This window comes from Streptomyces sp. LARHCF249, assembly GCF_052871255.1.
Genome location: NZ_JBIXJQ010000004.1, coordinates 56637 through 113531 on the forward strand (window position 1 = coordinate 56637; position 56895 = coordinate 113531).

At 73.0% G+C, this 56895-nt stretch carries 47 protein-coding genes and 1 pseudogene (2 of these 48 running past the window's edge); 22 read left to right on the top strand and 26 right to left on the bottom strand.

Features of this window, described 5'->3' with window-relative positions:
* Both ACIPUC_RS12025 and ACIPUC_RS12030 read right to left on the bottom strand, forming a co-directional pair.
* A protein-coding gene (locus ACIPUC_RS12025) for a Shedu anti-phage system protein SduA domain-containing protein (protein ID WP_446589017.1) crosses the window boundary here: on the bottom strand, nt 1-608 show its 5' portion. Its footprint begins 586 nt before the window's first position; 608 of the gene's 1194 nt are visible here — the first part of the coding sequence; the start codon lies at nt 606-608; its stop codon lies off the left edge, out of view.
* 49 nt (nt 609-657) lie between these two features.
* Complete coding sequence (locus tag ACIPUC_RS12030; RefSeq protein WP_446589018.1) at nt 658-1080, bottom strand: YjbQ family protein; 423 nt, start codon at nt 1078-1080, stop codon at nt 658-660.
* 167 nt (nt 1081-1247) lie between these two features.
* Here ACIPUC_RS12030 and ACIPUC_RS12035 point away from each other — a divergent pair, with 167 nt between their 5' ends.
* From ACIPUC_RS12035 to ACIPUC_RS12045, 3 genes are all read left to right on the top strand, one after another.
* Complete coding sequence (locus tag ACIPUC_RS12035; RefSeq protein ID WP_446589695.1) at nt 1248-2549, top strand: MFS transporter; 1302 nt, start codon at nt 1248-1250, stop codon at nt 2547-2549.
* Nucleotides 2546-3790: an anhydro-N-acetylmuramic acid kinase gene (locus ACIPUC_RS12040; RefSeq protein ID WP_446589019.1), complete on the top strand. Its 1245-nt coding sequence runs from the start codon at nt 2546-2548 to the stop codon at nt 3788-3790. The genes ACIPUC_RS12035 and ACIPUC_RS12040 overlap by 4 nt, the downstream gene beginning before the upstream one ends.
* Nucleotides 3791-3872: 82 nt before the next feature.
* Nucleotides 3873-5021, top strand: a complete 1149-nt coding sequence (locus ACIPUC_RS12045) for a winged helix DNA-binding domain-containing protein (RefSeq protein ID WP_446589020.1) — start codon at nt 3873-3875, stop codon at nt 5019-5021.
* A 55-nt stretch (nt 5022-5076) separates the two neighbouring features.
* On the opposite strand, the gene ACIPUC_RS12050 is transcribed toward ACIPUC_RS12045, so the two are convergent.
* The 5 genes from ACIPUC_RS12050 to ACIPUC_RS12070 form a co-directional block, all read right to left on the bottom strand.
* Entirely contained in the window at nt 5077-7470 is a 2394-nt protein-coding gene (locus ACIPUC_RS12050; protein WP_446589021.1) for an ATP-binding cassette domain-containing protein, read from the bottom strand.
* 135 nt (nt 7471-7605) lie between these two features.
* Complete coding sequence (locus tag ACIPUC_RS12055) at nt 7606-8022, bottom strand: VOC family protein (protein ID WP_446589022.1); 417 nt, start codon at nt 8020-8022, stop codon at nt 7606-7608.
* Between the two features lie 158 nt (nt 8023-8180).
* Entirely contained in the window at nt 8181-10289 is a 2109-nt protein-coding gene (locus tag ACIPUC_RS12060; protein WP_446589023.1) for a protein kinase domain-containing protein, read from the bottom strand.
* A gap of 111 nt (nt 10290-10400) precedes the next feature.
* Nucleotides 10401-10907 (bottom strand): hypothetical protein, encoded by a 507-nt coding sequence (locus ACIPUC_RS12065; RefSeq protein ID WP_446589024.1) that lies wholly within the window; start codon nt 10905-10907, stop codon nt 10401-10403.
* Between the two features lie 106 nt (nt 10908-11013).
* Nucleotides 11014-11877, bottom strand: coding sequence for a NucA/NucB deoxyribonuclease domain-containing protein (locus ACIPUC_RS12070; RefSeq protein WP_446589025.1), 864 nt, complete (start codon nt 11875-11877; stop codon nt 11014-11016).
* Nucleotides 11878-12445: 568 nt separating this feature from the next.
* On the opposite strand from ACIPUC_RS12070, the gene ACIPUC_RS12075 reads away from it, so the two are divergent.
* The gene (locus ACIPUC_RS12075; RefSeq protein ID WP_446589026.1) at nt 12446-13285 is read left to right on the top strand and encodes a CAP domain-containing protein; all 840 of its coding nucleotides are present in this window, start codon (nt 12446-12448) and stop codon (nt 13283-13285) included.
* A gap of 112 nt (nt 13286-13397) precedes the next feature.
* On the opposite strand, the gene ACIPUC_RS12080 is transcribed toward ACIPUC_RS12075, so the two are convergent.
* The gene (locus tag ACIPUC_RS12080) at nt 13398-13781 is read right to left on the bottom strand and encodes a hypothetical protein (RefSeq protein WP_446589027.1); all 384 of its coding nucleotides are present in this window, start codon (nt 13779-13781) and stop codon (nt 13398-13400) included.
* 89 nt (nt 13782-13870) lie between these two features.
* On the opposite strand from ACIPUC_RS12080, the gene ACIPUC_RS12085 reads away from it, so the two are divergent.
* The gene (locus ACIPUC_RS12085; RefSeq protein ID WP_446589028.1) at nt 13871-14605 is read left to right on the top strand and encodes an SOS response-associated peptidase; all 735 of its coding nucleotides are present in this window, start codon (nt 13871-13873) and stop codon (nt 14603-14605) included.
* Nucleotides 14606-14893: 288 nt separating this feature from the next.
* Complete coding sequence (locus ACIPUC_RS12090) at nt 14894-15910, top strand: alpha/beta hydrolase (protein WP_446589029.1); 1017 nt, start codon at nt 14894-14896, stop codon at nt 15908-15910.
* Nucleotides 15911-15918: 8 nt separating this feature from the next.
* On the opposite strand, the gene ACIPUC_RS12095 is transcribed toward ACIPUC_RS12090, so the two are convergent.
* The 5 genes from ACIPUC_RS12095 to ACIPUC_RS12115 form a co-directional block, all read right to left on the bottom strand.
* Entirely contained in the window at nt 15919-17052 is a 1134-nt protein-coding gene (locus ACIPUC_RS12095; RefSeq protein ID WP_446589030.1) for a substrate-binding domain-containing protein, read from the bottom strand.
* 51 nt (nt 17053-17103) lie between these two features.
* Complete coding sequence (locus ACIPUC_RS12100; RefSeq protein ID WP_446589031.1) at nt 17104-18141, bottom strand: ABC transporter permease; 1038 nt, start codon at nt 18139-18141, stop codon at nt 17104-17106.
* Complete coding sequence (locus ACIPUC_RS12105) at nt 18138-19688, bottom strand: sugar ABC transporter ATP-binding protein (RefSeq protein ID WP_446589032.1); 1551 nt, start codon at nt 19686-19688, stop codon at nt 18138-18140. The genes ACIPUC_RS12100 and ACIPUC_RS12105 overlap by 4 nt, the downstream gene beginning before the upstream one ends.
* Before the next feature lie 105 nt (nt 19689-19793).
* Nucleotides 19794-22601 (bottom strand): SpoIIE family protein phosphatase, encoded by a 2808-nt coding sequence (locus ACIPUC_RS12110; RefSeq protein ID WP_446589033.1) that lies wholly within the window; start codon nt 22599-22601, stop codon nt 19794-19796.
* 106 nt (nt 22602-22707) lie between these two features.
* The gene (locus ACIPUC_RS12115; protein ID WP_446589034.1) at nt 22708-23634 is read right to left on the bottom strand and encodes a cyclase family protein; all 927 of its coding nucleotides are present in this window, start codon (nt 23632-23634) and stop codon (nt 22708-22710) included.
* A 196-nt stretch (nt 23635-23830) separates the two neighbouring features.
* Here ACIPUC_RS12115 and ACIPUC_RS12120 point away from each other — a divergent pair, with 196 nt between their 5' ends.
* From ACIPUC_RS12120 to ACIPUC_RS12130, 3 genes are all read left to right on the top strand, one after another.
* Nucleotides 23831-25174, top strand: a complete 1344-nt coding sequence (locus ACIPUC_RS12120; RefSeq protein WP_446589035.1) for a phytase — start codon at nt 23831-23833, stop codon at nt 25172-25174.
* A 111-nt stretch (nt 25175-25285) separates the two neighbouring features.
* Nucleotides 25286-25894, top strand: coding sequence for a 2'-5' RNA ligase family protein (locus ACIPUC_RS12125; protein WP_446589036.1), 609 nt, complete (start codon nt 25286-25288; stop codon nt 25892-25894).
* A 473-nt stretch (nt 25895-26367) separates the two neighbouring features.
* Entirely contained in the window at nt 26368-27582 is a 1215-nt protein-coding gene (locus ACIPUC_RS12130) for a S8 family serine peptidase (RefSeq protein WP_446589037.1), read from the top strand.
* A 69-nt stretch (nt 27583-27651) separates the two neighbouring features.
* Here ACIPUC_RS12130 and ACIPUC_RS12135 read toward each other — a convergent pair whose 3' ends face one another.
* The 7 genes from ACIPUC_RS12135 to ACIPUC_RS12165 all read right to left on the bottom strand — a co-directional run bounded on the left by ACIPUC_RS12135 (nt 27652) and on the right by ACIPUC_RS12165 (nt 37210).
* Nucleotides 27652-28629: an ABC transporter substrate-binding protein gene (locus ACIPUC_RS12135; RefSeq protein WP_446589696.1), complete on the bottom strand. Its 978-nt coding sequence runs from the start codon at nt 28627-28629 to the stop codon at nt 27652-27654.
* A gap of 28 nt (nt 28630-28657) precedes the next feature.
* Nucleotides 28658-30730 (bottom strand): ABC transporter permease subunit, encoded by a 2073-nt coding sequence (locus ACIPUC_RS12140; RefSeq protein WP_446589038.1) that lies wholly within the window; start codon nt 30728-30730, stop codon nt 28658-28660.
* A gap of 58 nt (nt 30731-30788) precedes the next feature.
* Entirely contained in the window at nt 30789-31886 is a 1098-nt protein-coding gene (locus ACIPUC_RS12145; protein ID WP_446589039.1) for a quaternary amine ABC transporter ATP-binding protein, read from the bottom strand.
* Nucleotides 31883-33460, bottom strand: a complete 1578-nt coding sequence (locus ACIPUC_RS12150) for a GMC family oxidoreductase (protein WP_446589040.1) — start codon at nt 33458-33460, stop codon at nt 31883-31885. Before ACIPUC_RS12150 ends, ACIPUC_RS12145 begins: the two co-directional genes overlap by 4 nt.
* A 13-nt stretch (nt 33461-33473) precedes the next feature.
* Complete coding sequence (locus ACIPUC_RS12155; RefSeq protein WP_446589041.1) at nt 33474-34958, bottom strand: aldehyde dehydrogenase family protein; 1485 nt, start codon at nt 34956-34958, stop codon at nt 33474-33476.
* A 161-nt stretch (nt 34959-35119) separates the two neighbouring features.
* Nucleotides 35120-36409 carry a ClC family H(+)/Cl(-) exchange transporter gene (locus tag ACIPUC_RS12160; RefSeq protein WP_446589042.1) on the bottom strand — a complete coding sequence of 430 codons (1290 nt, stop codon included), beginning with the start codon at nt 36407-36409 and terminating at the stop codon, nt 35120-35122.
* 183 nt (nt 36410-36592) lie between these two features.
* A complete protein-coding gene (locus tag ACIPUC_RS12165) occupies nt 36593-37210 on the bottom strand; it encodes a hypothetical protein (RefSeq protein ID WP_446589043.1) in 618 nt (205 codons plus the stop codon).
* A 180-nt stretch (nt 37211-37390) separates the two neighbouring features.
* Between ACIPUC_RS12165 and ACIPUC_RS12170 the strand changes: the two genes are divergently transcribed.
* Nucleotides 37391-38497 (top strand): sugar ABC transporter substrate-binding protein, encoded by a 1107-nt coding sequence (locus tag ACIPUC_RS12170; RefSeq protein WP_446589044.1) that lies wholly within the window; start codon nt 37391-37393, stop codon nt 38495-38497.
* Nucleotides 38498-38825: 328 nt separating this feature from the next.
* Nucleotides 38826-39734: a hypothetical protein gene (locus ACIPUC_RS12175; protein ID WP_446589045.1), complete on the top strand. Its 909-nt coding sequence runs from the start codon at nt 38826-38828 to the stop codon at nt 39732-39734.
* Between the two features lie 37 nt (nt 39735-39771).
* Here the strand turns inward: ACIPUC_RS12175 and ACIPUC_RS12180 are convergent, their stop codons facing one another.
* Entirely contained in the window at nt 39772-40383 is a 612-nt protein-coding gene (locus tag ACIPUC_RS12180) for a TetR/AcrR family transcriptional regulator (protein ID WP_446589046.1), read from the bottom strand.
* A gap of 117 nt (nt 40384-40500) precedes the next feature.
* On the opposite strand from ACIPUC_RS12180, the gene ACIPUC_RS12185 reads away from it, so the two are divergent.
* Together ACIPUC_RS12185 and ACIPUC_RS12190 are read left to right on the top strand one after the other, a co-directional pair.
* A complete protein-coding gene (locus ACIPUC_RS12185; protein WP_446589047.1) occupies nt 40501-41925 on the top strand; it encodes an amidase in 1425 nt (474 codons plus the stop codon).
* 186 nt (nt 41926-42111) lie between these two features.
* On the top strand, nt 42112-42972 hold the full coding sequence (locus tag ACIPUC_RS12190; protein WP_446589048.1) for an FkbM family methyltransferase: 861 nt from the start codon (nt 42112-42114) through the stop codon (nt 42970-42972).
* 33 nt (nt 42973-43005) lie between these two features.
* On the opposite strand, the gene cpt is transcribed toward ACIPUC_RS12190, so the two are convergent.
* Nucleotides 43006-43527, bottom strand: a complete 522-nt coding sequence (gene cpt / locus ACIPUC_RS12195) for a chloramphenicol phosphotransferase CPT (protein ID WP_446589697.1) — start codon at nt 43525-43527, stop codon at nt 43006-43008.
* 91 nt (nt 43528-43618) lie between these two features.
* Complete coding sequence (locus ACIPUC_RS12200; RefSeq protein ID WP_446589698.1) at nt 43619-44104, bottom strand: DUF5990 family protein; 486 nt, start codon at nt 44102-44104, stop codon at nt 43619-43621.
* Nucleotides 44105-44326: 222 nt separating this feature from the next.
* Here ACIPUC_RS12200 and cseB point away from each other — a divergent pair, with 222 nt between their 5' ends.
* From cseB to ACIPUC_RS12220, 4 genes are all read left to right on the top strand, one after another.
* Complete coding sequence (gene cseB, locus ACIPUC_RS12205) at nt 44327-45067, top strand: two-component system response regulator CseB (RefSeq protein ID WP_446589049.1); 741 nt, start codon at nt 44327-44329, stop codon at nt 45065-45067.
* A 77-nt stretch (nt 45068-45144) separates the two neighbouring features.
* Nucleotides 45145-46389 (top strand): HAMP domain-containing sensor histidine kinase, encoded by a 1245-nt coding sequence (locus ACIPUC_RS12210; RefSeq protein WP_446589699.1) that lies wholly within the window; start codon nt 45145-45147, stop codon nt 46387-46389.
* Between the two features lie 172 nt (nt 46390-46561).
* Complete coding sequence (locus ACIPUC_RS12215) at nt 46562-47329, top strand: ABC transporter ATP-binding protein (protein WP_446589701.1); 768 nt, start codon at nt 46562-46564, stop codon at nt 47327-47329.
* Between the two features lie 91 nt (nt 47330-47420).
* Entirely contained in the window at nt 47421-49958 is a 2538-nt protein-coding gene (locus ACIPUC_RS12220; protein WP_446589050.1) for an FtsX-like permease family protein, read from the top strand.
* A gap of 25 nt (nt 49959-49983) precedes the next feature.
* Here the strand turns inward: ACIPUC_RS12220 and ACIPUC_RS12225 are convergent, their stop codons facing one another.
* Nucleotides 49984-50736, bottom strand: a complete 753-nt coding sequence (locus tag ACIPUC_RS12225) for a class E sortase (RefSeq protein ID WP_446589051.1) — start codon at nt 50734-50736, stop codon at nt 49984-49986.
* Between the two features lie 222 nt (nt 50737-50958).
* On the opposite strand from ACIPUC_RS12225, the pseudogene ACIPUC_RS12230 reads away from it, so the two are divergent.
* Together ACIPUC_RS12230 and ACIPUC_RS12235 are read left to right on the top strand one after the other, a co-directional pair.
* Nucleotides 50959-52057 (top strand): annotated as a pseudogene (locus ACIPUC_RS12230) (DUF5954 family protein).
* A gap of 150 nt (nt 52058-52207) precedes the next feature.
* Nucleotides 52208-52885 (top strand): DUF4232 domain-containing protein, encoded by a 678-nt coding sequence (locus ACIPUC_RS12235; protein ID WP_446589052.1) that lies wholly within the window; start codon nt 52208-52210, stop codon nt 52883-52885.
* 103 nt (nt 52886-52988) lie between these two features.
* Here ACIPUC_RS12235 and ACIPUC_RS12240 read toward each other — a convergent pair whose 3' ends face one another.
* Together ACIPUC_RS12240 and ACIPUC_RS12245 are read right to left on the bottom strand one after the other, a co-directional pair.
* Nucleotides 52989-53498 (bottom strand): DinB family protein, encoded by a 510-nt coding sequence (locus ACIPUC_RS12240; protein ID WP_446589702.1) that lies wholly within the window; start codon nt 53496-53498, stop codon nt 52989-52991.
* Between the two features lie 160 nt (nt 53499-53658).
* Nucleotides 53659-54360 carry a dioxygenase family protein gene (locus ACIPUC_RS12245; RefSeq protein WP_446589053.1) on the bottom strand — a complete coding sequence of 234 codons (702 nt, stop codon included), beginning with the start codon at nt 54358-54360 and terminating at the stop codon, nt 53659-53661.
* 194 nt (nt 54361-54554) lie between these two features.
* On the opposite strand from ACIPUC_RS12245, the gene ACIPUC_RS12250 reads away from it, so the two are divergent.
* From ACIPUC_RS12250 to ACIPUC_RS12260, 3 genes are all read left to right on the top strand, one after another.
* Nucleotides 54555-55067, top strand: coding sequence for an EF-hand domain-containing protein (locus ACIPUC_RS12250; RefSeq protein ID WP_446589054.1), 513 nt, complete (start codon nt 54555-54557; stop codon nt 55065-55067).
* Between the two features lie 149 nt (nt 55068-55216).
* Nucleotides 55217-56491 (top strand): cytochrome P450, encoded by a 1275-nt coding sequence (locus tag ACIPUC_RS12255; RefSeq protein WP_446589055.1) that lies wholly within the window; start codon nt 55217-55219, stop codon nt 56489-56491.
* A gap of 14 nt (nt 56492-56505) precedes the next feature.
* A protein-coding gene (locus tag ACIPUC_RS12260) for a type 1 glutamine amidotransferase domain-containing protein (RefSeq protein WP_446589703.1) crosses the window boundary here: on the top strand, nt 56506-56895 show its 5' portion. Its footprint extends 171 nt past the window's final position; only the first 390 of its 561 coding nucleotides appear in the window; the start codon lies at nt 56506-56508; its stop codon lies off the right edge, out of view.

Here is a 56895-nt window from a genome sequence, read left to right on the forward strand (position 1 = left end):
GCAAGGACGGAGAGGGCCTCCGGAGACGCCATGATGCGGTGGGCAGCCTCCGCTGGATCCGTCACCTCGACTCGGTTCCTCAGCACGCGTTCCGTCCACAGCGCACGCTCGGCGATCCCGCGAGGGATGTGGTAACGCGCCGGGTCTTCCACGGGAGCCTGCATGAACCGGGCATCCCGGCCCAGCTTGCGCACGTGCTCCAGAACGTCCGCAACAACGGCTTCAGGATGCTCACTCAGATACTTCTCGGCTTCCCGGCACCAGAACTCGTTGGTCATGGCCACGGTCCTCGCGATGGAATCCAGCCCCAGCTTGTCCCGCGGGCCGGGATCCACATAGTGCAACCGGTACTTCTCCTCGTAATCGGGCCTGAGGAGCCGCCCTTCCGTGTAGTGGAGGGCGTCTTGCAGGGACCTTACGACCTCCCATTCCTCCGCTCTCGCCGCCGAGCTCCGCGCCCGGACGAGAAGTTCCGTCAGTTGCTTTCCTCCCCTGCGCTTTCCGCCGGTGCCGGACCGTACGTGACGCAGGGCGGCCGTGACCGCGCTCTTCACGGTCTCCGCCGTTGCGGCGGAGAGGATCTCGTCGAGGTGGAGCTCGAGGGCCATGTCGGATCGTGGGGACATGAACAGGATCCTGACTCATGGGTCTGACAGGTCACCCGAGGAACGACAACCGCACCTGTCGCTGGGGGTTGTCCCGGTTGGTGTCGACCAGGACCACCGACTGCCAGGTGCCCAGCGCGAGCGCGCCGCCGAGCACGGGCAGGGTCATGTGCGGTGGGACGAACGCGGGCAGCACGTGGTCGCGGCCGTGCCCGGGGGAGCCGTGGCGGTGCCGCCAGCGGTCGTCCGCGGGCAGCAGCGTGCGCAGGGCTTCCAGGAGGTCCTCGTCGCTGCCCGCGCCCGTCTCGATGACGGCCAGGCCCGCCGTCGCGTGCGGGGTGAACACGTTGAGCAGCCCGTCCCGGCCGCGGGCGGCAGTCCGCAGGAACTCCGCACACGCCGTGGTCAGGTCGTGGACGGTCTCCGAGCCGCCGGTGACGACGTCGATGGTCCGGCTGGTGAAGGTGTCTGCCATCCGCCCATCGTCCGCCGCACCGGGCTAGGCGTGCCGCAAGCGCGCCCGGCGTGCGGCCGAACCGCTGAAAACCGGCCGCGCCGCGCATCGCCGGGCGTCCGCCCGGGCAGCCAGCCACTGTGGCCCGCCCCGTTCCCCGCCCGCAGAGCCGGCCCGCGGCCTCCGCCGTGGTCCCCGTGCCCGTGCGTCCGCCGTCCGCTCGGCACGCTCTGGTCGCCGGGTCCGTCGGCAACTTCGCGGAGTGGTACGAGTTCGGCGTGTACGGCTCCTTCGCCACCGTCATCGCCGCCCGCTTCTTCACCCCCGACGGCGGCGACCGGGACCAGGCGCTCATCGCGACCTACGCCGCCTTCGCCATCGCCTTCTTCTTCCGCCCGCTGGGCGCCCTGCTCTTCGGGCGGCTCGCGGACCGGGCGGGCCGCCGGCCCGCGCTCGTCCTCGCCGTCTCCCTGATGACCGGCGCGACCGCCCTGATCGGCGTACTGCCCGCGTACTCCGCCGCCGGCGCCCTCGCACCCTGGCTGCTGACCCTGCTGCGCTGTGTCCAAGGCCTGTCCGCCGGGGGCGAGTTCGGCGGAGCGGTGAGCCTGCTGACCGAGACCGCACCACCCGGCCGGCGGGGCCGGTACGGGGCCTGGCAGTCGTTCACCGTCGCCCTCGGGCTCCTCACCGGCGCCGGCATCGCCGCCGGACTGGCGACCCTGCTCTCCGAGAGCGCCCTGTACGCGTGGGGCTGGCGCATCCCCTTCCTCCTCGCCCTGCCGCTGGGCGGCGCGGCGCTGTGGCTGCGACTGCGGCTGCCGGAGAGCACGGCGCCCACCGCCGGCGCGCCCGACATCACGGACACCGGGAACACGGCGGACGCCCCCGGCCGAGCCGGTACCGTGCGCGCCGTCGTCCTCGGGGTCGGGCGGATCATGGGCTGGTCCGCGGCCGGCTACACCTTCCTCGTCGTCCTGCCCTCCTACCTCCAGGCCATGCTCGGCACCACCTTCCAGCAGGCCCTGGCCGCCACCTTCGTCGCCAACCTCGGATTCGCCGCCGCGATCCTGCCCGCCGGGGCACTCAGCGACCGGGTGGGCCGACGCGCCGTCATGCTCACCGGCAGCATCCTCGTCGTCCTGACCGCCGTACCGCTCCTGCACCTCCTGCGCGACCCCGGCACCTCCGGCACGGCGAAGGCGGCACTGCTGGCGGCGGCCGGCGCGGTGATCGGACTGCTGGCCGGGCCGGGCCCCGCCCTGCTCGCCGAGATGTTCCCGACCCGCGTGCGCAGCACCGGTCTGGGCCTGGCCTACGCGCTCTCCAACGCCGTCTTCTCCGGCTGCGCGGGCCTGATCGTCACCGCACTCGTACGGCACACCGGCAACCCGGACATCCCGGCCCTCTACGCGGCAGGCGCCTGCGCGCTGGCCGTACCCGCCCTGCTCACCCTGCGCCCCGACGACCACCTGAGGCCCCTGCGATGACCCCCCACGCCGGCCCGCCCGCGCCGGGCGCGACACGGACCACCGTCATCGGCCTGATGTCGGGCACCTCCTGCGACGCCGTCGACGCCGCGGCCGCCCGCATCACACGGGACGGCCACGAGCTGCGCCTCACCCCGCTCGGCATGGTCAGCGAACCGTACGACGACGAGCTGCGCCACCTGCTCGCCGCAGCGCTCCCGCCCGGCCGCACCGATCTCGCCGACGTGTGCCGCCTCGACACCCGCATCGGGCAGTCCTTCGCCCGTCTCGCCGTCCGGGCCGACCGCGAACTCTGCGCGGGCCGGGCCGAACTGATCGCCTCCCACGGCCAGACCGTCTTCCACTGGGCCGACGGCGGCGTCGTGCACGGCACCCTGCAACTCGGCGAACCGGCGTGGATCGCGGAGGCGACCGGACTCCCCGTCGTCTCCGGCTTCCGGACCCGCGACGTCGCCGCAGGCGGACAGGGCGCACCCCTGGTCGGCCTGATCGACCGCATGCTGCTGCGCGGCCGCCCGGGCGTACCGGCCGCGCTGAACGTCGGCGGCATCGCCAACGCCACCGTGCTCGCCCCGGACGGCACCCCGGCGGCCTTCGACTCCGGGCCGGGCAACGCGCTGCTCGACGCCGCCGCCCGCCACCTCACCGCCGGGCGCCTCGACCGCGACACCGACGGCCGCCTGGCGGCCCGCGGCACCGTCCACGGGCCGCTGCTCGACCGGCTGCTCGCCGAGCCGTACTACGTGCTGCCCGCGCCCAAGACCACCGGCCGGGAGCTGTTCCACGCCGGCTACCTGCGGACGGCCCTGGACGCGGTAGGCCCGCTCTCCGACCCCGATGTCCTCGCCACGCTCACCCGGCTCACCGCCCGCACGGTCGCCGACGCGCTCCGCCCGTTCGGCGTCACGGAGGTGCTGGCCTCCGGCGGCGGCACCCGCAACCCCGTCCTGATGGCCGAACTGCGGCAGCAACTCGGCGCCGCGGTACGGCTGCGCACCTCCGACGCGCTCGGGCTGCCCAGCGCCGCCAAGGAGGCGTACGCCTTCGCCGTGCTCGGCTACCTCACCCTGCACGGGCTGCCCGGCACCCTGCCGGAGTGCACGGGCGCGGAGGGCCCCCGGGTCCTCGGCAGCCTCACCCCGGGCCGTACGCCGCTCCGTCTGCCCACGCCCCTGACGCAGGCGCCCCGCACCCTGAGGGTCACACCGGCGCCCCCCGCGCCACCGGCGCCCTGGCCGTGACCATCAGACCAGGCCCATGCCGCCCGCACCGAAACCATCCGACAGGGCTGGTGCCTCACCCGAACGGGGAGAGAATGTCCGCATGGAGATCACCGCCCAGGCGCTCAACCGCGCAACGCTCGCCCGGCAGTTGCTGCTCCGCCGCGAGCCGCTCGACGCCGCGGACGCGGTGCGCAGGGTGGTCGCCCTGCAGGCACAGGAGCCGGCCTCGCCGTACATCGCGTTGTGGAACAGGCTGAGCGGCTTCGATCCGGCGGACCTCGACGCGGCCCTGGCGGGTGGGCGAACGGTCAAGTCGACCCTGATGCGGCTCACCCTGCACGCGGTCCACGCCGAGGACTACCGGCACTTCCGTGAGGCCATGGAACCGACCCTGCGCGGCTCCCGGCTCGGCGACTCCCGTTTCACGGCGTCCGGGATCAGCGCCGACGACGCCGTGGTGCTGGCCGGTGAGCTGCTGGGGTACGCGGACGGGCCGCGCACCGGCGCCGAGTTGGGGAGCTGGCTCGGGGAGCGACTCGGCACACCGATGGAGCCGGCGGCCCAGCGGATGCTGCGGCAGTACGCGCCGCTGTGGCACGCGCCCACGGGCGGACCCTGGTCGTTCGAGACCCGGCCCTCGTACGTCGCGGCGGGCGTGCGGCCGGTGCTGGCGGATGCCGACGCCGCCGCTGCCGGCCTGCAGATCCTGATCCGCCGCTACCTGGAGGGCTTCGGGCCCGCGTCGGTGGCGGACATGGCGCAGTTCGCGCTGGTCCAGCGGACCCGGGTCCGCGCGGCGGTGCACGCGCTGGGCGACGGGCTCGACCAGCTGGAAGGCCCGGACGGCACGGTGCTGTACGACCTCCCCGGCGCGCCGAGACCGGCCGGGGACACGCCCGCCCCACCCAGGCTGATGGCGATGTGGGACAGCGTCCTGCTGGCCTACGCCGACCGCAGCCGCGTCATCCCACCCGCCTACCGCAAGCACGTGACCCGCGTGAACGGCGACGTCCTGCCCACCCTCCTGGTCGACGGCCACGTCGCCGGCGTCTGGCGCCCCGTCGGCGGCGGAATCGAGGCCGCCGCCTTCCACCCCCTGCCGGACGACACCTGGGAGGGGCTGGCCGCGGAGGCCGGATCGCTCGTCGCGTTCCTCTCGCCCCGCGACCCCCGCGCCTATCGGCGCTACGACCACTGGTGGGCCAAGGGCCTCCCGGCCGCGGAGACCCGGCTGCTCGGCGGCAACTGACCGCCGAGCAGCCGCGCGGCGCACCGGGCGGGGCCGGGACCGCGAGGCGGGCCGGTCAGGCGCCGACGTAGGCCGCCAGGTGCTCGCCGGTGAGGGTGGGGCGGGTGGCGACGAGGTCGGCGGGGGTGCCCTCGAACACGACCAGGCCGCCGTCGTGCCCGGCACCCGGGCCGAGGTCGATGATCCAGTCGGCGTGCGCCATGACCGCCTGGTGGTGCTCGATGACGATGACCGACTTGCCGGAGTCGACGAGCCGGTCCAACAGGCCGAGCAGGTGTTCGACGTCGGCGAGGTGGAGGCCGGTGGTCGGCTCGTCGAGGACGTAGACACCGCCCTTCTCCGACATGTGGGTGGCCAGCTTGAGCCGCTGCCGCTCGCCGCCGGACAGCGTGGTCAGCGGCTGGCCCAGGCTGAGGTAGCCGAGGCCGACGTCGGCGAGCCGGTCGAGGATCTTGTGCGCTGCCGGGGTGGCCGCCTCGCCGGAACCGAAGAACTCCTCGGCCTCGGTCACCGACATGGCGAGCACCTCGCTGATGTCGCGGCCGCCGAGGTGGTACTCCAGTACCGATGCCTGGAACCGCTTCCCCTCGCAGTCCTCGCAGGTGGTGGCGACGCCGGCCATCATCGCCAGGTCGGTGTAGATCACACCGGCGCCGTTGCACGTGGGGCAGGCGCCCTCGGAGTTGGCGCTGAACAGCGCCGGCTTCACCCCGTTGGCCTTGGCGAACGCCTTGCGGATCGGGTCGAGCAGTCCGGTGTAGGTCGCCGGGTTGCTCCGCCGCGAGCCGCGGATGGGGCTCTGGTCGACGGACACGACCTCCGAGCCGGCCGGGATCGAGCCGTGCACCAGCGAACTCTTGCCGGAGCCGGCGACGCCGGTGATGACGCACAGCACGCCCAGCGGGATGTCGACGTCGACCTTGCGCAGGTTGTTCGCCGTCGCTCCGCGGATCTCCAGCGCGCCGGTGGGCGTGCGCACCGTCTCCTTGAGGCGGGCCCGGTCGTCGAGGTGGCGGCCGGTGACCGTGTCGCTGGCGCGCAGGCCCTCGACGGTGCCCTCGAAGCACACCGTGCCGCCCGCTTGACCTGCGCCGGGGCCGAGGTCGACGACGTGGTCGGCGATCGCGATCGCCTCCGGCTTGTGCTCCACGACCAGCACGGTGTTGCCCTTGTCGCGCAGCCGCAGCAGCAGCTCGTTCATCCGCTGGATGTCGTGGGGGTGCAGCCCGATCGTCGGCTCGTCGAAGACGTACGTGACGTCGGTGAGGGAGGAACCGAGGTGGCGGATCATCTTGACGCGCTGCGCCTCGCCGCCGGACAGCGTGCCCGCCGCCCGGTTGAGCGAGAGGTAGCCCAGCCCGATGTCCACGAACGATTCGAGCGTCTGCCGCAGCGCCGTGAGCAGCGGCGCCACCGAGGGCTCGTCGAGGCCGCGGACCCATTCGGCCAGGTCGCGGATCTCCATCGCGCAGGCGTCGGCGATGCTGATCCGCTTGATCTTCGACGATCTGGCCCCTTCGCTGAGCCGCGTCCCGTCGCAGTCCGGGCAGGTGGTGAAGGTGACCGCCCGCTCCACGAAGGCGCGGATGTGCGGCTGCATCCCCTCCTTGTCCTTGGACAGGAAAGACTTCTGGATCTTGGGGATCAGGCCCTCGTAGGTGAGGTTGACGCCGTTCACCTTCACCTTGGTCGGCTCGCGGTAGAGGAAGTCGTGCATCTCCTTCTTCGTGAACCTGCGGATCGGCTTGTTCGGATCGAGGAAGCCCGACCCGGCGTAGATGCCGACGGTCCACACGTTGTCCGACTTCCAGCCGGGGATGGTGAACGCGCCCTCCGCGATCGACTTGGTGTCGTCGTACAGCTCGGTGAGGTCGATGTCGGAGACCGTGCCCCGGCCCTCGCAGTGCGTGCACATCCCGCCGGTGCGGGTGAACGTCGCCTTCTCCGCCTTGGTCTTGTCGCCGCGCTCGACGGTGATAGCGCCGCTCGCCCGGACCGTGGCGGTGTTGAAGGAGTACGCACTGGGCGGCCCGATGTGCGGCTTGCCGAGCCGGCTGAAGAGGATGCGCAGCATCGCGTTCACGTCGGTGGCGGTGCCGACCGTGGAGCGGGGGTCGGCGCCCATCCGCTGCTGGTCCACCGAGATCGCGGTGGTCAGCCCTTCGAGTACGTCGACGTCAGGGCGCGCCAGCGTCGGCATGAAGCCCTGGAGGAAGGCGCTGTACGTCTCGTTGATCATCCGCTGCGACTCGGCGGCGATCGTGTCGAACACCAGCGAGCTCTTGCCCGAGCCGGAGACGCCCGTGAAGACCGTCAGCCGGCGCTTGGGGATCTCGATGCTGACGTCCTTGAGGTTGTTCTCGCGCGCTCCGTGCACGCGGATCAGATCGTGGCTGTCGGCATCGTGCGGCGCAGGCGACTGCGTGTCCGTCCTCGCGACCTTGCTCATCGTGTCTCCATCTGTCGGGCGGGGGCCGCTCCCGCGGCCCCCTTCGGTGTCGCCTGGCTCGATCCGACCGGTTCGAGCAGCGCGTCTGGTTCTACTTCGTCGCGGCGACCAAGGCAACGCCGCAACGGGCGCCGGTCACCGCTCGCGGGGCTGGGCGAAACGGATCATGTTGCCGGACGGGTCGCGGAAGGCGCAGTCGCGCACGCCGTAGTGCTGGTCGATCGGCTCCTGGAGTACGTCGCCGCCGGCCGCCCGGATGCGTTCGAAGGTGGCGTCGCAGTCGTCGGTGGAGAAGACCACCCCGCGCAGCAGGCCCTTGGCCAGCAGGTCCGCCATGGCCGCCCGGTCGGCCGGTGAGGCGTTCGGGTCGGCGAGCGGCGGCTCGAGGACGATCGCCACGTCCGGCTGCGCGGGCGACCCGACGGTCACCCAGCGCATCCCCTCGTAACCGACGTCGTTGCGGACCTCCAGACCGAGGGCGTCGCGGTAGAACGCGAGCGCCTTGTCGTGGTCGTCGACTGCGATGAAGCACTGAGAGAGTGTGATGTCCATGCCGTCGACGCTACGAGGCGGCGGCGGATCGCGCTTCTCCGATCCTGACCGGTTGTACCGGGCGGGTGCGCACCACCACCGCCGAACCCCCGCCCCGCATCGTAGTTTCACGCCAACTATGCATCATTTTAGCCTAGTTGCCGTTTCCTTCACCGGCCTCAGCGCCAGGCGGGATGGCCTTCGGCCGCCGTGCCGGTGGTGACCGTACGCTCGCCGGTCCGGTCCGTGCGCACGGCCCAGACCGCCGGCTTCTCGTACGGGCCGCGGACGAAGGCCACCCACGTGCCGTCGACGGACCAGGCGGGGTCCATCTCATGGGCGCCGGTGGCCACCAGGGCGCGGTCGCCGCTGCCGTCGGCGCCGACGAGGCGGATGTCGCCCTGGCCACCCGCGCCGTAGGTCCCCGCGGTGTACGCGAAGGTCGTGCCGTCCGGCGACCACACCGGGTCGAGTGCCGGGTGGGGCAGCCGGGTCACCTGCTGCGGGGCGCGCTCCGGCGCGGCGGGGTCGACCACGTGGATCTGCCAGTTCTCGGGCTCCGTCTGCAGGCAGACGGCGATGCGCTTGCCGTCCGGCGACCACGCGGGGTCCTCGACCTGGCCCGTGCCCGAGGTGAGCTGGCGGGCGGAGCCGTCGGCGACGTCGACCACGAACAGCTGCTGGACGCCGTCCTTCTCGCGCAGGACGGCGAGCCGGCTGCCGTCCGGCGACCACGAGACCCTGCCGCCGGCGATGGCGGCGACCCGGCGCGCGTTCGAACCATGGGCGTCGGCGGTCCAGACGGCCGTTCCCTCGGGGGTGCTGCGGGTGAACGCGAACGACCTGCGGTCGGGGGACCACTGGGGCAGGGTGTCGCACGCGCCCCCTGCGAGGAGCCGCACGGGCGGGTCCGTCGAGGGGTCGCGGCGGGCGACGACACCGTGACAGGTCCCCGGCCAGCCGGGGGCGGTGTCCTGCCGGATCAGGAGGGGCTCGGTCGGGAAAGGCGCCGGGGCCGGGGCGGAGGCGGAGGCGGATCCGGACCCGGATCCGGCGGGGGTGGCGGCGCCGGGCTTGGCGTTGTCCCGGTGTGCGCCGTTCCAGGGCTGCCACGCCAGCAGGCCGACGGCCGCCAGCGAGGCCGCGAGCACGGCTGCCGCCACGACCGCGCGGCGCCGCCGGCGCTGCCCGGCCTCCGGCGGCTGAACCTCCGCGGGCGCCGGGGCGACCGGTGCCTCGGTCCCCGTCACGGTCGGCGGCTGTTCCGTACGGGGCTCGGCGACGGGCCGCGGGGGCGCCGGCGCCGTACCGGGTTCCGTGCCGGCCGGCCGCGGGGCCTCCGCGGCCGGGGTGTCCTGCGGTGCCGGGGTGTCCTGCGGTGCGGCTGGTGCGGCCGGCGCGTCCGGTGCGGTCGGATGCGCGGCCGGTTCCGGCCGGGGGAGCAGGTGGGTGGCCGCGTCCGGCAGCCAGTGCTCGCCGGCCGGGTGGCGGACGGTCAGGCTGCCCAGGAAGGCCGTCGGGGTGGGCCGGGCCCCCGGCTCCTTGGACAGGCAGGCGCCGACGGCAGCGCGGAGTTCGCCGGGGACGGCGGTCAGGTCCGGCTCCTCGTGGACGACCTTGTAGTGCCTGGCCGCGGACGGGCCGTCGCCGAAGGGCGAACCGCCCGCCGCCTGGGTGAGCACCACCCCCAGCGCGAACATGTCGACCGCCGGGGTGACGGCGCCACTGGTGAGCTGCTCGGGTGCCAGGAATCCCGGCGTGCCGATCTGCAGTCCGGTCTGCGTCAGGGCCGTCCCGTCCAGAGCGCGCGCGATGCCGAAGTCGATGACGCGCGGCCCGTCCTCCGCGACGATGATGTTCGCGGGCTTGAGGTCGCGGTGGATGACGCCCGCCCGGTGGATGGCCTCCAGCGCCTCGGCCAGTCCCGCCGCCAGGACGGTGAGCGTGTCCAGGGGCAGCGAACCGACCCGCGCGAGCACCGCCTGCAGGGTGGGACCGGGCACGAACGCCGTGACCAGCCAGGCCGGATCCCCGTCCGGGTCGGCGTCGACGACCGGCGCGGTGTGGAAGCCGCCGACCCGCCGCGCGGCCGCCACCTCGTCGGCGAACCGGCGTCTGAACCCGGGTTCGGTGCTCAGCTCGGGACGTACGACCTTGACGGCCACTGCCCGGCCGGACTGGGAGCGGCCCAGGTAGACAACGCCCATGCCCCCCTGTCCGAGCCGTCCCACCAGCCGGTAGCGGCCCTCGCCGACCGACCTGGGATCGCCCGCTTCGAGCGGCTTCATGGGTCCCCCGTTCCACACTTCGCGCGATGAACAGCCCCTCTCCTATCCGGCGCGCCGCGTACCAGTCAAGCGGGGACCGGGTCGGAGGCCCGGGAGAGTGCCGCGTACCGCTCAGGGCGCGCGCCACCGTGCGGCGGTCCGGCTGGTCGCCTTCCACAGCTCGGGACCCCCGGCCGGGGCGGGCCACACCTGGATCAGGTACTCCTCGACGGGATCGCCCGCGAGGCGCGGATCGCCGTCGTCGCGGTTCCTGCCGTGGACGCGGATCCGGTACGCGCCCGGGCCGGGAAGGTCCAGCCGGCCGGCCGGGTCCGCTTCCGTGCCGGTCGTGGCGAAGTCGATGAAAGCGGAGTCCCACGCGACGGGCACCTCGGCGACGTCCTGCCACCGGTCCGCCTCCAGCGGCGGGGCCGCGGCCCAGAGCTGGGCGGTGACGGCGATGTGGCCGATCTCCTGCCCGCACAGGATGCGCGCGCTGCCGTCGTCGGGGTCGGCCTCGACGAGGCCGTTCAGCGTCCACTCGGGTTCGAACTCGGCGACGAGATCCTCCCCCGTGAGATCGATCGTGCCGGCGTCGACGTGGACGGTGCTGGTGGTGGTGTACTGCGGGGCGGGCATACGGGGTCTTCCCCTCGGTGTCGAAACGGAACGGGGCCGCACCCATGGTGGGTGCGGCCCCTGCTCTCGGGCCACCGGTCAGCAGAAGTTCCGGCGGACGGGTCGGTCAGTCCCGGCCGCAGCCGACCGGCCCCATTGCCTGCGGCGGCGCCTGCGCGCCCGCGGACTTGAGGACGCGGACGTAGAACGCGTCGCCCTCCAGGACCCGCTGGCCGTTCAGCGAGGCCTTGCGCAGGCTGCCCTCACGGGAGTTGTCGCCCCCGTCGAGGAAGTGGCAGGAGTAGTCCGGGTTCCGGCTGGCCCCCTCCAGCGACTGGGCGAACGGATACTCGTCACACGCCAGCCCGCTGCCCGGCGGAGGCCGCGGCACGTTGCGACCGCAGGCCACGTCGCGGTTGTCGTCGATGATCGTGTCGTCGAAGGTGCGGTGCAGCGGGTACCGGGTACCCGGCTTGCCCCACGGCTGCTTGAGGTTGCGCTGCGCCCAGTCGACGTGCCAGGCCACCGCGTCGACCCGCGGGTTGCCGGTGTCCAGCACCCACACGGCAGGGACCTGCGGGTACACGCAGCCACCGGTCCGGACGGGCGTGATGCGGGGCGTGCTGTCGCAGCGCGGCCGGAACGTCTGCCCGATGAGCGCGCTGCCCTCGTCGTGGCGGGGCGCGTCCAGGGTGGCGTACGGGCGGACGCTGTCGTTGACCAGTTCGCGGCCCGGGGAGGACACGGTGAACTCGTACGTCCGCGTCTGGTTGGGGAACAGCAACTGCTCACCCGACTCGTCCACGTCGCAGTGGTTGCACTCGAAGCCGACCCGGCCTTGGGTCACCCATCCCGCCCAGGAGGACGGGTCCGTGAGCCGCAGTTCCACCTTGTACTTCGACGCGTACCGGTTGCGCGGGTCGAGGGTGGACGTGACCTTGGAATGCAGGGTCGCCGTCCCCGCCGGTGTTCCGTTGACCGTGTAGATCACCGGGATCTTCTGGTTCGAGCACGATTCGGTCCGGGTGAGTCGGATGATTCCTTCGGCACAGTCCAGTGCCTGGGCGCCCACGTCACCTTCGGTGTCCGTAAGGGTGGTTGCCTTCTCCGGCGTGCCCAGTGTGATGGCGAGCCGACCCGATCCAGAGTCGCTCGGTTCGGGCGCGGCGTTCGCAGGTGAGGCCACTGCCAGCGAGATCAGCAGGGCCGTGCCGATGGCAGCGACTGCCGCGCGTGTCCTACGTAACGGTGCTTTACCCATGCGGGTGAGTCCTTCGTCAGTCGAACGGATGGACCCGTGCATGGTGAAACGGTCAACGTCGTTGGGTCAACGGGTTGTTGAGCTCTACCGGACTTCCTCACGCAAACCCCCCGACGCGTGCGCAAACCCCGCACCACGGGAACCCGTACCTCCGCACGCCGCGGAAACGGACCTGTGCCCACCCTGCGGGCTTCCTTAAGGGACCGTGAAGAACGCCTCCGGACGGCTCTTTGGGCTGGTCACCGCCCTAGGCTCGGGCGGACCGACCTCCCCTCTCTCTCTGTGAGGTGCTACACGCATGAGCCGCAGCCGAACTCCCGGAACCCCGTCCCGCGTCGAGGCGCGCCGGAAGAAGACGGTGCGCACGCGCATCGTGCTGTCCCTCACCGCGGCGGCCGCGGCGGTGGCGGTCGGGGTCGCGGTGGCCGACTCCGACGGCGGTGCGCGCGCGGACCAGCGGGCCGGCGCCACCGGGCCGAAGCCCGGGACGGCGGGCTCCGGTACCGGGGAGGCCACGGCAACTCCCTCGCCTCCCCTCTCCACGCCCACCGCCGACGCCGCGTCCGCGCCCGGCGCGATGCCCTCCGGAACACCCGGCGCCGACGCCACGGAATCCGCCGCTCCGACGAAGTCCGCGGCCGAGGGGAGCTCCCCGGCCACGGCGGCGGCAGCCCAGACCCGCAAGCCCGCGCGGACGCCCGCCGCGCCCGCCGGCGGCTCCGGGGGGTCGGGCGGCTCCTCCGGCAGTGCCTCCGGCGACTCCGAGTCGGCGGTCCTCGCCCTGGTCAACAAGGAGCGGGCGGCGGCCGGGTGCGGCCCGCTGGCCGCGAACGCCCAGCTGACCGCCGCGGCCAGGGCGTACAGCGACACCATGGCCCGCAGCGGCGTCATGTCCCACACCGGACCCGACGGGTCGACCATGACCACCCGCGTGGAGGCCGCCGGTTACGGGTGGTCCCGCCTCGGCGAGAACATAGCCCGCGGCCAGGCGGACGCCGACGCGGTCATGAACGCATGGATGAACAGCCCCGGCCACAAGGCCAACATCCTCAACTGCGCCTTCAGGGAGATCGGCATCGGCGTCCACAAGGGCGACGGCGGCCCGTGGTGGACGCAGAACTTCGGCACGCCGAAGTAGGACCCCACCCGCCTGCCGGCCCGACGAGCGCCCTCCGACGCGTACGCGGGCCAGGGGGCGTCGGCGTCGGCCCGCGGGCGCGGGATCCGGCGTACGGGATGGCCGCCGGCCCTCAGGCGGACGTGAAGAGGCCCTCGTGCGCGTCGTCGAGGATGAACCCGTTGTCGAAGCGCACGCGGACCGTGACGCGCGGCCCCCGTGCCTGGTACGCGATCCACTCGGGCTCCAGTGAGCCGACCTTCTCCTCGAGCTGCTTCCTGCTCCCCGCGGGCATGTCGTGGCCGAAGGAGTCGAGCAGCGACTTGAGCCGCTCGTACTCGCGGACCTCCTCGCTCCGATGCCGGTGCTCGACCACCTGCGCGACGGTGCCCTCGGTGCCCGCTGCCAGCGACAGGAACCCGGCGACGGCCTCCGGGGAGTCCTCGGTCACCGCGACCGCACCGGTCAGCCGGGTGTCCGCCGCCAGCTTCACCCGCTGGCCTTCCTTCAGCGTCATGATTCTTCGTCTCTCGGATCTCGGATCGATGCGTGGGCCGGTGCCATTATCGGTGCCGGTGGACGAGGCCGGCGTGGGAGAGTGTGACCATGTGCGGTCGTTACGCTTCTTCCCGGGCCCCGGAGGACCTCGCGGGGCTCTTCGACGCCGAGCGGGAACCCGGCGCCGAGGCGCTGGAGCCGTCCTGGAACGTGGCCCCCACCGACGACGTATGGGCGGTCCTGGAACGCGCCGACCGCGGCACCGGGGAAGTGGCGCGCCGGCTGCGGCCGGTGCGGTGGGGGCTGGTGCCGTCCTGGGCGAAGGACCCCTCGGTGGGCTCGCGCATGATCAACGCCCGGGTGGAGACCGTGCACGAGAAGCCCGCGTACCGGCGCGCGTTCACCCGTCGGCGGTGCCTGCTGCCCGCCGACGGCTTCTACGAATGGGTCGCCGTGCCCGCCACCGGCTCCGCGAAGGCGTACAAGCAGCCGTACTTCATCCGCCCCGAGGACGCGGAGGTGATGGCGATGGCCGGGCTGTACGAGTTCTGGCGCGACCCGGCCGTCAAGGACGACGACGACCCGTCGGCCTGGCTGACCACGGCCACGATCATCACCACCGAAGCCACCGACCAGGCGGGCCGGGTCCACCCCCGCATGCCGCTGGCCCTCGACCCCGCCGACTACGACACCTGGCTCGACCCCGCCCACCAGGACACCGCGGACCTCCGCGCCCTCCTCCACACCCCGGCCGACGGCCGCCTCGCGGTGACGGCGGTCTCGACGGCGGTCAACAGCGTCCGCAACAACGGCCCCCACCTCCTCGACCCGGCCGAGCCCTAGACCGTCCGCCGGGTTGGCACGGGAATCCGACCAGCCCCCAGCCGCGTGCCCAGCCGCGGCCATACCCGGCCGTCCCCGGCCGCAAGCTCGGCCTCGGCGCACGGACGCAGCAGAAGGCCGGGTACGCGGCGTCGGCCAGTGCATCCAGGCGCTCGCCCGCCGGGATCCGGGCGAGGTGGTCCCAGTCGGCCATGAGCACGGTGATGTCCAGTCCCATCAGGGCAGGCTATCCACCGCGCGGGTGATTGACTGAGCCGCATGGATCTCGTGCGCGCCTTTCCTCCTGGCATGCCGTCAGAGCCCGGCCCGGGTTCGAGGGCCGGGCAAGCGCCCCCGCTCGATCCCGAACTGGCCGCGGCGCTGGCGGCCTTGGGTGAGGGGGCGCGGGAGCCGCTCACCCCCGAGAACCTCGCGGCCCGGCAGGAACGGGATGCCGCGGCCCGGCCCAGGCCGACGGTCCGGGACCTGCGGGCCGACGGCCGCTTCGAGGTCGAGGAGCTACGGGTGCCGGGAGCTCCGGGCGGACGGGACGTCACGCTCGTGAGCGCGCGGCCCGCCGGGCTCACCGGGCCGCTGCCGCTGCTGTACTACCTGCACGGCGGCGGAATGATCTCGGGCAACGCGTGGTCCGTCCTTCCGCGGCTGCTGCGCGCATGGGCCCTCCCCCTGGAGCTGGCCGTCATCTCCGTCGAGTACCCGCTGGCCCCGCGGGCGCAGTACCCCGTACCGCTGGAGGACTGTTACGCCGGACTCGTCTGGGCGGCCGCGCACGCGGCCGAACTGGGCCTCGACGCGGACCGCTTCGTCGTCGGAGGAAAGAGCGCCGGCGGCGGACTCGCCGCGGCGCTCGCCCTGCTCACCCGCGACGGGGGCGGGCCGACGCCGATCGGGCAACTGCTCCTGTGCCCGATGCTCGACGACCGGGGCGACACCTTCTCCAGCCACCAGATGGCCGGCACCGACACCTGGGACCGCACCTCCAACGCCACCGCGTGGCAGGCGCTGCTGGGCGACCGGTACGGCGCCGCGGACCTGCCGCCCTACGCGGCTCCCGCCCGCGCCACGGATCTGTCCGGGCTGCCCCCGGCCTACATCGAGGTCGGTTCGGCCGAGACCTTCAGGGACGAGGGCGTGGCCTACGCCCAGGCGGTCTGGCAGGCCGGCGGGCAGGCCGAACTGCACGTATGGCCCGGAGCCTGCCACGGCTTCGACACCCTCGCACCACGGGCCGCGATCAGCCGGGACGCCCGCGAGGCCCGTACCCGCTGGCTCCGGCGCGTCCTCACACGGCGACCGAGCGGATGAGCGCGCCGTCACGTGCCCCAGATCTTCCGGTACGCCTCGCGGTAGCCGGACGGATCCCAGGACGTGGCGCCGTCGCTGTTCTCGGCCGTGGCGATGTGGACGGGGGCGACGTAGCCGCTGGCGGGCCGGCCGGCGAAGGCGCGGTTGAACTCGTCGACGATCTGCCAGCCCTGCTCGTTCAGCGGCTCGGGGACGGTGGCCGCCTGGAACTGCTTGCCGTTGATGCGCTGGAAGGCGGAGGTGTCGCCGTCGCCCGCACCGATGTTGAAGGGCGGTCCGGAGCCCGGCTTCCCGGCCGCGCGCAGGGCGGGGGCGGCATCGGCGAAGTAGAGGTCGTTGATGGCCGCGGAGTAGGTCCACTCGTCCGGGAAGCGGGACAGGAGGGACGAGACCGCCTGCGGGGTGCGGCTGCTCGCGTCCGGGATCGGGATGTTCTCGTACGACAGGACCCGTACGCCGGAACACGTGGCGAGCTCCCGCTGGATCAGTTCGGCCTTGTTCTTGGCGAACGGGATCGAGTCGTCGGTGAACAGGACGACTCCGGCGTCGCCGCCGGACCGGGCGATGATCCAGTCCGCGCTGATCCTCGCCACGTCCTCCACCTTCGTGGTGATGTTGGTGAACAGCCGGGGGTGCTCGCTCGGGCCGGGGGAGGACACCGCGTGCCAGCCGATGACCGGGATCCGCGCCGCCCCGGCCCGCGCCATCTGCTGCGAGGTCAGACGGGGATCGAAGCCGCCGATGACGATGCCCGCGGGCTTGAGGGTGACGGCCTGGCTGAGCGCTGCCTGGATTCCGGCGGGCGTGCCCTCCCCGTCGATCACCCGGACCTGCCAGCCGATGGCCTTCGCGGCCTCCTCGACGCCCTTCGCGACGCCTGCGACGCCAGGGTTGGTCATGGTCTGCGCGACGTAGACGACGGTCCTGCCGGGCACCGCCGCGGGACCGCTGGTGGGACCGCGCCAGGACGTGTCGGTGTTCTCGGCCTGGCGAACGGCTGCCCCGGCCCTCGCGAGGGTGTCGGGACAGCCGGCGGGGGACGGGCCGCTGCCGGTCGACGGGCCGGGCGCGCAGCCGGAGACGAGGGCGGCCGCGGTCAGCAGGGCTGTTGCGACGAGGGTGGTCTTGCGGTTGGGGTACACGGTGCTCGGTGCTCCTGACGCGGGTGCGCGTACGACGCGCTCACAACATGCTCACGACGTGTTCTGGACGTGTTCCGGAGGCGGCTGTCTTTCGCCGGTGCGCAGCCGGCGGCGCGCCGAGTACCCGGCCAGGCCGACCGCGATGAGCAGGGTGCCGCCGTTGAACAGCGGCGTGGCCCAGAACTCGGCGCCGAGCTGGCCGATCCCGGCGAGGCCGATGGCGAGGACGGCGACGGCCACGACGGTGCCGGCGGCGTTGGCGCGGCCGGGCCTGATCGTGGTGGACCCGAGCAGGGCGCCGACGAAGGCGGGCAGCAGGTAGTCCAGCCCGACGCTCGGGTTGCCGGTCTGCTGCTGGGCCGCGAGCAGGACGCCGGCGAAGCCGACGACCAGGCTCGATCCCGCGAAGGCGTAGATGGAGTAGGTGCGGGTGGGGATGCCGATGATGCCGGCGGCGCGCGGGTTGGAGCCGATGACGTACATGTACCGGCCGAGCGGGAGCCGTTCCAGTACCAGCCAGAGGACGGCCGCGACGGCCAGGACGTAGAAGGCGGGTACCGGCAGGCCGAGCAACCGGGAGTCGTAGAGGCCGGTGAAGGAGGCGGGCAGGCCGTCCGGGCCGGGAACGATCCGGCCGCCCTCGGTGATCCAGCCGGTGACGGCGTACATCATGCTGCCGGTGCCGAGCGTGGCGATGAAGGAGTCGATCTGCCCGAACTCGACGATCACGCCGTTGAGCGCGCCGACCACCGCCGCTGCGCACACGACCACCAGGCAGGCGAGCGGCCACGGCCAGCCCTCGTCGACGACGAGCTGCATCACCATCACGTGCGCCAGGCCGAGACCGTAGCCGATGGACAGGTCGAACCGGCCGGTGGCGATGGGGAGCGTCGCGCCGAGCGCCAGGATGGCGGGGATCGACTGGTTGGACAGGATCGAGGAGATGTTGTCCTGCGTGGGAAAGGTCGCCGGCAGGGCGAGGGAAAACACCAGGAAGAGCAGGGCGGCGAGGGCCAGGAGCCCGTAGGCGCCGATGTGGTGCCCGCGAAGGCGGCCCCGTACGGACCGGGGCGAGGGGGTGAGGGTCATCGGCTCGTTGCAGCTCCGGTGATGGGGGGCATGGCCGAGGCGGTCCGGGTCAGTTCGGCGACGGTGAGGGCGGCGCCGGACAGCTCGGCGGCCACCGTCCCGCGGACGAACACCAGGGCGCGGTGGCACACGCCCGCGACCTCTTCGAAATCGGTGGAGAGGAGCAGCACCGCCAGCCCGGAGGCCAGCGCGTCGTCGAGCAGCCGGTAGATCGTGGCCTTGGCGCCGACGTCCACGCTGGCCGTCGGCTCCTCGAGGACGAGCAGGCGCAGGTTCCCCCGGAGCCACCGCCCGACCATGACCTTCTGCTGGTTGCCGCCGGACAGGGTGGCGATCGGCACCTCGCTGTCGCGGGGCCGCACCGAGAACCGGTCGATGAGGGCGGCGGCCGTGGCGCGCTCGCGCCGCGGGCTGATCCAGTGCCAGGCCGGCACACCGGCTGCCCGGGGGTTCGCCAGGAAGTTCTCCCGTACGGTCAGTTCGGCGGCGCAGCCCTCCTCCTGACGGTTGCCCGCCACGAAGCCGACGCCGGAGCCGAGGGCGTCGGCGACCGTGCGCGGGCGGTACGGGCGCCCGTCCAGCAGCGCCCGTCCGGCGAGGATCGGCCGGGCGCCGGCGAGGGCGCGGCCCAGCTCCATGTGGCCGGCGCCGGTCAGACCCACCATGCCGAGGATCTCGCCCCTGCGCAGGTCCAGGCCGACCGGTCCGGTGGACGCGGTCCGCACGCCGTCGAGGCTCAGGAGGGGCGGGCCGGCGGCCGGGTGCGCGGCCGGTGCGTAGCCGGCCGGTTCGCGGCCGACGATGGCGTGCACCAGACGGGCCGGGCTGTGGCCGGCCAGCGGCCCCCGGTCGGCCAGGCGGCCGTCGCGCAGGACGGCGAAGGTGTCGGCTACCCGGTACACCTCGTCGAGCCGGTGGCTGACGTAGAGGATGCCGTGCCCCCGGTCGCGCAGCGCGTGCAGGACGTCGAAGAGCCGGGCGCAGTCCGCGGCGGGGAGGGTGGCGGTCGGCTCGTCGAGGACGATGAGCTCGGCCCGTGTCGCGAGGGCGCGGGCGATGGCGACGAGCGAGCGCTCGGCGGGAGCGAGGTCGGCGATCCGGCTGTCGGGGTCCAGGTGCCCGGCGACGACGGCGAGGGCCTCGCGGCAGCGTTCGCGGGTCCGCCGCCAGGAGACCAGCCCCCAGCGGCGCGGATAGCCGGTGCCCAGGGCGATGTTCTCGGCCACCGTCATCCACGCGACGAGACCGGGGTCCTGGTGGATGAAGGACATGTTCCGGGTGGCGGCGTGCGAGCCGAGCGGGTGTCCGGCCACGGTCACGTCGCCCTCGTCGGCGTGGTGGACCCCGGCGAGCACCTTGATGAGGGTGGACTTCCCGGCACCGTTGGGACCGAGCAGGGCGAGCACGCTGCCCCGGTGGAGGTCGAGGTCGACCGAGGCCAGCGCCAGGGTGCCGCCGAATCGTTTGCTCAGACCGCGGACGCGGACGAGGGGTTCGCCGCCGAACCGCGAAGGCGGGCCCGTCGAGGTGTCGGGAGCGTCATGCACAGACTTCTCCGGGGGTCGGCCTCCGAGTTCTTCCCGACTGCACGGGAAATCCTACGGGGACATGTGACGCAATTCCGGTATATCGGCCAGAGGTGCTGGTGCGGGTCATGCCGCGGCCAGGGCGCACTCGGCCCAGATGACCTTGCCCTCGGTGGTGTAGCGCGTGCCCCAGGCCTGGGCGAGCTGCGCGACGAGGAACAGGCCGCGGCCGCCCTCGTCGGTGGTGGCCGCGTGGCGCATGCGCGGCGCCGTGCTGCTGGTGTCGTACACCTCGCAGATCAGCGTGCGGTCGCGGATGAGCCGTACCCGGATGGGCCCGGCGCCGTAGCGGACGGCGTTGGTGACCAGCTCGCTGAGCAGCAGTTCCGTGGCGAAGGCGGCCTCGTCCAGGCCCCACCGGCTCAGCTGGTCCACGGCGGCGGAGCGGACGTCGCAGACCCGGGCCGGGTCGGCGGGCAGGTCCCAGGTGGCGATCCGGTCGGGGGGTACGGCGTGGGTGCGGGCGACGAGGAGTGCGATGTCGTCGCCGGGGTGTTCGGGTGCCATCGCGTCGAGGACCGCCTGGCAGGTGTCCTCGGGGGCGCGGTCCGGGTGGGCCAGTACGCGGCGCAGGTCGTCGAGGGCCAGGTCGATGTCCCGGTGCCGGTCCTCGATGAGTCCGTCGGTGAACAGCACCAGCTGGCTGTTCTCGGGGAGGTGGAACGCGACCGACTCGAAGGGCAGCCCGCCGAGGCCGAGCGGGGGTCCGGCGGGCAGGTCGAGGAACGCCACGGTGCCGTCGGACCGGACCAGCGCGGGCGGGGGGTGGCCGGCGCGGGCCATGGTGCACTCCTGAGAGGTGGGGTCGTAGATGGCGTACAGGCAGGTGGCGCCGACGATGCCGGCGGCGGGGTGGTGCCCGCCGTTCCCGTCGTCCCCGCCCTCCTCGCGGTCGAGGCGGACCATGAGGTTGTCCAGGTGGGTGAGGAGCTCGTCGGGGGCGAGTTCCAGTTCGGCGAAGTTGCGGGCGGCGGTGCGCAGCCGGCCCATCGTGGCGGCGGCGTGCAGCCCGTGGCCGACGACATCGCCGACGAGGAGGGCCACGCGGGTCCCGGAGAGGGGGATGACGTCGAACCAGTCGCCGCCCACACCGTGCTCCGCGGGCAGGTAGCGGTGGGCGACCTCGACGGCCTCCTGTTCGGGGAGGCCGCGCGGGAGCAGGCTGCGCTGCAGGGACAGGGCCAGGGTGTGTTCACGGGTGTAGCGGCGGGCGTTGTCGATGCACAGGGCGGCGCGGGCGGCGAGTTCCTGGGCCAGCGAGCGGTCGTCGTCCCCGTAGGGGGCGGGGTCCTGGGAACGGTAGAAGCCGGCGATGCCCAGGAGGACGCCGCGGGCGAGCAGCGGGACGGCGATGAGGGAGTGGATGCTGTGGGCGAGGAGCAGCTCGGCGTGCTCGGGGTCCTGGGCGATCCAGCCGAAGGCGGCCCGCAGATCGGGCTCCAGTACGGGCCCGCCGGTGATCAGGCAGCGCATGTGGGGAGTGGTCGGGCGGAGGCTGACCTGCTCTCCCACCGGGTAGAAGGGGCAGTCCTCGCGGATGCCGTGGACCACCGTGCGCCGCATGTGGGTGGTGGGATTGGGGGACTCCTCGCCGCGCAGTACGGCCTCGGGCACGTCGATGGTGACGAAGTCGGCCAGGCGCGGCACCGCGATCTCGGCGAGTTCCCAGGCGGTGCGGCTCACGTCCAGGGTGGTGCCGATGCGGTTGCTGGCCTCGGCCAGCAACTCCAGGCGGCGTCGTGCCGCGACGGCGTACTTTCCCACCTCGGGCTCGCCCACCAGCACGAGCCCTCTGACCATGCCGTCGGCGGAGTCGGCGGTGCCGGGTGCGGCCGGGCGGGATGCTGCCGGGCCGGGCGCGGTCGGGCCGGGTGCGCCGCGGGCAAGGGGGCCGGGCGGTGGGGCGGTGGCGGCGGGGGCCGGGGTGTGGGCGGGCGCGGGGGCGTGCCGCTCCGACTCGTCGGGGAGGAGTACCTCGATGACGAGGCCCTCCACCCCGGAGGCGCTCGTCACGGGACGGCTCACGAGGGTGACCTGCCGGCCGCGGGACAGGGGCACCTCGGCGGCGGCCCGCCGGGCCGAGGCCATCAGCTCCGTGGCCTTCTCCTTGAGCGTCGTCTGGTCGCTCTGCTCCAGCTCGCTCTGGAGCAGCTCGTCCATTCCGATCGGGTACGCGTTCCGGGCGTCCTCGCCGGTCCGGGCACGGCTCTCGGCATCGAGGTACGCGTGCAGCAGGCCCCGCTCGCGCGCCGAACTCTGCTGCATCAGCCGTCTCTCGATGGCTTCGGCCGCCCTGCGCACCACCGGGACCAGGGCAGGGTCCGCATCCGTGTAGGGATAGCCGAGGCACAGGACGCCCTCGATGTGCCCGTTGAGCTGGTCGCGCACGGGGATCGCGGTGCAGGCGCTCGCCTGGGACCGCTCGGCGAAGTGCTCGGCGCCGTACACCTGGCAGAGCCGCCGCTCCGCGAGGGTCAGACCTATGCCGTTGGTCCCGGCGAACTGCTCGGCGAACACGAACCCGGGGATGCGCTGGATCGCCGGGAGACGCCGGACCATGGACTTCTCTCCGAAACGGCGTTCGAGCACGGTGCCGTGTCCATCGGCGAGACAGATGTTCATCCGGCTGCCGGAGAAGATGGATTGGAGCCGGTCGAGCACGGGCCGGGCGGCGCGCACGAGCCTGCCGTCCGGGTCGAAGTCCGATGTGAAGGGAAGCTCGGACTGGTCCGGCGACAGCCCCAGCAGCCGGCTGCGCTGCCAGGAGCTCAGGATCGGACTTCTCACGCTCCCCTCGACGGACTCGACCGCTTCGCCGTGGAGGAATCGGTCACGGGAACGCACGGGGCCGATGCGGTCGTCTACGACCCCCATCTGCACCACTCCCCTCACCGGAAGTGCTCGATCGCCCGGTCTGAGTATATTCCTCACGTTTTGCGGGTGGGTGGTGGAGGCGGAGGGATCGACCGGCCGGGGCCTCTCACAGGATCGCGACCGGATTGACCGGCGAGCCCGTACCGCCGGGGACGTTCAGCGGCGTCACGACGAGCATGAACGCGTACCGGCCCGCCTCGGCGCAGGCGGCGGAGAGCGGCTCGAGGTCGAGGTTGTCCAGGAGGGGCACCCCCATCGCGGCGACCGCGAGCGCGTGGACGGGGGAGTGCACGCCCTCGACCGGCGACGGCCGTACGTCGCTGTCCCCGTCCCCGCCCAGCAGGGCGATGCCCCGCTCCGCCAGCAGCGGCACGGCGCTCACGTGCCAGCCCGCGCTCGCCGCGGCGGGGTCCCAGGGGCCGGTCTCCCGGCGGCGGCGGAAGGCGCCGGAGCGCAGCAGCAGGGCATCGCCGTCCTCGATCGCCACGCCGAGTGCCTGCTCCGCGGCGATGACGTCCCGTGCGTGCACCGCATGCCCCGGCTCGAGCCAGCGGACCCCGAGCGCGGCGGGCAGGTCGAGGAGTACGCCCTTGGTGACCAGGGGGCCGAGTGCCGACACCGCGCCGAACCGGGCGCCCGCGGCATCGACGCTCTCGCGCGCCTCGCGGCCGTCGTAGAGCAGCCCCCGGTAGGCGACGTGTGACAGCGCGTCGAGATGCGTGACGCCCTTGCCGTGGTAGTCGACGGCGAGGAAGTCCTTGTAGACGGACGGTTCCGGGTCCTCCACGTCGCCGAGGTCGGACATGTAGTGCAGCGCGGGCTTCGCGTTGTCCGGTCCCGGACGGGTGTCCCAGGGCCTCCCCATCGGGACGACCGTGCCGGACCGGACCAGCGCGCCGGCCCTCCGTACGTGGCCCGCTGTCACCCTGTTCCAGGCGCCGCGGTCGGGCGCGGCCCACTGGCCCCAGGTGCGGACGGAGGCGAAGAGCGCGTCGAACTCCTGACGGGAGACGGCTGCGGGGTTGCTGGTCATGTGTGCTCAGCGCTCCAATGTTCGTGCGGCTGCTGCCCGGGGCGCCCGGGTGCGCCACGGCTCCCGGCGCAGCATCCCACCGGGGTTCATCGCACGCTCATGCGCGCGCCACATCGCCTCCACGTCGGCTACTCGCGAGTAGACCAGGGTGACGGGCGCCCAGCACCTCAACCGGACTCCGTGAGCAGGAGGCACTATGAGTGTGACCCCGAGCAGGCGATCGCCGTTCGTCGCCGCGGCGACCCTCGCGGCCCTCGGCATGATCGCCGTACCGGCGCACGCACAGCCACAGCCGCATCTCCCGACCCCGTCATTGCCCGAGGTATCGGCCTCCGTCGAGACGCCGTCCCTCTTCGACGACGAGGCGGGTGGCAACGCCAACGCCGACGACCCGGCGATCTGGCGGAACGCGTCCGATCCCGACCGCAGCCTGGTGATCGCCACCGCCAAGGAAGGCGGCCTGCGGGTGTACGACCTGGACGGGCGTCAGGTCCAGAGCCTGCCGGCGCCGCCGCCCCCGCGGGACGGCGACAAGCCCGGGCGCTTCAACAACGTCGACCTGATCACCGGGCTGCGCTTCCCCGACGGCCGCCACGACGTGGCGGTCGTCTCCGACCGGGGCCACGACCGGCTGCGCTTCTACCGGATCGACCCCGACCGCCCGAGCGCGCCCCTCGTCGACGTCACCGACGAGGCGGCGGCCCCGCTGGTCTTCTCCGCCGATCAGGACGAGGTCGACGACCAGCGCACCGCGTACGGGCTGGCCGCCTACACCGACCGCCGCCGCGGCCGTTCGTTCGCGGTGGCCAGCCGGCGCCACGACACCAAGCTCGCGCTGGCCGAACTCGCACCGGATGCGCGCGGAAAGGTCGGCTACCGCCTCGTCCGCACCGTCACCCTGCCGTCCTCCTTCACCCTGCCCGACGGGACCGGCTGGACGCCGTGTGCCGAACCCGGCGAACTTCCCCAGGTGGAGGGCATGGTCGTCGACCCGGACACCGGCGACCTGTACGCGGGCCAGGAGGACGTGGGCATCTGGAAGCTCGACGCGGACCTGCGCTCCCCGGCCCGCCTGATCGAGAAGGTCCGCTCCTACGGCGTGCCCGGCACCTGGAACCCGCAGACCGAGGAGTGCGACGCGGGCGCCGACCCGGGCTTCGGCGGCCGGCACATCAGCGCCGACGTGGAGGGCCTGACGATCTGGCGCGACCCCGAGGACCCCCGCAGCGACGGCTACCTCATCGCGTCCGCCCAAGGCGCCGACACCTTCGCCGTGTTCGACCGCGACGACCGCAATGCCTTCGTGCGCAGCTTCCGGATCACCGCGGGCGGCAAGCCCGGCGCGCCCGACGGCTCGGAGGTCTGCGACGGAGCCGCCGTCACCAGCGCCCCGCTGGGCAGGAGGTTCCCGCACGGCCTGCTGGTCGTCCAGGACGGCGCGAACACCCCGCAGACCCCCGGACCCGACGGAGAGGCCCGTACCGACACCGACTTCAAGTTCGTCGACTGGGGCAAGCTCCAGCGCGCCGCGCGCCTCTGACGCGCCCGTGAGCCGTGCGGCCGGGGTGCCGGCCGGTCGCACGGCCCACGTCGGCGGCGTCCGGGCAGGTTCCGGACGCCTCGGCAGCGACGGGTCCGGTACCGTGTGAACGTGTCCCCGACCTCCGGTGGCGGAACCGGGATCCCAGGGCTCCTCCAGGTCGCGCCCACACCGCGGACCGCCGTGGTGTGGCTCCCGCCGGACGGACTGTGGCCTGCGATCCAGAGCATTCGCGCCGAGCACGACCCGCAGATCCGCCGCTGGCCACCGCACGTGAACCTGGTCTTCGGATTCGTCCCGGAGGCCGACTTCCCGGCGGCGGTCCCGCTCCTGGCCGACGCGGCCGCGCGCAGCGAGCCGTTCGACGTCCGCCTCGGCGGAGTGCACGCCTTCCGGCACCGCGCGTACTCCACCGTGTGGCTGGACCCCGCCGCAGCCGGGCCGGCCCCCTGGACGAGGCTCCAGGCCGCCTTGGCCGAGCCCTTCCCCCTGTGCCGCGGCCGGTTCCCGCGGTTCACGCCGCACCTGTCACTCGGCCGCACCCATGACCCGCGGAACCTGGCCGCGGAGTGTGCCGCCCGCCTCGGCAGCATGTCGGCGCGGGTCCACGACATCGTGCTGCTCTCCCGCCGCGGCGAGGAGCCCATGCGGCCCCGCTTCGCGATCACCCTGGGCACCGGCGACGTGCGCCCGCTCGGCGAGAACGGCCTGGCCGGATAGTCGACGGATACCGAGGCCGTCGCACAGGGCCAGGACCAGCGTGCCGGGCGCCGCGACGTCGCAGCCGGTGAACTGGCCGGAGTCGATGCCCCGTTCCCCGAATCCGGCGACCCAGGCGTGCAGCTGGCCGGCCGTGCCGTCGCGCAGGGCGCGTCATGCTGTGAGCCCTCCAGGGCGGGTGCGGACGTACTCGGAGGGGTCATGATCCGTTGTGTTTCAGGAATGTGTTCGCGAATGCACCGGCAAGTGACGCGTATGTGTGGGTGATTCGAAGAGTGTGGTCATTCCGAGGGGCCCGCGCGGAGGTCTCTTTAAGAAACCTTGTTGAACAAGGCCGACGCGCAGGGCGGCCTTGAATCAACTCCGGTAATCGGTCAGGGTTTCGAGCTGACCCCCGGAGATCTTTCGGCTCCAGAGGGGGTCATGCAACACGCCTTGACGCCCCACACGTCAACACGAGGAGTACTCCCTTCATGTCAACTCACAAGCACGCACGCACCCGTTCGCGCGGCTTCCGAGTTCTTGCAGTGGCCACGGGAGTCGCCACTGCAACCGGTGTCTGCATGCTGCTGTCCCCCCTCGCCGGCGCGAACACCCCCGCTGAGGGAACGGTGTACGGGCTCGGCGCACCCGGCGCGCTCAGCGGCAGCTACATCGTCATACTCGACAAGGACGCCGACCGGGAGGCGCTCGTCAAGAAGTACGGCGGCGAGCTGAAGCGCACCTACACGTCCGCGGTCAACGGCTTCTCCGCGGCCGGGCTTTCGGAGACGGCAGCCAAGCGCCTCGCGGCCGACCCGGCCGTGGGCAAGGTCGTCCAGAACAAGAAGTTCTCCATCAGCACCACCCAGCCCAACCCCCCGTCCTGGGGCCTCGACCGCATCGACCAGACGGCGACCGCAGGGGACAAGAAGTACACGTACCCCGACGCGGGCGGCGAGGGCGTCACGGCGTACGTCATCGACACCGGCGTACGGATCAGCCACAAGGACTTCGGCGGCCGGGCCACGCACGGCTTCGACGCGGTCGACAACGACGAGACCGCCGACGACGGCAACGGGCACGGCACGCACGTCGCCGGGACCATCGCGGGCACCTCCCACGGGGTGGCCAAGAAGGCCAAGGTCGTCGCCGTCCGGGTGCTCGACGACAACGGTTCGGGCACCACCGAGCAGGTCGTCGCGGGCATCGACTGGGTGACGAAGAATCACAGCGGGCCGTCCGTCGCCAATATGAGCCTCGGCGGCGGCGCCGACGAGGCGCTCGACGAGGCCGTACGCCGGTCGATAGCCGCCGGTGTCACCTTCGGTGTCGCGGCGGGCAACGAATCCTCCGACGCCGGGCAGGGCTCGCCCTCGCGGGTCCCCGAGGCCATCACGGTGGCCTCCAGCGCGGCCGACGACTCCCAGTCCTCGTTCTCCAACTTCGGCAAGGTGGTGGACCTCTACGCACCGGGCTCGGACATCACGTCCGCCTGGAACGACAGTGACAGCGGTACGAAGACCATCTCCGGCACCTCCATGGCCACCCCTCATGTGGTCGGAGCCGCCGCCCTCTACCTGGCCGGGCACAAGGAGGCCTCGCCCGCCCAGGTCGCACAGGCCCTGACCACGGGGGCGACCCCGGGGAAGATCACCAACCCGAGCAGCGGCACCCCGAACAAGCTGCTGAAGGTGTCCGCCCAGTAGGAGGCACCGCCCGCGAACGCGCCGGGGCCGCCGCACCCGAGGGGGGATGCGGCGGCCCCGGCCTTCGGGTCAGCGCACCCACGGCCTCCACACCGGCTCGTTGCGCTCCACCCACTTCTTCGCCGCCTGCTCGGGCGGCAGCTTCTCCTCGGCGATCATCAGCGCCACCTCGTTCTGCTCCTCGACGCTCCAGCGGAACCGCTTCAGGAACTCGGCGGCCTTCCCGCCCGTGTCCGCGAACCGCGTGTTGAGGTACTTCTGCAGCGGCGTGTGCGGATAGGCGCAGGCCACCCGCTCCGGATCCGCGTCGCAGCCCTCCCGGTACTCGGGCAGCTCCACCTCCGTCATCGGAACCCGCTCGAACAGCCACTGCGGCTTGTACCAGTACGTGAGGAACGGCTTGCGCTCCTTCGCGAACTGCCTGATCTGCGTGATCTGCGCGGCCTCGGAGCCGGCGAACACGACCTCGAAGTCCAGGTCCAGGTTCTTCACCAGCGCCTTGTCGTTGGTGACGTACGACGGGGAGCCGTCCAGCAGCTGGCCCTTCCCGCCGCTTTCGGCGGTCCGCAGCTGGTCGGCGTACCGGTCGAGGTTCTTCCAGTCGGTGACGTCCGGATGGGCCTCGGCGAAGTACGTGGGCACGAACCAGCCGATGTGGCCGGTCACGCCCAGGTCCCCGCCCGCGGTGATGGTCTTCTTGTCCTGGACGTACCGCTTCTCCTGCTCCGGGTGACCCCAGTCCTCCAGGATCGCGTCGACCCGGCCCTGGCTGAGCGCGTCCCACGCGGGGACCTCGTCCACCTGGACGGTGTCGACCCGGTAGCCCAGCTCGTGTTCGAGGAGGTAGGCGGCGACGGCGGTGTTCGCCTGTGCGCCGACCCAGGACTGCACGGAGAGGGTGACGGTCTTCGCGCCCTCAGCGGCCGCGTACGGGGAGGCCTGGCGGGTCATGTCGGCCGCGCCGCACCCGGTGAGCACGGACAGGGCGGTCACCGCGGCGAACGCGCCGAGGCGGCGGCGGCCGCGCCGCCGACGGTTCCCGTTCATTTCGGCGCTGCCAGGGGTGCCGGGCATGTCAGGCCTCCTTCGCGGGCTGGGTGATCCGGTCGAGCATCAGACCGAGACAGACGATCGCGGCGCCGGCCACCAGACCGGTGGCCAGGTCGCCTTGGGCGAGGCCGAGCACCACCTGGTAGCCGAGCGCGCCACCGCCGACCAGGCCTCCGATGATGACGACGGCGAGTACCAGCACCACCGCCTGGTTCAGGGCCAGCAGCAACGCGGGCCTGGCAAGAGGGAACTGGACCTGTCGCAGCTGCTGCGACCCGGTGGCGCCGAGCGAGCGGGCCGACTCCAGGGCCGCCGGGCTCACCTCGCGCAGGCCCGAGGCGGTGATGCGTACGACGGCGGGCAGCGCGTACACGACGGCGGCGGCCGCGGCGGGCGCCCGCCCGACGCCGAACAGCGCGACCACCGGGATGAGGTAGACGAACTGCGGCATGGTCTGGCACACGTCGAGCACCGGACGCAGCAGACGCTGGGCGCGCGCACTGCGGGCGGCCGCGATGCCGATCGCGAACCCGAGGACGAGGGTGACGGCCACGGCGGCCAGCACCTGCGACAGGGTGTCGAGGGACGGCTCCCACACGCCGAGCACACCGATGGCCGCCAGGGCGAGCACGGCGGTCAGCGCGGTGCGCCAGGTACCGGCCAGCAGGCCGAGCGCGCCGACCCCGAGCAGGAGCAGCCACCAGGGGGTGGCCTGCAGTCCGGAGCGCAGCGGGTCCAGGATCCAGCCGGTGAAGCCGGCCGCCCAGTCGGCGGTGCCGCCCACCACGGGCACGCCGGAGTGGAGGTGGTCGGTCATCCAGCCGACCGCCCGGTTGACCGGCTCCGCGATCGGCACGGTCCAGGACTCCGGCCACAGGGACGTGCCCGCCATCCGGCCCGCGACGGCGGCGGCGACGGCCGTGAGGACGGTGAGCAGCCGCCCGTACCAGCCCTCGAACACCCGCCGCAGCAGCGGCTGCCGGTAGGAGGGAAGGGGGGCGGCGCCCCACCGGTCGCCCGCCGCGCCGGCCGTGCGGTCCAGGACCACCGCGAGCAGCACGATGGGGATGCCGGCGGCGAGCGCCGCACCGACGTCGACCGACGCGAGGGCCTGGTAGACCCGGTCGCCGAGGCCGCCCGCACCGATCACGGAGGCGATGACGGCCATCGACAGCGCCATCATGATGGCCTGGTTGACGCCGAGCAGGATCTGTCGGCGGGCCAGCGGGAGCCGCGCGGTCAGCAGGCGCTGGCGCCCGGTCGCGCCCAGCGAGTCCGCGGCCTCCAGCACCCCGGCGTCGGCCTCGCGCAGGCCGAGCGCCGTCAGCCGGGCCATCGGCGGCGCCGCGTACACCACGGTGGCGAGCACGGCGGCCGGTACGCCGATCCCGAAGACCAGCACCATCGGCAGCAGGTACGCGAAGGCGGGCAGGACCTGCATCGTGTCGAGTACGGGGCGCAGCGCGCGGTCGGCACGCGGCGACAGCCCGGTGGCGAGCCCGAGGAGGGCGCCGACCGCGACGGAAGCGGCGACGGCCACGACCATCAGGGCGAGCGTCTGCATCGTCGGCACCCACATGCCGAGCAGCCCGCACACGGCGAACGCGGCCACGCAGGTGACGGCGAGCCGCAGACCCGCCAGACGCAGGGCGACCAGGCCGGCCAGCGCGGTGACGCCGATCCAGCCCGCGGCGAGCAGGACGGCGTACACCGCGCGGACGGACACCACCACGGCGTTGCTGACGTGCCCGAAGAAGTAGAGGAAGAGCGGGTGGCCGTCGCGGTTGTCGATGATCCAGTCCCCCGCCCGGCCGAGCGGCCCGGAGAGGTCGACGGCGAGGGCGGCGGGCCAGCTTCCGGCCCCCGGGAAGGCGATCGCGAGCGGGAGCAGCACCAGCGCGGCGACGGCGAGGGGCAGCACCCTGCGGCCGGCGCGCTGGTCGAGCAGCAGGGCCTGCAGGCGCCGGCCGGGCGCACGGACGGCGGCGGACCGCGGGCGACCGGACTGTCCGCCGCCGGGCCGCCCGGCCGGTTGTCCGGACCGGCCATGGCTCCCGGGACCTCCGGGGTCCCGTACGGGTCTGGTGGTCGTGGTCATCCGCGCCGCCTCCCCGCGCCGGTGAGGAGGGTGACGCGGTGAGCGCGGGAACGGCGCGTCATGCCGCCACCCCCCGCCCCGCCGCGGCCGGCAGACCGGCCACCACCGCGAGCAGTCCCGCGTCGTCGACGACACCCAGGCACCGGCCGTCGTCGACCACCCGCGCCGGGCCGCCGCTGCGGGCAACGGCCTCGATGGCTTCCACCACCGTGGTCGCGGTGGTCAGCGCAGGCCCCTGACCGGCCTCGCCGTCCCTCGCGGGGCGCATCGCGCTGCGCACGGTGAGCACCTGCTCGCGCGGCACGTCGCGGACGAAGTCCCGTACGTAGTCGTCGGCGGGCGAGCCCACGATCTCCTCGGGGGTGCCGAGTTGCACGATCCGGCCGTCGCGCATCAGCGCGATCCGGTCGCCGAGGCGCAGGGCCTCGGACAGGTCGTGGGTGATGAAGACCATCGTGCGGCCCTCCTCGTGGTGCAGCCGGGCCACCTCGCCCTGCATCTCCCGGCGGATCAGCGGGTCGAGCGCACTGAACGGCTCGTCGAACAAAAGCACTTCGGGATCGGCCGCCAGGGCGCGCGCGAGACCGACGCGCTGCTGCTGGCCGCCGGACAGCTGACCGGGCCGGCGGTCCTCAAGGCCTTCGAGGCCGACCTTGCCGACCATCTCGGCCGCCTTGGCGCGCCGGTCGGCGCGGCCCATGCCCTGGATCTCCAGGCCGTAGGCAACGTTGTCGAGGACGGTGCGGTGCGGCAGCAGGCCGAAGTGCTGGAAGACCATGGATGCGCGGTGGCGGCGCAGTTCGCGCAGCCGGCCCTGGTCCATGGCGAGGACGTCCTCGCCGTCGATCGCCAGGGATCCGGCGGTGGGCTCGATCAGCCGCGTCAGGCAGCGCACCAGCGTGGACTTGCCCGAACCCGACAGGCCCATGACGACGAAGACCTCGCCCTTGCGGACGTCGAAGGTGACGTCGCGGACGGCGGCCGTGCAGCCCGTGCGCTCGCGCAGTTCGGCGGCGGACAGCGCGGCGTGCTCGGAGCCCGGCACCAGGGCGGCCTTGCGCCGGGGGCCGAAGACCTTCCACAGGCCCTGTACGGAGAACACGGGCGCGGCCTCCGCGCCGGACGCGGCGGAGCCGGTGGTGCGGGGCGCGGTCACCGGACCTCGCCGCCCAGCAGCTCGGCCGCCTTCTCGCCGACCATGAGTACTCCGATCATCGGGTTGACCGCGGGCATCGTCGGGAAGACGGAGGCGTCCGCGATGCGGATGCCGTCCAGCCCCCGCACCTTCAAGTCCGGTCCCACAACGGCCCTTTCGTCGTCGGCGGCGCCCATCTTGCAGGTGCCGGCCGGGTGGTAGACGGTGTGCGCCACCGAGCGGGCGTACGCGCTCAGCGCCTCGTCGTCGGTGACCTCCGGACCGGGGCACACCTCGCGCTTCAGCCAGCCGGCCAGCGGCTCGGCCGCGGCGATCTCGCGGGCCAGCTTGATGCCGTCGACCAGCGTCCGGGCGTCGTAGTCGTCCTCGTCCGTGAAGTAGCGGAAGTCGAGGGCGGGTTTGACCTCCGGGTCCGCGCTGGTGAGGGAAAGGCGGCCGCGGCTGCGCGGCTTGGGGATGTTCGGGGTCAAGGAGACGCCGTGCGCGGGGCGTTCGTAGCCGATCCGCTCCGGATTGTCGGTGAAGGGAATCTGGTAGAAGTGGAACATCAGGTCGGGACCGGGGGAGTCCGGGTCGCGCCGGACGAACAGTCCCGCGTCGCTGTCCATCGCCGAGTTCTCGGGGATCGGGCCGTCCGTCTCCCAGACGATCACGGACTCCGGGTGGTCGAGGAGGTTCTCGCCGACGCCGGGCAGGTCGTGGACCGGAGGTATGCCGAGGGCCTCGAGGTCCTCGCGGGGCCCGATGCCGGAGTGCAGCAGCAGGCGCGGGGTGTCCACGGCGCCGGCGCACACCACCACCTCCCGGCGGGCGGTGATCAGCGCCGTGGTGCCGTCCGCGGCGCGCACGTGGACGCCGCGCGCCCGGGTGCCGTCCAGCTCGATGCGGTACGCCCAGGTCTCGAGCAGGATCCGCAGGTTGGGCCGGTCGTCCATCACCGGGTGGAGGTACGCCACCGAGGCGGACGAGCGCTTGTTGGTCTCCGGGTGATAGGCGAGGTCGAAGAATCCGGCGCCCTCGTGGAACGGCTTCCGGTTGAAGCCCTCGACGTGCGGCACGCCGAGCGCGGACTGGGCCGCGTCCACGAAGTCGCGGGCGATGGCGTTGCGGTCCGCATCGCCGACCGGGACGATGTTGTTGAGGAGCCGGTCGAAGTACGGGTCCATGGCGGACGCGTGCCACCCCTCGGCGCCCGCCTGCGACCACTCGTCCCAGTCGGACGGGAGCGGCTTGAAGGCGATGAGCGTGTTGTGCGAGGAGCAGCCGCCCAGGACGCGGGCCCGGCTGTGCCGGATGTGCGAGTTGCCGCGCGGCTGCTCGGTGGTGGGGTAGTCGTAGTCGAGTTCGCCGCCGAGCAGCCCCATCCAGCGGCGCAGGGTGAGCACGTCGGGGCGGTCGACGTCGCTCGGGCCGCCCTCGATGACGGCGACGGTGACGTCCGGGTCCTCGGTGAGGCGGGAGGCGATCACCGAGCCGGCGGTGCCGCCGCCGACGACGACGTAGTCGTATTCGTGCTCGTGCCGGTGCCCGTATGCGTGCTCGTCGTGCTGCGTGGTGGTCGTGTTCTCGTTCATGCCTCTCCTGCCCTCAGCCCGCGAACCAGCGCACGGGGCGCGGAGCGAGGTTCTGGTACACGTGCTTGGTCTCGCGGTACTCGGCCAGGCCGGACGGGCCGAGTTCGCGTCCGATCCCGGACTTCCCGAAGCCGCCCCATTCGGCTTGCGGCAGGTACGGGTGGAAGTCGTTGATCCAGACGGTGCCGTGCCGCAGCCGGCCCGCCACCCGGCGGGCGCGGCCCTGGTCCGCGGTCCAGACGCCGCCGGCCAGCCCGTACTCGGTGTCGTTGGCGAGGGCGACGGCCTCGTCCTCGGTGCGGAAGGTCTCGACCGTCAGGACCGGGCCGAAGACCTCCTCGCGGACCACGCGCATGCGGCGGTGGCAGCGGTCGAGGACGGTGGGGCGGTAGAAGTAGCCCGGGCCGTCCGGCCGTTCGCCGCCGGAGCGCAGCACGGCGCCCTCGGCGAGCGCGGAGGCGACGTACGCCTCGGTCCGCTCGAGCTGGGCGGCGGAGACCAGCGGGCCGCATTCGACACCGGGGTCGGTGCCCCGGCCGATGCGGATCTTCTCGGCGCGGCGGGCCAGTTCGGTGACGAAGCGCTCGCGCAGCGACTCTTCGATGATCAGGCGCGAGCCGGCCGAGCACACCTGGCCGCTGTGCATGAAGGCGGCGTTGAGGGCCTGGTCGACGGCGGTGTCGAAGCCCTTCTCGGTGGCGCAGGCGTCGGCGAAGACGACGTTGGGGTTCTTTCCCCCGAGTTCGAGGGCGACCTTCTTGACCGTTTCGGCTGCCGCGCGCATGACCTTCGTACCGCTGGCGAGTCCGCCGGTGAAGGACACCAGGTCGACATCGGGATGGGCGGCGAGGCGGGCGCCGACCGGATCACCCGCTCCGGTGACGAGATTGGCGACTCCGGCGGGCAGGCCCGCCTCCGCCAGGAGCTCGACCAGGGCGGCGGTGGTCAGCGGAGTGATCTCGCTCGGCTTGATCACGAAGGTGTTGCCCGCCGCCAGGGCAGGGGCGATCTTCCAGCTGGCCTGGAGCAGCGGATAGTTCCACGGGGTGATCAGGGCGCACACCCCGACCGGCTCGTGGACGACGACACTGTGGATGTCGGGGGAGCCGGCGTCCACGACGCGGCCCGCGCTCTCACCGATGACGAGGGCGGCGAAGTAGCGGAAGGCGTCGATGACGCAGTCCACGTCCACGCGGCCCTCTTCGAGCGTCTTGCCCGCGTCCCGGCTCTCCAGGAGGCCGATGCGCTCGCGGTCGCGCTGGAGCAGGTCGGCCGTGCGGCGCAGCAGCGCCGCACGCTCGGCGACCGGCGTGCCCGGCCACGGTCCGCTGTCGAAGGCGGCCCGGGCGGCGCGCACGGCCGCGTCGGCGTCGGCGGCGCCGCCCTCGGCGACCACGGCGAGGACGGAGGCGTCCGCCGGATCCAGGATCTCCCGTGCGGCTCCTGATGCCGCGGACCGCCACGTCCCCGCTGTGTAGATGGTCTTCTGCTCCGACACGACGCTCCGTACCTCCAGGTACCCCCGGTTTGCGTCACCCCGGGAGACCCGCGGTGACCTGGCAATTTCCGCGCATGCCCCCTGCCCCGGAAGTCATGTCCTATCCGCCGCTCGAAGTGACTGGAGTCACGCGGGCCCCGGGGGATCCCCAGGCGTCGGCTTCAGGAGGACCCGGTCATGCGCAGGCGCAGGCTGTCGTAGACCGGCGTGCTCCCCATCCGGTCGGCGGTCAGCGTCGCAGCGAAGCAGGCGGTGAGCAGCGGAACGAGCAGCGCGGTGGAGCCCGTGATCTCGACGGTGAGTACGATGCCGGTGACGGGTGCGCGGACGACCGCCGAGAACAGCGCGGCCATGCCGGTGATCGCGAAGGGCACGGCGGCGGAGGCCCCGTCCGGGAGGAGAGGCTGCGCCAGCCCGTGCACGAGCGCCCCCCATACGGCTCCCAGCGCCAGCAGGGGAGCGAAGAGCCCGCCCGGCGCGCCGGCCGCGTAGCTGAGCGGACCGGCCACGAACCGCACCACGAGGTACCCCGCGAGTACGGTGACCGCCGGCACGTCGCCGTCCAGCAGGCGCTCGCTCAGCTGCTCCCCGCCGCCGCCCAGCAGCGGATCGGCGCAGAGCAGCAGGCCCACGACCGCCCCGATCACGGCCGCCCGGGCAACCGGTCCGACCCGTCTCACGTGATCGCAGAAGGCCAGCAACCCGACGAGGAGCTGGTTGTAGCCCGCCCCCAGGACTCCCGTGGCCGCGCCGAACAGGAGGAAGGCGGGCAGGAGCGCGATCGACGGGTCGGCCACGGCCGGGACCGGGAGGACGGGGCGGCTGCCCAGCATCAGCTGGGAGCATCCGACGGCCGTCGCGGTGCCGATCAGGGTGACGAGCACCAGGCGCGCCCGGACCGCCTTGGTCACTTCCTCGCACACGAACAGCAGGCCCCCGAGGGGCGCCGTGAAGGCCACGGCGAGACCGGCCCCGGCGAGCGAGGTGTGCAGCAGCGTGATGTCGTGTGCGCCGAGCCGCGTACGGCGCCCCGCCTCCGCCCCGATCACCGCACCCATGTGCACCGTCGGGCCCTCCCGCCCGAGCAGCAGGCCCGAGCCCATGGCGATCACGCCGCCCGCGAACCTGGCCGGCACGAGCCGCCAACCCTGCGGCGTCGCTTCGGCGCGCCACACGGCCTCGACGTCCTGGATACCGCTCCCCGCGGCCGAGGGCACGCGGCGGGCGATCGCGCACGCGACAGCGGCACCCGCCGCCGTGACCACCACCGGAAGCAGCCAACCCGGGCCGCCCAGCCGCTCCGACGTGCTCAGCAGGGAGCCGTACAGCTCCTCGGCCCGTACGAGGCACCAGCGGAAGCCCCCGCCGACCAGCCCGACGAGGAAGCCCGCGACCGCCGCGACGGGGTATACGGCCCACCGGCCACGGGAAGCGCGGTCAGCAGTGGGCATGCACAGACCTCCGCCGAGCCGTGGGTCATGTCTGTTCAGAGACTGACCTGCCGCCGACACGCCGTTTCGGACGTCGCGGCGGCCGCGCCGAAACCCTCCCCGACTGGGCCAACGGCCGGGTTCCCCGCTGCCCCCGCGGTGGCTGCCGGCCGGGTCGCGCCGGCGGTTCCACGAAGGGGCGGGTCAGGTGGGCCGTGGCCAGCAGCGCCCGGCGGCCGGCGGCCTGCGCGAGCAGGTCCTCCCGGCTCGTGCGGGCGGTTCCGGGGTCGCGCTCGTGGGAGTAGGCCACGGCCGGGTTCGCGAGTTGGTGTGCCCGGGCGTGGGCAGCAGGGTCATGCCGGGGCCCAGCCGGTGTCTGCCGTCGACCTCGTGCAGCTGCCCGGCGGCCCGCAGCGGCTCCACGACCCACGACCACACCGCGTCGCCCCGGTCCAGTGCGGCGGTCTCCGCGCCCTGGACGACGTACCGGGCGCGGGGGAAGAACGGCTGCCCCACGGTGTGGACGTCCGCACGGTCGATTCCGGCATCCGCGAGCAGGTCCGGCAGCCGGCCGGGCACCGGGCACCGGGGCGCCCCGGGGCCCTCGGCGGGGCCCACACCCGCATCGATCAGCGTCCAGCCCGCGCCGCCGTCGGTGTCGGCGACGGCGAAGCAGCGGAGGTCCAGCCGCCGGGCGCCGTCCGGTCCCACCGCACCGCGATCCAGGGCGGCGGCCCGGTCCCAGTCGGCCGCGGACGCTCCGGGGAACGCGTCCTGCGCCGACGCGAAGAAGAACCCGGTGGCGTCGAGCAACGCCGTCACCGATCCGGGCCCGACTGGACCCGCGGTGCGATTCATAAGTTGAAACGAAGGGCCACTGCGGAGGGTGATGGCAACGTTGCCATCACGTTAACAATTCACTTCTTGACGATGGTGGGTGTGCCGAGTTGACTGCGCCTACCCCGGCCGCACGCATACGGCCTCGTCAGGGAGGTTTACCTCGTGAACTCACAGCTGAGTCGTGCCGTCGTAGTGGTCGCCGCTTCGGCGATCACGGTCTCGCTCGCCGCCTGCGGCGGCGCGGAGGAGGACGACGGCGGTCCGGGGCGCTCAGCCAAGAGTGACGCGATCAAGGTCGGTCTCCTGCTCCCGGAGAACCAGACCGCGCGCTACGAGAAGTTCGACAAGCCGCTCATAGAGAAGGCGGTCGCCAGACTCACGCGCGGCAAGGGACAGGTCGTCTACGCCAACGCCAAGCAGGACGCGGCCACCCAGAGTTCCCAGGTCGACACGATGATCGCCGGCAAGGTGAACGTCCTCATCATCGATGCGGTGGACTCCAAGGCCATCGCCGGCTCGGTCAAGAAGGCCAAGGACGCCGGCATCCCGGTCGTGGCCTACGACCGCCTGGCCGAGGGCCCGATCGACGCCTACACCTCCTTCGACAACGAGGACGTCGGCAAGGTCCAGGCCCAGGCGCTGCTCGAGGCGCTGGGCGACAAGGCCAAGGACGGCCAGATCGTCATGATGAACGGCTCGGTCACCGACCCGAACGCCAAGCTCTTCAAGTCCGGCGCGCACTCCGTCCTCGACGGCAAGGTGAACATCGGCAAGGAGTACGACACCGTCGAGTGGAAGCCGGAGAACGCCAACACCAACATGGCGGCCGCCCTCTCGGCGCTCGGCAAGGACAAGGTCATCGGCGTCTACTCCGCCAACGACGGCATGGCGGGCGGCATCATCACCGCCCTCAAGGCCGCCGGCCTGTCCACCCTGCCCCCGGTCACCGGCCAGGACGCCGAACTCGCCGGTGTCCAGCGCATCGTCGCGGGCGAGCAGTTCATGACCGTGTACAAGCGGTACGCCCCCGAGGCCGCGGCCGCCGCGGAGATGGCCGTCGCCCTCGCCAAGGGGGAGAAGTTCGACGGCGTCATCAACCAGCTCGTCGACAGTCCGACCACCAAGCGCGTGCCCTCGGTCCTCGTCCCGGGCATCTCACTGACCAAGGCCAACGTCAAGGCCACCGTGGTCGACGACGGTGTCTACACGGTGGCCGAAATCTGCACGGAGAAGCTCAAGTCCGCCTGCGAAGAGCTCGGCCTGAAGTAGCGGGGCCGGAGTCCTGCGGCGCGGCGCAGGGCGTCAGTGGCAGAGCCGTGCTGTACGGGGCGCGCCGCTGCCGGTGGTCCGCGGAGCCGCTGAAGGATCCCGCCGACGGGAACTTCACGTACGGGATCGTCACCCGCTACACGCCGGACGGTTCTCCCGTGGACACGGCCCTGTTCGCGCAGCCGCACCCGGACGGCTCGCCTTCGGGGATGCCCGAGGCCGGGGACATGACGCTGGCGGTACTGCCCGACGGCACGGTCGCCCTCACCGAGGGGCTCGGCAGCACCTTCCTGGTCTCCGCCGATCTGAGCCGGCTTCTGGAGTCCTGGTGGATCCCTTCGCCTGGTCGGCGCGGGAGGCCGGTCCGGGCGAGCCGTACGCCGCCTTCCTCTCGGTCACCCCGTCGGGCAGGCTGCTGGGCGTGACGGCCGAGTTCGGGCTGAGCAACTGGGCGGGAGCACGCCCCGACATCGTCGCCGTCTCGGAGCCCGGCAGCCGGCTGGCCCCCGGGGCCAGGACCACGCTGTGGGCCATCGCCTCGCTCGAGAACCGGGCCGGGCGCCAGACCGACGCCGACCTGCGCCCGTGGGTCCGCTTCCGGGGCGCGCCGGTCGGCCGGGACAACCGGCCCTCGCCCTCGCTGACCGAGCTCGTCTCGTCCTGCGCGACCGCCGGCGCGTACACGTACGACGGCTGCACGCTCGGCCGGCCCGCACCCCTCGGCGACGACCTCTTCGTCGTGCCGGTCTTCAGCCGCATCTACCGCTCCGGCAACCGCGGCGGGGCGTTCACCTTCGCCCTGCTGGACGACCAGGGCCGGCCGGCGGGCCGCCTGGAAGGCCTGGACCCCTACAAGGACAGCCCGTTCACCGGCTTCTGCTTCACCGTGGTCGCAGACCCGCACCGGGGCCGCGCCTTCCACCTGAACCGGTACGGCCTCTACGCCTGGAGCTCCGACGGACGGCTGAGGACCCGGATGTCCACCGAGGACAAGCCGTTCAAGGCCCTGACCCGCTTCGCGCTCATGGAGTGCACTCCCGCCGGCGAACTCCTCCTCGTCCACCGCGAACAGAACCTGCTGCCGCGCGTGCCGGTACCGGAGGACCTGGGCGATCTGCCGTCGGCCGTGGAGGACGCGCTGCGCACGTACGGCACCCGGCGCACCGCCCTGAAGAAGCGTTCCGCTCCCGTGAACTGGCACTGGGTCGATGAGTCGGCGCAGGTGCACCGGCTCTGAGCCTGCCGCCGAATTCATGGCTGGTGCGGTCACAGCACTAGGACCGGCCCGGTCGCTCCCAGAGGTGGGTGAGGTGGGCGTGGAGGACCTCCCGTGCCGCGCGCGGGGTGAGGTGCCCGATCAGGACGTGTGCCGTGAGCCCGTCGGCAAGGGCCAGCAGGGTACGGGCCTCCAGGCGCGGGTCGAGGGGCGCGGTCGCCCCGTCGGCGTCCTCGCCGGCTTCGGAGATGAGACGGGTGAACACGTCCTGCAGGGCCGCGTAGTTCTCCTTCAGGGTCTTGGCGAGAACCTCGCTGACCGCGGCCTGCGCGACGAACGCGAGCCATACCCTCGCCTCGGCCCGGTGTTCGTCGCGCAGCAGTGAGACCTCGGTGGCCGCATGGCCCAGGGCCGTGGCGGCCGACTGCGCCGGGCTCCTGACGAGGCGCGCCCGTACGCGCTCGCCGATGCGTTCGCCGATGTGTCCGAGGGCGAACACGAGCATCTCTTCCTTGGTGCGGAAGCACCGCTGCACCGCGCCCATGGACACCTGCGCCAGGGCGGCGACATCGCGCAGCGTCACGCCCTCCAGCCCGCGTTCGTCCGCGAGTCGGCACACGGCCTCCGCGATGACGAGGCGTCGGCCCTCGTGATCCACCTGCCTGGGCATACCGGTGCCTCCCTGCCGCACGGTTCCACGGGCGCAGCGCCTTTATGCGATGCGCTTGTATCGCTTCCTAGGTTACAGTTCCGATGCAAGTGCATCGGAACGGAGTGGGAGCTGCACATGGAACAGGAAAAGGAACAGGTCTGGAGGCTGTCGGCCGCCGCGCAGGCGGAGGCGGTGCGCACGGCGGAGATCTCGGCCGTCGAGCTGATCGACAGCCACCTGGACCGGATCGCCGCGGTCAACCCGCAGGTGAACGCGGTCACGCAGCTCATGGCGGAGCGCGCACGCGAGGCCGCGGCACGGACCGACCGGCGGCGCGCAGCCGGCGAAGCGCTCGGGCCGCTCGCGGGCGTGCCGTTCACGGTGAAGGAGACCACCCCGGTCGAAGGCGTGGCGACCACGTTCGGCTCCGAGCGCTTCCGCGCTCTGGTGGCGGCCGCCGACGCACCGCCGGTGGCGCGCCTGCGGGCCGCCGGCGCCATTCCCATCGGACACGCCAACATGCCCACCCTCGTGCTGGCGGGCATGCACACGCGCAGCGAGCTGTTCGGTGACACGGTCAACCCGTGGGACAGCGCCCGTACTCCGGGCGGCACCAGCGGCGGCGACGCGGTGGCCGTCGCCACGGGCATGGCCGGGCTCGGGCTGGGCAACGACTCCGGGGGCTCGATCCGCGTCCCGGCCCAATTCTGCGGCGTGGCGGGGCTGAAGCCGACCACCGGGCGCTTCCCGGCCGACCACCGCGTCCTCGGCCCCGACGACGCCGGCCCGGCATCCCAGATGCTGGTCACCGACGGCCCGCTGGCCCGGACCGTGGGCGACCTGAGGCTGGCCTACGAGGTACTGGCCGGCACCGATCCCCGCGACCCGAGGGCCGTACCCGTACCCGCGTACGGCGAGCCGCTCCCCGGACCCGTCAAGGTCGCGGTGGTGACCGACCCCGGCGGGCACGGCGTCCACCCCACCGTCCGGCGCGCCGTCGAGGCCGCGGCCGACGCCCTGCGCGACGCCGGATACGAGGTGTGCGAGGTGGAGGACGTACCGAGGCTGGACGAGGCCCTCGAGACGTACGGCCGGATCACCATCACCGAATTCGCCCCGTCCTGGCCGGTGGTGCGCACCCTGCTCGGCAAGGGCGGGGACCGCTACATCCAGATGGCCATGGAGCGGACCCCGCCTGCCAGCGCCGACGAGTTCATGAAGCTGATGGGCACGTGGATGAACATCCGCCGCTCGTGGGCCGCGTTCCTCGACCAGTACCCGCTGCTGCTCGGCCCGTCGTTCACCGAGCCGCCGGTGGAGCCGGGGCTGGAGTCGCGTGACAGGGCGGGACGCGACCGGGTGGCCTCGGGTATGCGGCTGTGCACGGTGACGAGCTTCGTGGGCGTGCCGGCGGTGGCCGTACCGACCGGGCTGGCCGACGGCCTCCCCTGCGGAGTGCAGATCGTCGGGCGCGCCTTCCGTGAGGACCTGTGCCTGGACGCGGCCCAGGCGGTCGAGGACCGGCTCGGAATCCTGACCCCGGTCGACCCGCGCGGATGAGACGGGGCCCCGAGGCCCACGAGGCCGGCCCGCACCGCGCGTCCTCCGCTCGGGCGGTGCCGGCCGCGGAGGCGTACCAGCCGCCCGACCGATCCTGACGCGGCGTCGGGGCGCCTGAACTCCGATCGGCTGCGCGTGCGGAAAACTGTCTCGACGGACCACTGCCTCGACAACCGGAGAGCGTCCATGACCGTTACCGCCCCAGCCCATGCCGCCTCACCTCTGCTCGACCTGGTCCAGCCGGCCCGGCCGACCCACGTCGTCGACATCGGGGCCAACCCGATCGACGGAGACCCCCCGTACCGCGACATGCTGGCGGCCGGCCTGTGCAGGGTGACGGGGTTCGAGCCGCAGCCCGACGCCCTGGCCGAGCTGGAACGCCGCAAGGGCCCGCACGAGACCTATCTGCCCGACGCCCTCGGCGACGGCGGCGCCCACACCCTCCACGTCGCCGCCAGTTCCGGGATGACGAGCATCTTCCGACCGGACCCGAGCAGGCTCGGGCTGTTCAACGGCTTCAGCGAGTGGGGCCGTGTCCGGGAGGAGGTGCAGGTCTCCACTCGGCGGCTGGACGACGTCGACGCGGTCGACGCCTTCGACCTGCTGAAGATCGACATCCAGGGAGCCGAGCTGATGGTCTTCCAGGGCGGCCGGCGCAAGCTGGCCGAGGCAGTCGCCGTCCACACGGAGGTCTCCTTCGTCCCGCTGTACGAGAACCAGCCCGTGTTCGGCGATGTGGACCAGGAGTTGCGCGGCCAGGGCTTCCTCCCGCACGCCTTCGCCGCGGTCAAGCGCTGGCCGATCGCCCCCGTGGTCTTCGGCGGGGACTTCCGCCAGGCCCGCCACCAGCTCCTCGAGGCCGACGTCGTCTACGTACGCGACTTCGGGCACCCCGAGTCCATGACCGACGAGCAGCTCAAGCAGCTGGCCCTGGTCGGCCACCACGTCTACGGCTCGACGGACCTGGCCTACCACTGCCTCAGGCAGCTGAGCCTGCGGAAGGTTGTCGGTCCGGACGCGCCGAACCGCTTCCTCGGCATGCTGTGAACCACCACATGCTGTGAACCACCACGCCGGTGATCAGCCGACGCGTGCGGCGATGGTCCGCGCGCACACCAGCGACTCGGTACGCGTCGTGTCCACCTCCAGGTCGTAGACCACCCCCTCGTGCACCACGCCCGCCTGCAGCGCGGCCATCCCCCGGGGGCGGTCTCCTCGTGCGACCTCACGGCCCGCGGCGACCGCGCTCTCGCACCGGACGCCGACCCACAGCACGGACAGGTCGCCCAGAGCCGCCCGCCAGCGCTGCTGGGACGCCGCTCCGCCGAGGAAGACGTCATCGATGACGACCCGGGCGCCTGCCCTGGCCATGGCCACGACGCCGTCCCTCCACGCCGCCTCCAGTGCCCGGAAGTCCTCCCCGACGCTCACCGTGCCATCGGCCGCGAACACGATCCCCCCGTCCGACTCCTGCATCCTCGCGGGCATGGCGTCGACGAACGAGTCGCACCCGAACGCGAGCCACGGATCGGGCAGTACGGACTGCAGACACCGTACGATCCCGGACTTCCCCGAGCTGGAACCGCCGTTGAGAATGATCATCTGAATCGTCACGGCGCCACCGTACGGCGCTTCCCGCCCCGCACTCAACGACGACCGCGCACCGGCGGCGGTATGACCGGACCAGCCACCGTCAGGATCGAGCGGAGCCCGCAGCCCAGGCGATGCGCGGCGGCACGACCCGGGCACACAGGGGTTCGCCGCACGCGTCGGTCAGGCCCAGCCGCCCGACCAGCAGTCCGGCGTGCGCGGCGGCATCGAGCACCTGGAGGGGGACCGCGTCGAGCATCAGCTTGGCGCGCCGGAACATGGTGAAGGCTCCTGAGCCGTCGACGGTGCCCCAGGACAGGTAGACGAACCGGCTGCCGGGTCGCCCCTGTACGTAGGGGCCCTTCACGTCGATCCCGGTCACCGAAGCGACGGCTGTGCACTCCAAGGTCCAGGTGGCACGCGCCGCGTCACCGGGCTGCGGCTCGAGCAGCTCGGCCGGACGGTCGCGGCGTTGGACCGCGACATGAACGTTCCGGTAGCCCGGCTCGTCGCCGTCGACGGGACGCCCGGGATGCTCGGGAGGGCAGGTGAGGCCGGGCAGGTCGACCGCCTCGATTCGGATCCGCATCTGCATACCGGTCATCCTCCCCCCTCGGCGGTTTGTATCGGGCAGGTATCAGCGAGCGCTTGGTTGCCCATCGAATCGGTGCGCCGGGCCCCGGCGGGGAGGGCCGCGGGGAGCTCTCGCATATCGTTCGTTTCAGGTGTCCCGCCCCGCCCCGCCCCGCTGCGCGAGCGTGCGTACGGGACCCGTTCCGAGCACGACCGTCCGAACAGGAGCCATCTGCCCGTGTCCCCGTCCGCCCCGGCTCCGGCCTCCCCGGGCCCCGTTCGCGTGCTGCTGGTGGAGGACGACGAGCTGATGCGCCGGTCCTTCACCCTCGCCCTCGAGCGCTACGGCTACCGGATGAAGAGCGCCGCCGACGGGCTGGAGGGCCTCGAGCTCTTCCGCGACGAGAGCTTCGACCTGCTGATCCTGGACGTGATGCTGCCCGGTCTGGACGGGATCGGCCTGTGCCGCAGGATCCGGGAGACCAGCCTGGTGCCCGTCCTGATGATGTCGGCCCGCGGTGACGGGCTCGATGTCGTCGCCGGCCTGGAGGCCGGGGCGGACGACTACGTGGTCAAACCCGTGGACACCTACGTGCTCGTGGCCCGCATCCGCTCGCTGCTGCGGCGGGCGACCTACGCGCCCGCCCCCGGACCCGAGCAGCCGGCGGGCGGGGAGCCGGTACGGCCCGCGGGTGAGGTGCTGGCCTTCGGAGACCTGACCATCGACACCGGAGGCCTGGAGGTGTTCGTCTCCGGCAGCCCCGTGGCGCTGACCCCGACCGAACTGAAGCTGCTGCTGGAGTTCGCCGCCCACCCGGGCATCGTGCTGGAGCGGCACACCCTCCTGCGCAACGTCTGGGACTACGGCTGGGACGGCGACAGCCGGGTCGTGGACCTGTGCGTGCAGCGGCTGCGCAGCAAGCTCGGCCGGGACCGGATCGAGACCGTCCGCGGCTTCGGCTACAAGCTCAGGCGCTGAGCCGGGTGCCCCCGTACCACCGGCTCCGGCCGGCCCGCGTGCCCCTGCGCTGGAAGATCGCCGCCCTGGCCGCGGCCATGGCATGTCTCGTCGCGGCCGCGGTGGGCGTACTGGTGCACGTATGGACCGCGAACGACATCCGCGGCCGGGCCGAAGCAGAGGCCTTCAACACCGTGTACTCGGCCATGGGCACGTACCGGCGCACCGGAACGCTCGCGGACGGTGCCGACCTGGATCCGGCCGAGCTGCCCGCCGCACTGCGCCGTCCGGCCGACGGCGAGCGGCACACGGCTTACGACGGGCGCATCGACGGCAACCTGGGCCCGAGCGTCTGGGCCGCCCAGCGCGTCGGCGGCCCGGACAGTCCGGTGCTCGCCGTCCGCGTCAACATGGGCCCGAAATTCCACGATCTGTACCGGCTCGACATGACCATGGCGGTGGCCTCGCTGGTCGCACTCGCGGCGGCCACACCCCTGGCGGTCTACGGGGCCGGGCTGCTCGGCCGCCGGCTGCGGAGGGTCTCCGAGACCGCGGGCCGGATCTCCGCCGGGGACCTGGATGCCCGAACCGGGCCCACCAAAGGCCGCGACGAGGTGGCGGACATCGCCGCCACCGTCGACCTGATGGCCGACAGCCTCAGCCGGCGGCTGCGCACCGAGCGCCGGTTCACTGCGGACGTGGCCCACGAGCTGCGCACGCCCGTCGGCGGGCTGCTGGCCGCCGCCGGCCTGCTGCCGCCCGGTGAGACGGAGGATCTGCTCCGGGCCCGGGTCCGCGACCTGCGCGGCCTGGTCGAGGACCTGCTGGAGATCTCCCGGCTGGACGCCGGCGCCGAACAGCCGGTCCGCTCCCGGGTACCGCTCGGCGCGGTCGTCGCCGACGCCGTGGCGCGCACCGGCCTCGACACTCAGGTCACCGTCACCGTCACCGTCACCGTCGCCGATCCGCAGCGCGCAGGGACCGCGGACAGCGCGGAGACGGCGGAGACGGCGGAGACGGCGGAGACCGTGGAAACCGATCCGCGCCGCCTCGAACGGATCGTCGGCAACCTCGTCGTCAACGCCCACCGGCACGGCGCCGGCCCGGTACAGGTCACCGTCGAGGGCCGTACGGTCGTCGTGCGCGACCACGGTCCCGGCTTCCCCGCGGACCTGCTGCTCGACGGCCCCCGCCGCTTTCACACGGGCGCCAGGGAGCGCGGCTCGGGTCACGGCCTGGGCCTGACCATCGCCCAGGGCCAGGCCCGGGTGCTCGGTGCCGAACTGCGCCTGGACAACGCCCCGGACGGCGGCGCCGTCGCCACCCTGCGCCTGCCGGCCTGACCGGCGCACCGCGCTGCCCCGGCCGCTACACCACTGCTACGAAGCGGCGCGGTCGCCGATACACGGCGGCCCCGGGCCCCGATACATTCCCCGGCCACCCTTCGGAGTGCACCCATCGGCACCCGAAGAGGAGTCCCCCGTGACCATCGACCCCCTAGTGACCGGCGACCCCCTGGCCCCGCACACCCTGCACCCGACGGCCGGAATCGCGGCCGCCACCGCCGACCTGTCGAAGACCTACGGCAGCGGCGACACCCGCGTCGTCGCCCTGGACCGCGTCAGCGTCGCCTTCCGGGAGGGCGAGTTCACCGCGATCATGGGCCCCTCCGGCTGCGGCAAGTCCACCCTGATGCACTGCGCCGCCGGGCTCGACTCGGTCAGCTCCGGATCCGTACGCATCGGCACCACCGAACTGAGCACGCTGGGAGACCGGCAGCTCACCGAACTGCGCCGCGACCGCGTCGGCTTCATCTTCCAGGCGTTCAACCTGCTGCCGACGCTGACCGCGCTGGAGAACATCACACTGCCGCTGACCATCGCCGGACGCCGGCCCGACCGGAAGTGGCTCGACCGCGTGGTCTCCATGGTCGGCCTCTCCCAGCGCCTCGGCCACCGGCCCGGACAGATGTCCGGCGGCCAGCAGCAGCGCGTCGCGGTGGCCCGGGCCCTGGTCTCCCGGCCCGCGATCATCTTCGGCGACGAGCCCACCGGCAACCTCGACTCCCGCGCCGGGGCCGAAGTCCTCGGCTTCCTGCGCGACTCGGTACGGGAGCTGGGCCAGACCGTGGTGATGGTCACCCACGACCCCGTCGCCGCCGCCTACGCGGACCGCGTGGTCTTCCTCTCCGACGGCCGTCTGGTCGACGAGATGGCACGGCCCGCCGCGGACCGGGTGCTGGACCGGATGAAGGCATTCGACGCCCGCGCCCGCACCAGCTGACCCGCCCCCGCACCTCAGCATCGAGCCACCCCGCCACCCCGCCACCCGCTCGCACCCGCCGAGCCCGCCTCCTCCGAGGATCCGCACCCCCATGTTCCGTACCGCCCTGCGCAACGTGCTCGCGCACAAGGCCCGGCTGCTCATGACCGCGTTCGCGGTCATGCTCGGCGTCACCTTCATCTCCGGAAGCCTCGTCTACGGCGACAGCCTGCACCGTGCCGCCACCGCCCGGGTGACCGACGGCTTCGAGCGCATCGCCGTCAGTGTCTTCCCCGAGGACTCGCGGGGCAGCAGCCCCGGACCGGCAGGCGTCGACGCCGGCGCCGTGACCACCCTCGCCAAGGTCCCCGGCGTCGCCGGCGCCACCGGCCGGGTCGACGGGTTCGCCGCCGTCGCGGACCGCGACGGCCGGCTGATCGGTCACGGCCCGTCCCACCGGGGCGGGAACTTCGCCCCGGGAGCGGACGGCCAGGACCCCGCCTACCGCTTCACCCAGGGCTCCGGCCCGGTCGGCAACGACACGGTCGCCCTCGACGAGACCACCGCCGCGAAGGGCGGCTACCGCATCGGCGACACCGTTCGCGTCGGCACGAACAAAGGCGCCTCCTCCTACACCCTGAGCGGCGTCTTCCGTACCGACGGGACCACGCGATCCTCCGGGGGCGCCCTGACGCTGTTCGGCAACGACACCGCCCAGCGCCTGTTCCTCCAGCCCGGCCGCTACCAGAACATCGAACTCACCGCCGCGCCCGGCGCCGACGTGCAGCAGCTCCTGAGCCGAGTCGAGTCGGCGCTGCCCCCGGGCACCGGCGCGGCCACCGGGGCCCAGCTCGCGCGGATCCAGGCGAACCTCGCCACCAGCGACAGCGACACCATGAGCCAGATCCTGCTGGGCTTCGCCGCGGTCGCGCTGTTCGTCGCCGCCTTCCTCATCTCCAACACCTTCACCATGCTCATCGCCCGGCGCACCAGGGAACTGGCCCTCCTGCGGGCCGTCGGCGCCTCGCGCCGGCAGGTGCGCCGCATCCTGCTGACCGAAACCCTCCTCGTCGGCGCGGTCGCCTCCGCCGCCGGCCTCGCCGTCGGCACCGGGGCCGCCGCCCTGCTGCAGAGGCTCTTCGCCTCCGCCGACACCCCGGCCGCCCCGCTGGTCCTCACCCCGGGCACCGTGATCACGGCCCTGCTCGCCGGCACCGCCCTGCCCATGGCCGCCGCATGGCTTCCCATCCGCCGGGCCATGGCCATCCCGCCCGTCGCGGCGCTCAGCGCCGCCGAACCCGCGCCGCCCGCGCGCGCCGGCAGCCTGCGCACCGGCCTCGGCGCCGCCCTCGTCCTCACCGGCACCGCCGCCACGGTGTACGGGGCCCTCACCACCGGCCGGGACGCCCGCACCGTCATCGGCCTCGGCGCGGCCCTCACCCTGACCGGGGCGATCTGCTGCATCCCGCTGCTGTCCCGGCCGTTCGTGGCCCTGCTCCAGCCGCTGCTCACCCGCCTCCACCCCGTATACGGGAACCTCGCGGCCCGCAACACCGTCCGCGACCCGCGCCGCACCGGCGCCACCGCCGCCGCGCTGGCCATCGCGCTCACCCTCGCCTCGGGACTGTCCGTACTCGGGGCCTCCGCCGCCCGGTACCTCGACCGCGCGACCACCCACGACTTCACCGCCGACTACCTGGTGAAGCCCGCCGAGGGCGGCATGGGGATGACCCCCGCCACCGCGGCGCCCCTCGGGAAGCTGCCCGGCGCCGTCTTCAGCCCGCTCAACCAGTCCACCGAATACCGCCTCGGCGGCGTCCCCTCGGTCCTGACCGGTGTCGACCCCGCAACGATCGGGCGACTGCTGCGGTACGACGTGGTCGAGGGCTCACTCGACTGCCTGTCGCAGGGCCAGATCGCCGTGGCCGACTTCAAGGCCAAGGCGGCCGGCTGGCACGTCGGCCAGACCCTCCCGCTCCAGCGCCAGGACGAGCACGGCGGCAGCGTCACCATCGGCGCCGTCTACCAGGCGGACGAGCAGAGCAACCTGCTGCCCAGCATCACCGCACCCGACTCCCTCGTCGCCCGCTTCGACTCCAGCCCGCACACCGACGGGATCCTGATCGCCACGGACGGCGGACCCGGCCGGGCCGCGCTCGGCAGCGTCACCCGCGCTCTCGGCGACAACCCCGCCCTGGCCGTCCTCGACGAGGCAGGCATCCGAGCCCGGGACAGCGGGTCCATCGGCGACCAGCTCAACGTCTTCTACGCCCTGCTGAGCATGGCCCTGGCGATCGCCGCGCTGGGTATCGCCAACACCCTCGCGATGTCCGTCCTCGACCGCCGCAAGGAGATCGGCACCCTGCGCGCCCTCGGTGTGGACCGTGCCGGAGTGACCCGGATGATCCGCCTGGAGGCACTGCTCCTCGGCGGCCTCGGCGCGACCCTCGGAACGGCCCTCGGCGTCTTCCTGGGCTGGGCGCTCGGCCGCACCCTCCAGGAGAGCGTCGCCGGCTACGCGCTGGTCCTCCCCTGGGGGCGCCTCGCTCTCGGCGTGCTCATCGCCCTGGCCGGCGCGCTGCTCGCCTCGCTCTGGCCGGCCCGCAGGGCCGCCCGCGTCGACATTCCCGCCGCGACGGCGGCGCAGTGACAGCGGCGGACCGGGCCGCCGTGCTTCACTCGCCGCCGGACGGGCGGGGCGGCGTGCTCGCGGCTGTCTTGCGGAGGACGCCTATCTTGTCGATGCGGTGCTCCGGGTTGCCCTGGGCGTCGCTCCAGTAGTTCCCCTCGGCGTGGTCCTCCGGGGTGGCGCAGGTGGAGAGGGTGATCATCGCCCGGGTGGGGGGCGTCCCGGGCTCGCCGGGCACCGCGGCGCGCTGTTCGCCCAGTGAGCGCTCGGACCGGAAGGACGTCTTGCGGGTCGCCACGATCTCGTACGTGTGCACCACGTCGCCCACCGTTACGAGGACCGTGTCGCCGTTCTTCAGGGCGGGCAGGTCGCGCAGCGGTCCGCCCGCGGACAGCCGGTGCGCGGTGACCAGGAAGTTCCCGACCTGTCCGGGCCCCACTCCGCCCCGCTTCCCGTAGGGGCTGGCGGCCACGCCGAGGTCCTGGATGCGGGTACCGGGCGCATCGTCGGTGGTCCCCTCGTACGGGACCACGCGAAGCCCGCTGACACCGGCCGAAGGTATGGACAGCGTGGAGGCCTGCGGCCGCACGGCGGCGGTCGGGGACGGCGTCGGGCTCGGCGCGGCCGTGGCGGCGGGGGAGGCCACGACCTGGGAGGCGGGGGTCGAAACGGGTGCCGCGGCCGTCCGCGCGGAGCCCGCCGGACCGGCGGCGGCCTCGGGCGCACAGGCTGCCAGCAGGGCGGTCACGGCGGCGGCGAGTGCGGCGGACATCGCGCGGGGCGGGTACGGCAGGGGCATGGGCGCATTCCGTAGATCGATCGGCAGGCTCTGGGCCGTGAGGGGTGCGGACAGGGTGACATACGGAGCAAGCCGTCCATAAGCCCCCCGGCCTATGGCATCGAGCACCTGGACGGAGCGCCCGGACCACACCTGGATCTGAGCCCCGGAGTGCGGGACGCTTTCGGGCGGGGAATCGGCGAATCCGGGGCGGAGCCGTGCCGGGGTCGCCAAGATGAGGGCATGGACCGTGGGGATATGAGGCCGGGCGGGGCGCGTCCGATGGTGGTACGGGTGCCGGTGGAGCCGGTGGAAGCCGCGATGGAGGCCGACGCGGCGGACGCCGTCAAACTCGCGGGCGACGTCGTCGTGCGCGGCCCGCTGTTCGGGGTGGCGGCGCAGCGGGCCGGGGACGGGCCGCGGTGGCGGGTGGTGATCGCGGTGACGGCCGGCTGCCCGCAGCAGGCGCGCGACGCGCTGAACTCGCGGTTGTGGTTCCGCGCGAAGGACGACGCCCAGGACAGGGCGGAGCGGCGCGAGCTGCTGGCGGCGGTGGCCCGGCTGGAGAGCGAGCGGGTCGACGAACTCGAGGCGGCCGGGACCCGGTACCGGGTGGTGCGCGCCGAGGAGTACGCCGCCTCGGGACCGGGCGGCATCGAACAGCCGCGCCCGACCGATCCCGAGCCCCCCGTACCCGACTGGGACCGTGCCGCCAAGGGACCGGAGATCGACGACGACCTGGTGCTGGACCCGGACGCGCCGGTCACCCCCACCCGGGCCGTCGAGCAGCTGGCGCTGCGCGACCTGTGCTACACGGGTGAGCGCTTCCCCGAAGACGTCCGCGAAGACTCGAGGCGGGCGCTCGACACGCACCCGGACATCCTGCTCCTGCCTGCCACGTTCACCGTGGTGGAGCAGAAGCGCGGACGGCTGGAGGCCGGTCAGCGGCCCGCACGAGTCGGCGCACGCCGCCCGCAAGTCGCTGGACTTCGCGCTGACGTGGATGTGGCCGCGGATGCGCGGACACATCCCCGACGACGCCGAACCGCAGAGCGACGCCCGTACCTGGGCAGCGGGCGGCGCAGCGGCGGCCGACGTACGGGCCGCGAAGCTGGCCGCGTACGCCGAGGCCGCCGACACGCTCCGGGCCGGGCGCGTCAACCGGCTCGAATTCCAGGGCACCGTCTACCAGATCGTCCGTACCCGCCGCCTGCTGCGCTGGGGTCCGGACGGTCCCGAGGGACCGCGCCCGTCCGACGTCAACAGCCAGGACCCGGCCCGGATCCACCTCCTGCTCGACGAGGACGGCCGCGTCGTCCCCGAAGACGGCGGAGGCGACTGACACCGCGACCGGGGGACCGTACGTGTGTACGTCATGGCTGCGTCACGGAACCGCCACAGCGTGGTGCTCCGAGGAACCCGGGCGGGGCGCGAAGCCGTGTCCCGGGGCGAGTGCCGGTGCGGGACCGGTAGCGAACCTCGGGGAGCGCTCATGCAGTACACAGCAGGCATCGGTCGGACCGCCGCGGCGCTGGTGTCGGCGGTGGCGGTCACCGCCCTGATGGCGGGCTGCACACCGGTCGGCGACGACGGCGCGATCGCCGAGCCGTCGGCACCGCCCGCGGCCTCGGAGTCACCGAAGCCGACGCCGAAGCCGACGCCGTCGCCGACCGGCGGCACGTCCTCCGGCGGAGGCGGCACCAGCGGCGGCGCCGGCGGCGGGACGAAGGCCTGCGCGATCGACCAGATCAAGGTCTCCGAAGCCCACCAGGCCGATGTCCGACCGCCGGGTACGGGGACGGGGGCGGCCATCGTCTCGGTCACCAACACCTCGACGAAGCCCTGCACGCTCCACGGATTCCCGACGGTCGCCGGAGCCGGCAACGGCTCGCCCGACAAGAACGTCCCGCTCGTCGTCACCCACAGCGGTTCGGCCTCCACGGTGGCCCTGGCCCCGGGTGCCCGAGCCTGGACCAAGCTCACCTTCGTCAACGTGCAGGGCGAGGCCGACGGCTACTGCGTATCCGGTGCCACGCCGTCAAGCTTCCCCACGCTCGTTCTCGGCGTGCCCGGCGCGGGCAAGCACCAGATCGCCATGGACGACGGCGTCTTCGCCGAATGCGACGACAAGGCGACCGTCACCGCCTTCTCGTCGGCCAAGCCCTCCTGACGGCGGGCCCAACCGACCACCCAGGCCCCCTTCGCCGCCGACGGCCGGGCGCCCCGCCCGGCCTGAAGCCGGGCGGGGGCGCCGCACGCCACTCCGGCCCGCGCTACTGGCCGACCCGTCCGTCGACGCACTCGCGCAACAGGTCGGCGTGCCCGCAGTGACGGGCATACTCCTCGATCCTGTGCACCATCAGCTCCCGAACCGCGATCTTTTCCTTCCCCAGACGCTCGCTCAGATCCGGGTGCTCGGCCAGCGCGGCGTCCATCGCGGCCTGCTCGCGCTCCAGATCGCAGTACGCGGCGTCGACCACGGCCTGCTCGGCGACGGCTCCGTCGAAGTCCGCGTCACGCTTGCCGTAGAGCTTCGGCAGCGGTTCACCGTCGGTGATCCAGTTGCGCCAGTCCCGCTCCGCCTCGGCGAGGTGCCGCACCAGGCCGAGCAGCGACATCGTCGACGGCGGAACCGACCGACGGGCCAGCTGCTCCGCGTCCAGGCCCTCGCACTTCATCCGCAGCGTGATGCGGTAGTTGGCGAGGAAGTCCTGCAGCGTCGCAAGCTCGCCTTCCGGACTGTCCTCGTTGTTGCGGGGATCGTCGTCCGGGTCGGCCCACATGTCGGGGTAGACGGTGGCCTGGGTCCATCGCGCGGGCTGATCACTCGTGTGCGCGTCGTCGTAAGAGGTCGTCTCAGTCACCCGTACAGCCTTTCAGGCCGTGTCCGCATGGGGTACCGATTTGATGTCCGGCTGCGGGACAACGAGGCCGAGACCCTGCTCAGGCGATTCCGACGGTGTGGGCGGCGCGGTAGCCGTCGCCGTCGGGTGAGAGGTCCAGCGTCATGGCGGCGCCCGTGGACCGGTAGCGGCTGTCCCGTTGGTTGGGGTGCTCCGGGGCCGGGCGGCGGGCGTAGGGCTGGCGCGCGTACACCTTCAGCAGGAGGTCCTCGGGGAAGAAGAACTGAGAGGTCGTCTCGGTGCGGGTGTCGGGGTGCACCTTGAAGTGGATGTGCGGTGCCAGCCCCGCGTACCAGCCGGGCACGATCGTCCGGAACACGCACCGCCCCGCGCCGTCGGTTACCTGACTGCCGCGCAGGAAGGTCTCCTGGCCGGTGGAGTAGGCGCCCGAGGCGTCGGCATGCCATACGTCGACGGTGGCGGCCGGGAGCGGCCGGCAGCCCGCCGACACCCGGACCACCGTCAGGTCCAGCCGCAACGGGACTCCCCGCCGGTCCTCGGTGATGTCCGACCGGACGCGGTCCAGGTCCAGGTAGTACGGGCCTGCGCCCGCCTCAGGGGTGAGGACACAGGCCGGGGTGGCGGCGCTCGACGGCCGGGACGGCGAGGCCGACGGCTGTCCGGCGGCGCCCCGGGTACCGGCCGGGCCGGAACAGGCCGAGGTCAGCGCGGCGGCGCCGGCCGAGCCGGCGGCCAGCAGCACGGCACGACGGCTGGTCCGGGAGGTGTCGTTCTCGGCCATGCGAACCCCTCACAGGTGCCCTGGGTCCCCTCACTGCGCCCCACCGTGCCGGACGGCGGCGTATCCGGTCGGCATCGACACACCGGGACCTGCGGCCGTCCGACCGGGCCGACGGCAGTGACCTGGTGTCCCGATGATCGTTCAGCGGGGGAGAGGCAGCGGCCGCTGCCTCTCCCCCTGGGAAAGCGGTCCGAGTGAACACCATCACGGCGAAGCGGCACATCTTCACGATGCTGGACGTGGACGGGGACGGGATCATCTCCCGCCAGGAGTACCTGGCCCGCCCCGAACGCGCGGCGGCGGCGCTGGGCCGCGCCGGCGACGACGCGCTCCTGTCGTCGGCACGGACCGCGCACGAGCGGGTGTTCGCGTCGATGGACGCCAACGGAGACGGGCGGGTGACCTTCGCGGAGTACGAGGCGTGGGCGGGCGAGCGCTCCTTCGACGAGGTGTGCCGGCCGGCTCTGGGCTCGCTGTTCGACCTGGCCGACGCCGACGGCGACGGCCGCCTGGACCGGGCGGAGTTCACCCGGCTGCGCCACGCGCTGGGCAACCCGCCCGACAACGCCCGCGAGGCCTTCGACGCGCTGGACGAGGACGGTGACGGGCATGTCGCCAGGGACGCGTACCTGGCGCAGATCCGCTCCTTCGTCACCGACGGATCGTCTCCCATGGCGCAGGCCCTGCACACCGGCGCCCGCGGCTGACCCGCTTGAACCTGCGCCGTCCGAGTCTCGACCCCTCAAACGCCGGCGCGCTGATCGGCCGCAGTGCCGATGCCACCTGGCCGGACCCCCGGGCTCCGGCCAGGATGCGCAGGCCGAATGGGCGCCCCGGGCCCGGGTAGGCGCACAGCATGTCCGGTCACGCCATAGACAGCACCCTGTCCCTGCTGGTCCACGGCTACGCATGGGCCCCGGACCTGCGCCGGGCCCATGACGGCGCGCCCGTCGTGCACACCCGCCTGATGGGGCGGCCCACGGTACTGCTGCACGGCCCCGAGGCCGTCGCTTTCTTCTACGACGAGGACCACGTCCAGCGGCACGGCGCCGTGCCGACGCCGGTACTCGACACCCTCTTCGGCAGGGGAGCGCTGCACACCCTGGACGGGGCGCACCACCGGGGGCGCAAGCAGCTGCTGGTGTCGCTGCTCATGTCACCGGAGGGGATCGGCGGCCTGACCGCTCGCGTCGAGAGCGGCTGGCGCGAGGCCGTGACCGGCTGGGAGGGCCGCGAGGTGGTGCTCTTCGACGAAGTGGCCACCCTGCTCGCGGGCGCGATATGCGACTGGGCGGGCCTGCCGGTCCCGGACGGCGCGGTCCGTGAGATCGCCGAGGACTGCGTGGCCATGGTGGACGGCTTCGCCACCGCCGGCCCCCGGCACCTGCGGGCCCGTCGCGCCCGGCACCGCCAGGAGCAGGCGCTCATGGCCGCCGTCACGCGCGTCCGCGCCCGCGACCCGCACCTGGTCCGCGGGACGGTGCTGGAGACGGTCGCCCTGCACCGCGAGCCGGACGGCACCCTTCTCGATCCGCACACGGCGGCCGTCGAACTCCTCAACATCATCCGTCCGACCGTCGCCATCGCCTGGTTCGTCACCTTCGCCGCACACGCGCTCCACCGCCATCCCGGCCAGCGCGACCAGCTGCGCACCCACGATCCCGACCACGCCCGCGCGTTCGCCCACGAAGTCCGCCGCTTCTACCCCTTCGTGCCGTTCATCGGAGGCCTGGCCGCCCGGGACCTCACCTACGCAGGCGAGCAGGTCCCGGCCGGGACCCTGCTCCTCCTCGATGTGTACGGGCAGCACCACGACCCCGCGCTGTGGGCGGGGCCGTACCACTTCTCCCCAGGGCGCTTCCTGGGCCACGAACCGGGCCCCGGCGAACTGATACCCCAGGGCGGCGGCGACGCGCGGACCGGCCACCGGTGCCCGGGCGAGGACATCACCCTCGCCCTGCTCACCACTCTTTCGTCGGCCCTCGCCCACAGGGACTTCGCCGTGCCGCAACAAGACCTGGCCATTCCGCTGAGCCGGATCCCCACCCGGCCGCGCAGCGGGTTCGTCATCGAGCTCGAACCGCTGTCGGTCAGTCACCATGCCCCGCCGTTCCCGTCCCGACTCGAGTGAAGGAAGTGAGCGTTGTGCGCATCGCGTTCCTGACCGCGCCCGTAGGCGTGGAGGAGATCGAACTCACCGCACCCTGGAAGGCGGCCGAGGAGAACGGCTGGGTCCCGCAGCTGGTCTCGACGGGGCCCGGACGGGTGCAGGCGTTCCGGCACTTCGACAAGGCGGGCACGTATCCCGTCGATCACGTGCTCGCCGGCGACACCTCGGACGCCTTCGACGCGCTCGTCCTGCCCGGCGGAGTCGCCAACCCCGACGCCCTGCGCATGAACGCGCGGGCCGTCGGTTTCGTACGCAGCTTCTTCGAGGCCGGCAAGCCGGTCGCGGCGATCTGCCACGCGCCCTGGACCCTGGTCGAGGCCGATGTCGTACGGGGCCGGACGCTGACCTCGTGGCCGAGTCTGGCG

Excerpts from the sequence above, each read along its gene's own strand:
- ACIPUC_RS12130 (WP_446589037.1), top strand. The coding sequence starts at position 26,368 with ATGTCAACTCACAAGCACGCACGCACCCGTTCGCGCGGCTTCCGAGTT.
- ACIPUC_RS12135 (WP_446589696.1), bottom strand. The coding sequence starts at position 28,629 with ATGAACGGGAACCGTCGGCGGCGCGGCCGCCGCCGCCTCGGCGCGTTC.
- ACIPUC_RS12255 (WP_446589055.1), top strand. The coding sequence starts at position 55,217 with ATGTCCGGTCACGCCATAGACAGCACCCTGTCCCTGCTGGTCCACGGC.
- ACIPUC_RS12075 (WP_446589026.1), top strand. The coding sequence starts at position 12,446 with ATGAGCCGCAGCCGAACTCCCGGAACCCCGTCCCGCGTCGAGGCGCGC.
- ACIPUC_RS12220 (WP_446589050.1), top strand. The coding sequence starts at position 47,421 with ATGTTCCGTACCGCCCTGCGCAACGTGCTCGCGCACAAGGCCCGGCTG.
- ACIPUC_RS12090 (WP_446589029.1), top strand. The coding sequence starts at position 14,894 with ATGCCGTCAGAGCCCGGCCCGGGTTCGAGGGCCGGGCAAGCGCCCCCG.
- ACIPUC_RS12235 (WP_446589052.1), top strand. The coding sequence starts at position 52,208 with ATGCAGTACACAGCAGGCATCGGTCGGACCGCCGCGGCGCTGGTGTCG.
- ACIPUC_RS12115 (WP_446589034.1), bottom strand. The coding sequence starts at position 23,634 with ATGACCAGCAACCCCGCAGCCGTCTCCCGTCAGGAGTTCGACGCGCTC.
- ACIPUC_RS12225 (WP_446589051.1), bottom strand. The coding sequence starts at position 50,736 with ATGCCCCTGCCGTACCCGCCCCGCGCGATGTCCGCCGCACTCGCCGCC.
- ACIPUC_RS12085 (WP_446589028.1), top strand. The coding sequence starts at position 13,871 with ATGTGCGGTCGTTACGCTTCTTCCCGGGCCCCGGAGGACCTCGCGGGG.
- ACIPUC_RS12040 (WP_446589019.1), top strand. The coding sequence starts at position 2,546 with ATGACCCCCCACGCCGGCCCGCCCGCGCCGGGCGCGACACGGACCACC.
- ACIPUC_RS12030 (WP_446589018.1), bottom strand. The coding sequence starts at position 1,080 with ATGGCAGACACCTTCACCAGCCGGACCATCGACGTCGTCACCGGCGGC.
- ACIPUC_RS12150 (WP_446589040.1), bottom strand. The coding sequence starts at position 33,460 with ATGAACGAGAACACGACCACCACGCAGCACGACGAGCACGCATACGGG.
- ACIPUC_RS12240 (WP_446589702.1), bottom strand. The coding sequence starts at position 53,498 with ATGTGGGCCGACCCGGACGACGATCCCCGCAACAACGAGGACAGTCCG.
- ACIPUC_RS12080 (WP_446589027.1), bottom strand. The coding sequence starts at position 13,781 with ATGACGCTGAAGGAAGGCCAGCGGGTGAAGCTGGCGGCGGACACCCGG.
- ACIPUC_RS12185 (WP_446589047.1), top strand. The coding sequence starts at position 40,501 with ATGGAACAGGAAAAGGAACAGGTCTGGAGGCTGTCGGCCGCCGCGCAG.
- ACIPUC_RS12120 (WP_446589035.1), top strand. The coding sequence starts at position 23,831 with ATGAGTGTGACCCCGAGCAGGCGATCGCCGTTCGTCGCCGCGGCGACC.
- ACIPUC_RS12180 (WP_446589046.1), bottom strand. The coding sequence starts at position 40,383 with ATGCCCAGGCAGGTGGATCACGAGGGCCGACGCCTCGTCATCGCGGAG.
- ACIPUC_RS12245 (WP_446589053.1), bottom strand. The coding sequence starts at position 54,360 with ATGGCCGAGAACGACACCTCCCGGACCAGCCGTCGTGCCGTGCTGCTG.
- ACIPUC_RS12210 (WP_446589699.1), top strand. The coding sequence starts at position 45,145 with ATGGCATGTCTCGTCGCGGCCGCGGTGGGCGTACTGGTGCACGTATGG.
- ACIPUC_RS12045 (WP_446589020.1), top strand. The coding sequence starts at position 3,873 with ATGGAGATCACCGCCCAGGCGCTCAACCGCGCAACGCTCGCCCGGCAG.
- ACIPUC_RS12050 (WP_446589021.1), bottom strand. The coding sequence starts at position 7,470 with ATGAGCAAGGTCGCGAGGACGGACACGCAGTCGCCTGCGCCGCACGAT.
- ACIPUC_RS12055 (WP_446589022.1), bottom strand. The coding sequence starts at position 8,022 with ATGGACATCACACTCTCTCAGTGCTTCATCGCAGTCGACGACCACGAC.
- ACIPUC_RS12160 (WP_446589042.1), bottom strand. The coding sequence starts at position 36,409 with ATGCCCACTGCTGACCGCGCTTCCCGTGGCCGGTGGGCCGTATACCCC.
- ACIPUC_RS12190 (WP_446589048.1), top strand. The coding sequence starts at position 42,112 with ATGACCGTTACCGCCCCAGCCCATGCCGCCTCACCTCTGCTCGACCTG.
- ACIPUC_RS12065 (WP_446589024.1), bottom strand. The coding sequence starts at position 10,907 with ATGCCCGCCCCGCAGTACACCACCACCAGCACCGTCCACGTCGACGCC.
- ACIPUC_RS12100 (WP_446589031.1), bottom strand. The coding sequence starts at position 18,141 with ATGACCCTCACCCCCTCGCCCCGGTCCGTACGGGGCCGCCTTCGCGGG.
- ACIPUC_RS12200 (WP_446589698.1), bottom strand. The coding sequence starts at position 44,104 with ATGCGGATCCGAATCGAGGCGGTCGACCTGCCCGGCCTCACCTGCCCT.
- cpt (WP_446589697.1), bottom strand. The coding sequence starts at position 43,527 with ATGATCATTCTCAACGGCGGTTCCAGCTCGGGGAAGTCCGGGATCGTA.
- ACIPUC_RS12110 (WP_446589033.1), bottom strand. The coding sequence starts at position 22,601 with ATGGGGGTCGTAGACGACCGCATCGGCCCCGTGCGTTCCCGTGACCGA.
- ACIPUC_RS12060 (WP_446589023.1), bottom strand. The coding sequence starts at position 10,289 with ATGAAGCCGCTCGAAGCGGGCGATCCCAGGTCGGTCGGCGAGGGCCGC.
- ACIPUC_RS12140 (WP_446589038.1), bottom strand. The coding sequence starts at position 30,730 with ATGACCACGACCACCAGACCCGTACGGGACCCCGGAGGTCCCGGGAGC.